Source organism: Paenibacillus sp. J22P15, from assembly GCF_056269345.1.
Genome location: NZ_JBWDNT010000004.1, coordinates 115343 through 172864, shown reverse-complemented (window position 1 = coordinate 172864; position 57522 = coordinate 115343). Strand labels below are relative to the sequence as shown.

Here is a 57522-nt window from a genome sequence, read left to right as displayed (position 1 = left end):
GTCCCGTCATAGCGGCACGTACTGAAATTTCTGCAGTCTCCGTGTCACGAATTTCCCCTAGCATTACGATGTTCGGGTCCTGCCGCAAAATAGCCCGTAATCCTCTTGCGAACGTCAAACCACTAGTAGGGTTAACCTGAACCTGATTTACACCTTCAAGCTGATATTCTACCGGGTCCTCTACCGTAATGATGTTCACATCTTCTTTGTTTAAATGGGCAAGAGCAGAATATAGCGTAGTAGACTTACCGCTTCCTGTCGGACCTGTTATAAGCACTACGCCATAAGCCATTTCAATGCTTTTGCGAAATACCTGCTCATTACGCTCTGATAATGCTAGTTTCGAGATATCCGCCAATGAGTTCCCAAGATCCAATACTCGAATTACAACCTTTTCCCCATGAATCGTCGGCAATGTCGAAACCCGAACGTCAACCTTTCGAAAATCAATATCGAGCTCCACTCGTCCATCTTGCGGAAGACGACGCTCTGCAACATTCAAATTAGCCATAATCTTAATACGGGCTACAATAATGCTGTGCATATTTGACGGGAGCGTTCGCTCCGTTCTCATCACACCATCCACACGGTAACGTATACGGAAGCTTCCGTCCTGCGGATCAAGATGAATATCACTTGCACCCAATTGTACAGCTTGTACAATAACTTGGTTGACGGTTTTCACAACGGGAGAATCCTCATCCTGAATGGCATGATCCTCGTCTATATCTTTTAGCTGCAGGTTCTGACTTATCTGTTCGATTGTATCCTGCAGTCCGTAATAACGATTAATAGCACGAACCAGCTCATCTTTTGAAGCAATAACAGGCTCAATTCGAAGTCCAGTGGCGATCCGAATCTCATCAATTGCAAAATAATCAAGCGGGTCGGCCATGGCAAGTATAAGCTTATTTCCTTCCATTCGAATGGGCATGACACAATGTTGGTCTGCTAGCTTCTGAGAGATAAGCTGAATAATTTTCGGATCTATCTTCTGACGATAGATTTGTACATGCGGTATGCCTAGCTGGAATTCCAACACTTCAATAAATTGTTGTTGTGTTATGTAGCCTTTTGAAATTAATATGTCGCCAAGCCTTGTCTTAAGTTCCCTCTGCTGAATTAAAGCTTGTTGTAGCTGTTCTTCGTTAATTACGCCAGACTCGACTAGCAAATCTCCTACTCGCTTACGGGTAACTGACATAATCCATCACCAACTGTCAATAAATTTGAAAAACTATTAAATCAACTGTAAATAATTATGAAACTCATGTTTATTAAAACAAGTTTCATTAAGTATGTCAATGACATTTGACCTATATTTTAGTGAAATATATAAGCACATCTTCCTATCGTGATCATTTTTTTATCAAATATAGGTTTAAAGACCCAAGTCTTTATGTTCTTTAGTATAAACAAAAGTATTTAATATCGACTATCACTAATTTCCAATACAATTCGGATATAAATATTTTGATTTTTTTGTATTCAAAAATAAGCTTCATTTATTAAATGTAAATTAAAAAACAATTTACTCGCCTTTGCTATTTCTTCATTTACTTCTGATTGAGGAATGATCATTACGGTTATGTTATAATTTCCTTATGGAACAATGGAAAAAAAATCTGATTGTGTTGTGGTTCGGACAGTTTCTCGTTATGGCTGGGATGACGATGATCATTCCGTTCCTGTCCCTCTATTTGCAATTTGATTTAGGTTTAACGGATAAGCATGAGATCGGCGTTTGGGCTGGGCTTATTTTTGCAGGAAACTTTGTAACGTCATTTATTTTTCAACCGATATGGGGGAAGATGGCTGACAAGTATGGACGCAAAATGATGCTCCTGCGCTCTGGTTTCGGCATGTCAATCGTTATGGTATTGATGGGTTTTGCGACAACCCCGTGGCATTTGCTGCTCTTGCGCATGCTAAATGGTACGATATCCGGCTTTAACCCTGCTTCAATCGCCTTGATTTCTGCAACAACGCCAAAACATCGGATGGGCTTCGCAATGGGAACAATCCAATCCGGAGGCATTGCCGGAACGATACTTGGTCCTTTTATTGGCGGCTTGCTTGCGGATTCAATTGGTTTCCGACCTATCTTCTATTTGACTGGATCTTTGCTGTTCGCAGCCTCTTTGCTTGCTTTATTCGTTGTCAAAGAACCCTTCGACCGGATGAAGGCTGCTGCTCGCGTACAAGCTTCTGTCATTGAAGGCTTTCGGAAGTTAAGCGGAATTCCTCAGCTTACAGCGTTATTTGCTGTCACCTTTCTCATCCAGTTTGCGATGATGAGCCCAATGACGCTAATTCCGCTCTACGTTCAGGAGCTTCACGGCACAACCGCTAACCTAGCTTTTTTTGCCGGCTTCGTTGGTTCAGTGACTGGCCTCTCCAATCTCGTGTCCTCTCCGTTACTCGGAAAACTGAGTGACCGAATTGGTGCGGAACGCGTGCTAGGAGTAGCTCTTGTTGGAGCCTCACTCGCCTTTATTCCGCAAGCTTTGGCAGGGACAGTATGGCAATTGTTAATTGCTCGTTTTGTGCTTGGCATTTTTCTCGGAGGTCTTATTCCAGCCGTAAACTCCCTGATTCGAAAATATACGCCTGACGGCATGGAGAGCCGTTCCTACAGTTTCAATACCAGCACAATGAGCCTTGGCAACATGATTGGTCCAATTACTGGCGGTGCCCTCTCTGGGTGGATTGGAATTAAAGGCTTGTTCCTTCTATCCTCGGTCATGCTTATGATAAACGCCGCATGGGTGTGGCAGTCGCTGCTCCGCAAGCGACAACTGCCACGTCAGCAAGGTAAGGACGGCTAATGCCGCACCTTTAAAAGGGTCAAGAAGGAGATTTCAATCTCCTTCTTGACCCTTTTTATATTTGTTACTACTTAATCGCCGTAAGCACACATTTGCGCTTACAGCTTCTTACAGCAGCCTCCGAGCACTCTCAACACGCCCAATCTGCTCTGTAAGAACACATACGTTCTTACAGCACACAAACTCATGTTACTCCCACGCCGTAAGCACACATTTGCGCTTACAGCTGCCTCCGAGCACTCACCACACGCCTAATCCGCTCTGTAAGAATGCATACGTTCTTACAGCTCACCAACTCATGTTACTCCCACCACGTAAGCACACATTTGCGCTTACAGCTTCTTACAGCAGCCTCCGAGCACTCCCAACACGCCTAATCCGCTCTGTAAGAAAGCATACGTTCTTACATCACGCCAACTCATGTTACTCCCACGCCGTAAGCACACATATGCGCTTACAGCTGCCTCCGAGCACTCCCAACACACCAAATCTGCTCTGTAAGAACGCATTCGTTCTTACAGCACACCAATTCATGTTACTACCACGCTGTAAGCACACATTTGCGCTTACAGCAGACTTCGAGCACTCACCACACGCCTAATCCGCTCTGTAAGAACGCATACGTTCTTACAGCTCACCAACTCATGTTACTCCCACCACGTAAGCACACATATGCGCTTACAGCTGCCTCCGAGCACTCACCACACGCCTAATCTGCTCTGTAAGAACGCATACGTTCTTACAGCACACCAATTCATGTTACTCCCACGCCGTAAGCACACATATGCGCTTACAGCAGCCTCCGAGCACTCACCAAACGCCTAATCCGCTCTGTAAGAACGCATACGTTCTTACAGCTCACCAATTCATGTTACTGCCACGCTGTAAGCACACATATGCGCTTACAGCAGCCTCCGAGCACTCACCACACGCCTAATCCGCTCTGTAAGAACGCATACGTTCTTACAACACGCCAACTCATGTTACTCCCACGCCGTAAGCACACATATGCGCTTACAGCTGCCTCCGAGCACTCACCACACGCCTAATCCGTTCTGTAAGAACGCATACGTTCTTACAACACGCCAACTCATGTTACTCCCACGCCGTAAGCACACATATGCGCTTACAGCAGCCTCCGAGCACTCACCAAACGCCTAATCCGCTCTGTAAGAACGCATACGTTCTTACAACACGCCAACTCATGTTACTCCCACGCTGTAAGCACACATTTGCGCTTACAGCTGCCTCTGAGCACTCACCACACGCCTAATCCGCTCTGTAAGAACACATACGTTCTTACAGCTCACAAACTCATGTTACTCCCACCCCGTAAGCACACATATGCGCTTACAGCTGCCTCCGAGCACTCCCAACACACCAAATCCGTTCTGTAAGAACGCATACGTTCTTACAGCACACCAATTCATGTTACTCCCACTTCGTAAGCACACATATGCGCTTACATCAGCCTCCGAGCACTCCCAACACACCAAATCCGTTCTGTAAGAACACATACGTTCTTACAGCTCACCAACTCATGTTACTCCCACGCCGTAAGCACACATATGCGCTTACAGCTGCCTCCGAGCAAAAAAAAAGCCCTGAGTCACATCAGCGCAATGCTGATATGACTCAGGGCTTAAACATACCTTACTTTACGATAGCTATCGCAAGTCCATCGTAACCGGGCAGCACCGTGCTTTGCAAGCGTGCGTCAGATGCGATGATTTCATTGAAGGAACGTACTGCGAGCACCGCTGGTCCCTGTCTGGATGAATCAATTGTTCTTCCGCGGAGCAATATATTATCCCCTACAATAATCGCCCCAGGATTAGCTAGTGCAATCGCGTAATCCAGATAGACTGGGTAACCTTCTTTATCGGCATCGATAAAGAAGAAATCAAACTTTTGCCCAGTAGACTTTAGCTCCGCCAAGCTCTGCTTCGCATCACCAACCATATATTCTACCTTATCACCTAAGCCCGCAGCTTCCATATGAACCTTGGCTAGATCAGCGTAGTTTTGCAGCAGCTCTAGCGATACTAACTTTCCGCCCTCTGGCAGCCCGCGTGCTAAGCAAATACCGCTGTACCCGCCTAGTGCTCCTATTTCTATAATACTTTGCGCTTTCGACAGCGATACAAGCATCGTTAGCAATCTGCCGTAGCCGTCAGCAACAGAGATATCCGGCATTCCGTTAGCCGCTATACCCGCTTTAGTACGCTCAAGATCGGCATCTTTCCCGTAGAGGGAATCCACATATTGTTCATTTTGCAGCATCATTCTTTTCTCTCCAATTTTACAATTTGTAAAAACAAGCTAGTTTGTCCTATACTTGATTGTATGTTTTTGTTCACGGGGTTACAAGCTTATGCTTTTAATATGACTGCTACAGTCGACAAGAATTAATGAAAAGAGAGTGTAAAATGGAAAAGTTACAACTAATCGCAACTGCACCGATGGGGCTTGAAGCGGTTGTCGCACGCGAATTGAAAGATCTTGGCTATACTGACCTACAGGTTGAGAACGGACGCGTAAACTTCACGGGCGGTCCTATCGATATTTGCCGCACTAATTTGTGGCTTCGCACCGCTGGTCGTATCCTTATTAAAATGGGAGAATTCCCTGCTACTACATTCGACGAGCTATTTGAAGGCACTAAAGCGCTCGATTGGCCAACTTGGATCCCGAACGACGGTGAATTCCCTGTTAATGGCCGTTCGCAAAAGTCTCAGCTAACAAGCGTGCCTGCTTGCCAAAGCATCGTAAAAAAAGCTGTCGTTGATAAAATGTCTGATCGTTACGGTACTGAATGGTTCCCTGAGAACGGCGGACGTTATGTTATAGAGGTTACGCTTATGAATGACCGTGCGATGCTTACGCTCGACACTACGGGCGACGGCTTGCATAAACGTGGATATCGGAAGGTCGCTACCGAAGCTCCAATTAGGGAAACTCTTGCTGCTGCACTCGTACAGCTTAGCCGCTGGCGTCCTGAACGGCCGCTATATGATCCTTTTTGCGGTTCAGGTACGATTCTAATCGAGGCAGCCATGATTGGTTGGAACATCGCACCAGGACTTCGCCGCAGCTTTAACAGCGAAGGCTGGCCGCTTATTCCGACTGAGCTGTGGGATGATGCGCGTGATGAAGCGTTTGACCTCGTTAAAGATAATATTCCTCTTCAAATTGCAGGATCTGATATTGATCCTGGCGCTATCGAAATTGCAGAGGCAGCAATCAAAAAAGCCGGCTTCGGCAAAGACATTAAGCTTACTGTCCAGCCTGTTGCAAAAGTAAAGCTTGAGGGCGATTACGGCGTAATTATTACAAACCCGCCATACGGCGAACGTCTCGGCGACGACGTGCAAGCAGAGGCTGCGCTGCGTCAATTCGGATTGACAGCACTCCATTATCCGACTTGGTCTTACTTCTCGATTAGCCCATCAACTACGATTGAGCACTATTTCGGCCGTCCAGCGGACAAAAAGCGTAAGCTGTTTAATGGGCGCATTGAGTGTAATTACTTGCAGTTTTTTGGCCCGCTTCCCCCTCGCGGAAATCGATAGAAACGAGTCAGGAAGGATATTACACAAATGTTATCTAATGTACAAATGCCTTTACGCCGCGGCATGAGCAAGCTCCTGATAGGACTTGAGCGGCTGAAGGCTGTTGATCTGTTTTTATTTGTAGCTGTAATGATGGCAAAGGTGTATCTGTTCTCTGAAATTCTAAATGTTGCCAAAATGCAGATGACAGGAAAAGATGCGCTTATTGAGCTTGGAGCTATTCTCTTGTTTAGCTTCTGGACCATATGGCTTCCAGCTCGCGGGCGAATTGTTGCTCTTATCGTGCTGAACCTAATCGCATCCTTTGTTTTATATGCCGATATTATTTACTATCGGTACTTTCAAGATTTAATCTCTGTTCCGGTATTACTTCAATTCAGTCAAGTCGATTCCTTAGGCGAGAGCATCGGCACTCTACTCCATGCGACGGATTTCCTTCTGTTCCTTGATTGGATTATTATTATCCCGTTTGCGATCTATGTGCTTTGGAGGGGTCGCAGTGACCTTTGCCAAGCAAATGAATATCGTCGTAAGCCAGCTGCCTTGCAAAAAGCGACCGTACGTATCGTTCTAAGTGCCGTTATTTTTGTTATAGGCACGTCACTCGTTTTCACAAATGTAAACGAGGCGAAGCGTACGTGGGGGCTAGGAATTTTTGATGGTAATTGGTGGAACCTATCGATTTACAACGTCACTGGAGCACTTGGCTTTCATGGCTATGATGTATACCGTTATGCTAAACAACATTGGCTGGATGCTTCGACCGTTACTGCCGAACAATCATTGGAGGCAAAAAAATGGATCGAAGAACGCGGCGATCTGCGTAAAGATTTTGAGCAGGATGCTTTATTTGGCGCGTATAAGGGCAGCAACGTCATCATGCTGCAGCTTGAAGCTTTTCAAAACTTTATGCTCAATAAATCAATTGGCGGTCAAGAGATTACGCCGCATCTGAATGATTTAATGAAGCAGAGCGCCTATTTCAGTCAGTTCTATCACCAAACCGCGCAAGGTAGAACCTCGGATGCCGATTTTACAGCAAACTGCTCCATGCAGCCCGTCGTGAACGGCTCCGTTTTCATCCAATATGCGCCTAACGAGTTCGATTGCATGTCCAGCACCCTAAAAGCAAACGATTATGGGACATCCGTCTTCCACTCATATGAGGGCGGGTTTTGGAATCGAAACACAATGTATAAAAATATGAAATATGATCAATTTTACAGTCTAAAACATTTTCTACTAGACGAGAAAATCGGCTGGGCGCTCGGAGACAAGTCTTTCTTCCGGCAATCTTTCGACGTTATATCCGATCAAAAACAGCCTTTCTATTCGTTTCTCATCACTCTTTCTAGTCATTATCCTTTCACAATGCCGGAAGAGGAGAAAAAACTTAATGTAGGCGAGCTGGATGGCACGTTAATGGGCGATTATTTGCAATCGATTCATTATGTAGATGCCGCGCTTGGCGAGCTGGTCGATCGAATGAAAGCAGAAGGTCTTTGGGATAATACCATTCTCGTCATGTACGGGGATCATGACAATTCGATCAATGACTGGTCGTTGTTCGAAACATTCCTTGGCAAGTCACTTAGTGATCTAGAGCGCCAAATGATTGTGAAACAGGTTCCTCTGCTTATTCATTTGCCTAAGGACGAGCATGCTGGAACGTACACTGGGGTAGGCGGACAAGTCGATGTGACGCCAACCATTATGCATTTGCTGGGCATTTCGACAGCCGATCAATTTTTAGTTGGTACGCCTCTGCTTACTGAACAGCCTCTTGCTGGCAAAAAAGTCGTGCAAAGAAACGGTGCCTTCACAGATGGTACGCTCTACTATATGCCTTCTTCGGACGGCATTGCTGAGAACGGTGCTTGCTGGAACATTCCTAGCAATTCAATTAGCCCAACAAACGCCTGCATGAGTGCCTTTGAGCAATCGCGGACAGAGTTGAACATGTCTGATCAAATCGTCATGAACGACCTCATCGCTGACTTCAAAGAGCAGTCTGCTTCGGAAGCTCGCGGCAATAACGACGTCGAAACGGCTAGACGTTAGTACTCACAGCATAATCCAATGGAAAAATCGTAATATTGTGTTAAAAAGAAGAACCTTCATTTCCGCTCTCACAGCGGTTTTGAAGGTTCTTTTAAGTATTATTCGAATGAATCTAATCTGGTTCACCTTTTTGACGTAAGCCCTCTCTCGAACTGCAATTCTCCACAAAATTCAACTTAACAAATAACATTCTACTGTAGTTTTTACAATAGAAACCTTACATGGCAACAAATCGAACGACCTACAATGCAGTTCTGCAATAGAATTTACGATTTCCGCGGATATTGGACAGCAGCGGGCGATTCTATTGCAAAAACTACACTGTAGAACGTGAGCCCCACTCATTTGGCACATTCTATTGTAAAAACTACAATCTAGACCACCAACCTAGCTCTTTCAACTTTATTCACTCGTCCTCATCTCCCTCACACTCTCAACTCAACTTACTCTCCCACCTCAACATAGCTCTTTCGTCTCATTTCGCTCGTCCTCATCCCCCTTGACTCTCAACTTAATTTACTTTCCCACTCCCAAGCTTTTTCGTCTCATTTAGCTCGCACTCTCCTCCTCACACTCACAACTTAATTTACTCTCCCACTCCCAAGCTCTTTCGTCTCATTTCGCTCGCCCTCATCCCCCTCACACTCTCAACTTAATTTACCCTCCTACTCCCAAGCTCTTTCGTCTCATTTCGCTCGCCCTCATCCACCTCACCTTAGCTCTTTCAACTCACCTACCTCCCCAACTCATCCCTCTTCTCAAAATAAAAACTCATCGCTCACAAAACAACTCATCCGTCATAAAAAAAGACCGCCCCATAGAGTTCAAAACTCAAAACTCGGGGCGGACCTTCAATTTTATTTACTTTCTATGCTGCGCAAGCCAGCTCAGCACATCATCAATCGTCTGCACAGGTACAATGTTTAGATCAGGCGCTCCGCTTCGAGCAGCTTCTTCCAGCTCTGCCGGCACGAAAAAAACATCCGCATCCGTACGGCTGACTGCATATGCCTTCTGCTTGATCCCGCCAATAAGACCAATCGAGCCATCCGCTTCAATGGTGCCTGTTCCGGCAACCTGGTTGCCATAGGTAACACCTCCCGGTGTGAGCTGATCAATGATAGCAAGCGTCAGCATTGCCCCATGGGACGGTCCTCCGATATGAGCCATAAAGCGCTTGTAGTCGATGTTGAGCGGAATATCAAGGTGTAGCTCCGTCTGCACCGATATGCCGAACACAGGACGCTCTGGAGAATCAGCGGATGCTCTTGTTGCAACCTCTACCTGCGTCACAACACCCTTTCTTCTCAGCGTAATTTGTACGGTCTCCCCCGGCTTAACTGACTTCTGCATGTATTCGGTCATTTCACCAATGGATTTAACCGTTTGCCCATTTATTTTGTCAATAATATCGCCAGCCTGCAGCAGCTCCACGGCTGGACTATCCTTCACTATTCCAATTACTCTAACGCCGTCTGCTGTTATTCCGTTTCCTACGCCTGCCTTCTGCATAGCAATGGCTGCCGCTACACGATTCGCATCCGTCTTCATCAGAACGACTTGTGTATAAGATTCAGTGAGCGGGGGTTCATCAGGCGGGATCTTCTCGAAGCTATACATCGGCAGCAGTTTCGCATACAGCCAATCTGCTGGTACGGCTGGCCTATCAAATACGAGAATGCCATTTATCGTACCGCCTCGATTTTCACCACTCTCCACATGAGCGTAGCGGTTCATATTCAACGTCATGCCAGGGTACGTAACCCTATAGCCTGTAGGGCATAGAAACGCTAGTAGCAGCATTATCGTAACAACTAGAACGCTCAGCCCGCGCTTTGGAAGCCCTAGAAGCTTCAGAAGCCTCTTGAGAGCGTTCGAATGACTTCTCCCTACCACAGATACCTTTGACGCTCGCGCGCGCTCTAAACCTTCACTGAGAAGCATATCCACAAACACGAGCGGTACAGCGACGCCTATGACCAGCAGCATAGGATACAGCTTCTCTGGAGTAAACAGCACATAGCCCGCTCCAATAACACCTAGTACAGCAATGACAAGCCTAACTAGCTGCAATACTATCGCAAAGCCCTTCCTTTTCCGCTGCTGCCATCCGCCAAGCAAAGCACCAACCGTCCAGCTAATTGGAACAAGTGCGAGCACATTGAACAACCAGTCTATCATTTCGATCCATTGCATCCCGCCGGATGTTTTAAGCGGCGCTGGCAGCCAAATCAACTCTGCAGCAGCCAAAATGACAAGTGCTAAAGCTAGTCCAAAAATATAATACCGTGCTGGCTTCCGCATTTTTTTCTCCACCTATGCTTTCTCTAATTTAGCTTATGCTTCTGCCTTAGAATAAACAAAAGACCCGGGCGATCCACATCGCGGGGTCCTATTTCATTTGCAAATATTGATGTTCCTCCGAGTCGATGCCCCTGTCTTTCATCTCGCCCTTCTCCACGCTTTGTATACGTTCAAGCCACTGTGCAGGAGGATGTCCCATACGGCGCGCACGATCCAGCAGCTGTGCATATTGACCGCAATTGTCATACCCGCCTAGCTTCCGAACAACCTCAATGTATTCAACGACCAGCGCTCTCGCTTCCGCTGCGGTATAACCGTATTCAGCAGCTAACGCCTCCACAATACCGCGCTCATACAAGCTTAACCTGACCTGTGTTTTCACTTTCATGATACATCCACCTGCTTCCCGTATAAATATGGTAGCCGACAAGTTTCAAATGAGACTCCCATCGTTCGGAGCAAAAGACGACCTGATTGCCAAGTCGCAATGAATCCAACTTCCTGCCTTTGCGAGATACCGTAATTTGTTCATAGAACCAATGCTCATCTTTCTTTAATTGTACTGCTTTATGTACGATTTTTCCAGTATCATTGTCCGCCATAGGGCCTATTATTATATCCGGATGGGATTCGCATGGGTCATTTCCTTTGATCGTTGCTGTTCGGTGAGCATAAATGAAAGATGCCCAAGCTGGCGAGTCGGAGAGAAATAGTAGCGGCTCGACCTGCTCCGGTATTGAGGTAAGCTCCACCACAAGCACGCATGGCCGACCTCCGTCCCATGACTCCTTTGCTGCCTTATGCGACCATTTGCGTGCTTGCTCAACCGATATTGTCGTATAGAATCCTTCCCCAAAATCTTTTCCCGGCCGCCAATATGGCGAATTCAGCAGTTTCTTCCCAAATGATTCCACCGTATCGCTTGTAGTTCCATGATATAACAGCTGAGGCGTTGTTATGTCCACCCTCTTACTCCTTTCGATTCGCGCTTTGTGTACAAAGACCCTACGAAATAAAGCTGTCGTAGGGTCTCGTCATATGTGTCGCACTATGAAATTAAGATCGAAATTTATTTTTTGATGAAAGGAAGGATCTTCTCAATGACCGCATCCTCTGACTCCGCCTTAATATAGCGGCCATTAACAAATATGAATGCATAGCGGGCACATGGCCCGCAGTATGACTTGCAGCCGACACGAACCTCTGTGTCTGGCGCCAGCTTTTGCAACTTGGGCACAATCGTTTTGATCTTCGTGTGCTTGCATTTATCACAAACCATAATATCGTTAGCCATAATTTATCGTCCTGTCCCAACCGAATACGGATAAATCTTAGTGATCACCGTGGTTGCCCTTGGTTGGATTCGTCACGGCAAAGCCTTCTTCAGGCACATAGAAATAATCGATGCGAACGCCGTCTAAGAAAGCATTGTCTTTCTCCAAAATAACGTCGATTCCTTTGTCCGTTAATACAACAATGTCCTTCTCTGTCGGCTCGTCGATTCCCATGCCGTAATGAGCATGATCACCGTGCGAATGAGTAACGTAAATACGCAGCTTTTTTCCTTCGTTTTCAGGCTTGTCCAGCTCTACTTGTAGAACTTTAGCGGCATTTTTTGAAATTCTGCAGTTCATTACTAATCCAGCTCCTCTTATCGTTAGGCCATGCGGCTACATTTATTATTTTATATTATACTTCGTCTCCATCCTACGGGCAAACCATTCAGCAATGCCCATCGTAACCGCAATATCGTCAACTGGCATAAACGGCATTACGTCAGGCAGCACCCAGTAAAGAAACACAGGCACGGAAAAAATCAGCTTGTCCAGAAGCGCAACATCCTTAGAGCGAAGCAGCTGGAAAATACGATAAAACGTGCGTTGCCAATGGCGCAGCGATAGCAATTTTCGCAACAGAATCCCTCCTTTGCTGACCTTTTCCGAATAGTATAGCATAAGCACACCTTTATTAACTACTAGGGGCTCGCGGCCCGCAGCCGCTAAAGACGAAGCGCCTCTAGCAGCAGCGGTTGCAGCTCCACATAAATTTGATCAAAATTGCTCATCGGCAGCGGATTTTCACCATGTCCTGCTTCCACCGTGAATCCCGGCCTGCGGAACTGCTGAATAAACCAATCCTTATAGCCCGCGTCGCTGCCCGACAGCTTCACAGCTTCATAGCCGCTCACCTGTGCAAGCTTTTTTGCAAGCTGCTCTGCCTCTGCTGGCTCATAATCACGATAATTCCAATAAATTTCCCGTCCCTGTGTATGCAATGCCACAACCGCTTCGAATCCTAGTGTCTCCGTAAAATGAGCCATGGCACTCGCCTCTGGTTCACTGAGTGGATACGGGCCTGGATAGTCACGCGGACCAGGTCCCTCGACCCCTCTGCGCTTGCATTCCTCTTCCCAGAAAGCAGGAAACTGATCGTTTAGATCAACGCCTCTTATGTTCGCCTTCCATCCGCTGAACTGATTGGAGCCTCCATTCCATTCCAATAACTGTCTATAATAAGGATGTGACGGCAAAGCTCCATACTGTGCAAGCTCTACACCGTCAGGGTTAACCATTGGCACAGCCCATAAAGTCACTTCTCTGCAGAGATCCGCCACTTGCTGACCGCCGACTCGCTCACCGTTGCAATACGCTGCTGACAAATCTGCCACGAAGCGCATAAGCAGCGCTGAGGTTATCCATTCATTCGCATGAAATGAGCCGTTCATATGAATAAGACGAGGACCGTTGCCGCATCGAAGTGCTAACAATCGCTTGCCCATCACACTTTCTCCAATAACATGTGCAGACAAAAAAGGATATCTGACGGTTAGCTGCCTTACACCCTCCACTAAATCGAGATAACTATAATTTTGTAAGGAGTACATCATCCTCGCCTCCAGCTGCCTAGATTTGTTCCTATCATGCTATGCACAGTCATCCATGTCCTATGTTGAAATCAACAAAAAGAAGCTAGGCTCACTTAACGCCCGGCTTCTTTTTATACGCTCATATCTCTTAAATTATAGTCGGAATTTGCCATACAACAGGCGTAAGCTCAATTTGCTTCCCTAACCATTGCTTCGTAATAGACTGAAACATACTTGAATCACCGCTGCAAAAAAATTGATGCACCGGTTCCTTCTCGCCAAGTGAAATCTTATCGATCTCCTGTAAAATCATTCTAATCTCGCGGGTCGTCTCGTCTGCTGAACTGATGAGATTAACACTCTGCCCCATCACCTCGGATATCGTTTCTGCAAGAAACGGATAATGCGTGCAGCCGAGTATTAGCGTATCCATCGGAAAACGTCGCAAATGACCAATGGAGCTTTTCACCGTCCGATACGTTTCAAGGGAACGGAAATTCCCCTTCTCTACTAGCGGAACAAACTTTGGGCATGCTTCACTGATAACCCGCACATGCGGTGCCAGCTTCCTCAAGGCCTGTTCGTATGCACCGCTCTTGATCGTGCCCTCCGTGCCGATAACACCAACATAGCCCGTGACAGTAAGGCCAATAGCGGCCCTTGCGCCGGGATCAATGACACCAACTACAGGAATAGCAACTCTGGAGCGGATGTCTTCAAGCCCTGCAGCTGTTGCCGTGTTACACGCTATAACAATCATTTTCGGATTAAACTGTATTAAGTAATCGACAATCTCCCTCGTAAACTGTATCACTTCTTCTGAAGAACGCGGGCCGTAAGGTGTGCGCGCCGTGTCTCCAAAGTAAAGGATTTTCTCACGCGGCAGTTGGCGCATTACTTCCTTGGCAACGGTGAGGCCTCCAACGCCTGAATCCAGTATTGCAATCGGTTGCTGCACAAACACACCGCTTTCCTAAACATAGTGTAATGAATAGAGACAAAATAGCATATGAATACAGGCACAAAAACGTACCTACATCTTATCGACTAATTGGACAAGACTTTTCAAAGAGCTATGTTACAAAAGGATCGTCAATGACTGTGCAGCGCAGCATTACGGTCCTTTTTTCGGCTGAAGGTTTAGCAATGTGCTTCTTTAACGACAATAAGGCAAACGACAGGAGCCTAGCCTTAGCTCCAATCGTTTGCCTTTCTCGCTCCATGCTGCTCATCTATATTAAGGGTGTTCCGCCTTACAATATGGTTTAAAGCTCCTTTGATGCGGCAGCTTCCGTTTCACCAGCTTCAATTGCGCTAGCCGCTTGATCATTTCCTTCTTCCGATACAGATGCAATAGCTTCTATTTCTGTTTCTTCCGTTCCCTTCGCGCGTCCTCTTACAGTGCTTACAACGTTGCTCGCCACTTGTTTTGTTCGATCAGCAATTTGTATCGCTTGACCGCCGATTTGTTTGGCAATGCGACCTGTTGTGTCGCCAACTTGGCCTGCAACCTTTACCGTCGTTTCACTGACCTTCTGCGCTCCGACCGAAATATCCTGACGTAATTCCTTGCCCGGCTTCGGCGCTAGCAACAATGCAGCAATTGAGCCGACCACACCTCCAGCTAATGCGCCAAGAAAAAATCCTTTTGTCTGTTTACGTGTTGACATTTTTTTGCTCCTTTCATGTTTAGCGTGCTCCTCGTCTATTGCACTTTGACCTAAGATTCCGATTCGAATACCGGCTTATGTTCATCTTCGCTAGTCGATGCTGCCTTTCGGCTAGTTTGCCACATCTGCCATGCCGTCATCCCAAGCTCCGCCCATTCAAGCGCTTCACCGACCTGCCGCTTCGTCTCGCTCCGCTTCGTATGCTGCTCAACTGACTCCGACAGTATGGACGTTACGCGCTCAACGGTCGATGTCGTATGTGCAATCGCTCCTCCTACCTGCCCTGCCGCCTCAAACAGCTTGCTCGATGCTTGCAATTGACGATGTACGGCGCGAATCGCCTCCTCGGTCGGCTGCACAAGCCCGCCAAGCTCCAAAGACAACTTGTGCAAATCCTGCCGCATCGCCTCCGCTTCAGCCTGCACTCGGTCTAGCCTGCTGAGTGCCGAACGCAAGGCTATGAGTATACCTGCAACAAGAATGACGAATGCTCCAGCAGCTATCGCCGCGCTCCACATCATGACCATGCCTGTATTCCTCCTCCTCAATCAAATTGCAGGACCATACGTATAGGTTCCTAGACGAATGCCCACTTGCGTAATGACAGTATAAGCAGCATGGGCTTGTCATGACACAACTGAAATAAAAATCATCTAGAGGCCATACATAACAAAAAAGGCTGCCTCCGCACATCTTCTCAGATCTGCCAAGACAACCTATAGATTCATTTCCTTCATTCATTAACCGATATGATAACTGCACTTGCCTCCGCCCTTGGCCAAACATTCCGTTCGTTCTACAGGAACATCAAGCAAGGATTTAAACAAGGAAAGCTCGCATTTGCAAGCTTGCAGGTATTTGCCGGCAACTTGCGCGATCGGACAATTATACTCATACAGCATATAGCTGCCATCACTCTGCGCTTCCACTTCCGCCATATAGCCGCCCGCGTTCTGGATCGCAGCAAGCTCGTTCACCTTCTGCTCCAAACTCTTACCCGCCATACGCGGTTCATAACGTTCGAACATCTTCTTCTTGCGTCCATCAAACATCCGATCAATTAGCGCTGCGGTTTCCGGGTCTTCAGCCAACTCATCAAGCAAGTCGAGTGTAAGCAAATGATAATTTTTTGGAAAAAGCTCATCTGCCTCAGCCGTTAGCTCATAAGCATGGAGCGGTCTGCCCATCGCCTGACGTACGGATACGATATTGACGCTGCCTTCGTTCTCCAGTGCATACATATGCCGCCTGATCGCCATCTCCGTTAATCCAAGCTCATCTGACAAAGCGCCAGCATTCATTCTACCGCCTGTTTTCAGCAGCATCAGTATGCGCTCGCGTGTAGAGTGATCCCTTCCCGAAGCAGCCGTTATATCTACTGCATCTGCCGTTTTCATCCGCTTCAACCCTTCACCACCTTTGCAGGCTTGATAGCGTCATTGTAACGTATTTTTAGTTTTTCGTAAATCAAGTGTAAATAAGGTTAACAACCCTACAATTCGCGTTCCAAATAATCTTCAATGGCTTGCTTGAAAGCAGGCATCAGTGTAGAAAGCTTAAGGGTGAGCGGATGAAGCTCTGTTCTCTGCCAGACATAATAATCCTGCACCAAAGGCTTCCGAAGCCTCACAAGCTCTATCAGTGTAGCCTGCATGTCCGACGGAAATGCACCCGCTTCGCCCGTAATTTCAATGATGTCCTCATAACTGCTCGCATCCCGCAAAATAAACCCATCGATCAAGAAACTTCCAACATCTGTTACCGTTTCAATAGCCAGATGCAGCGCTCTCTCCTGCGCCAAACCTTCCAACAGAGTGGCCTGCCAATTAGCGGCAAGCGAATCCAACGCCGAAGAGATTTCAGTAATCGAATCCAGCCTGACGGCAATTTGTTCACGATTTACATAATACATCAGTCAGTCGCCCGCTTTCAGCCTTGTTTCTTTTTTTTCGCCTTCCGTTTAAGCCATGCCACCATAATAATGCTGCTAAAAATGATGACCAGTAAATATGTCAATATTTCATATACATCTCTCATGTCACTCATAAATCTTCATCCTGCCTCTCAGCTTTCAAAATCAACGCTGACGGAAGCTTCGCGAACTTGCATCATATGCTCAATTACCTTTTTATGTACAGGATGCACTTGGTAAACCTCCAGCGCCTCCAATGATTCGAATTTCGTAATAAGAGCAATATCGTACGAACGCTCAGAATGCACAACGTCAATTCCAACTTCAATTGACTTCAGCACTTCGATTTTGCCTTCCATATCTCTAAGCACCTGAGCGGTACGTGCTACGCTCTCTTCACTGCCATCTTTTAATTTAAAAAAAACGATATGAGTAAGCATTATTTAGTTCCTCCTTTGAATTCGGCGAATAACTTTTGTCTTTTTGTCACATAATAACCTATGCAGTCGCATTACGGCAATCTTTAACACGAAGGGGATCGGTACGTTATGCGCTATCCGGTTACAATTGTTGCAACATTATTTGGACTTGCTATCAGCTTGTTTAACTCGACGGGATATGATCCGCACAATCTTATCTTCTTCATGTTCAGCATTCCCGCATGGGTCGTTGATTTATTTGTAGACGTGCACGAGGTAAACGTGCTGCTCATGTATGCACTTACCGTTATTACATGGGCGCTGCTCGGCTTCGTCGCCGATGTGCTTATTGCACGCGGCCGTGAAAAAGAGCATCAATCTCGTTCAGCACGATAGCCTTATTTTAGGCAAAAAGGAGCCTTTCGGCTCCTTTCTCATTTTTACAGCACATGAATCGGTTAAACCTTAGGCTGCTTCTACAACTAAAGTAGATTCCATCGTCGTGTGTCCTTGACCGCATGGAATGGAACAATAGATCTTGTAAGTTCCTGGCTCTTTAAATTCCAAGTCAGTTTCTGGGTGATCGTTATCCAAAGCTACTTGAAGCTCGTCAATATGTACCCCGTGAATACCGCTTTTATTCGAAAGCTTAAGTCTAACTTTGTCTCCAACCTTAACTTTGTACTCTTTTTGATCAAATACGAAATCATTCGATGCTACAACCTTCAGTAAAGTCATACCCTCTGGCAACGAGGCAGACTCATCAACCGGCTTAGCTGGCAGTGCGAATGTGAGCAAATATAAGCCCAACAAAGACGCCGCTGCAAATAAAGTAAACATAACCCACTTATGCATTGCTATGTGCTCCCCTTTGCGTTCATAATGTCTACCTCTTATATTACATAAGATCGTCCGAAGTTCTCAACCTTAAACTACGGAAAGCTGAAAAGTTTTTTTGTTATTTTGACAAAACCATGAACAATTCCATAATTAGCTAGACAAATACTGTTTTAGCACTCGTTCGGACTCGGCCTTCACAAAACCCCACAGCATAAAAAAACGATGATGGTACCCTCTGCATACATATTCTGCGTGCAGTCCGTCCGCTTCGCGTTTCTCCTCATACACTTTTATGCCCGTCTCCCGAAATTTCCTCCTAATCCCAGCGAGATCAAGCAGTACCCGATCCTGCATGCCGCGCATCATCGATTCGTAAAACCGCGGGAGCTTAATAGCCGAAGTACCTATTACACGTATATCATGATCCAAAATCCGCATGACAATGCCAAGCAGCACATATCGTTTCACCAGCATAAGCTCTTCCTCAGTCTGAATCGGCGGATGACCAGCTGTTCTGACTTTTCCGCGAGCTTCTTCCTCTTTAGCGGCCATTGCCACCCCTCCATAATAAGAACATTTGTTCTTATTATAGCGAGGAGTGAGGATTTGATGCAAGTTTATTTACTTTTTCCTAAAAGTTAACTTTTATTCCTGCACTTCTCGATTTCTTGCAAACCTACCACCCTGTTTCAATAGGATAAACATATTTAAAACAATTTCCCCCAACTCATCTGCATTCCCTGTATAATACATAATGCATAAAAGGTGCGGCGTATAAAGCCATATTACGAATGAGGGTGACAGGCATGCAGATTTTTTTGAAACTTAGCCTAAAACTGCTTCGTTTAAACAATTACTTTATTGTTTTCCTCACATTATTACTTGTATTTGTCAGCGCTACGATCGCATTCCTGCTTGAACCAAGCACCTTTGGCAATTGGTTTAATTCGTTATGGTGGGTGATGACAACGATCGCTACAGTGGGCTACGGCGATTATTTTCCCAAAACGGTACCTGGTAAGGTGCTTGCCATGCTGCTGTACGTATTCGGAATCGGCCTGCTGAGCTTATTGATTGGAAAAATTATCGATTCCATAGCTGAACTTCAGCGGAGAAGAGAAGGTGGAAAATTGAAGTTCCAAGGTCAGGACCATATTATCGTCATTAATTGGAGTAAAAAAGCGCAGCTAGCCGTTGAGGATTTACTAGACTCGAATACGGAGATGTCCATAATTATTATTGATATTAGTGCGAAGCATCCCTTCGATCATCCTCGGGTGCATTTCGTAAGCGGTGATCCTACCTCTGCTGAAGTACTTGAACAGGCAAATGTGCATGCGGCTCGTTCTGCGATTATTTTTGCTGATCCATCTATCGAAGACACCTCGCTCATCGATGGCAAATCGCTGCTCATCGCTTCTAGTATTGAACAGATTGCTCCCGCAGTCCATACAACAGTTGAGATCATGCTTGAGAAGCATATTCTTAATTTCCGACACGTACAAGTAAATGATTTTATATTATCGCATGATGCTGTTTCTAGGCTGGCTGTAAGATCTGCTTTAAAGGAAGGCAATGTAGATATCTTCATGCAGCTGCTCAGCCGAAAATATGGCGAAGACGTATTTGAGATCACCATAGATCCAAGCTGGTCAACCTATGGGGATGCCTTCCATGCGCTTCTGCGCAAAGGGGCTACACTGATTGCTGACCGCACCGACATGGGCATTAACCGCAGGCTCGAAGCACCTATTCCAGCCGCTGCTCGTTTATTCGTTATTTCGAATGACGAGACCATCGCTAAGATTAGATCTGAAAGGCGGTAATTATATTGAATCTCTCGCTAATCTACATGGAATGGTCTGAGCCATTTCAGCGCGTAGAGCGAACCATTACGGAAGCTGCTGTAACTCGTGAAGATATATTTGTTCGCAAGCTCGTTAATGCAACTATTTTCCGCAACGGTTTGTATGAGCATACAGCCAACGAGTGCGAGAACGGCAAACATCATCATATTTATGCAAAGCCCTATAATGAACATGATGATACGGTATACGGGCAAGCCATCCGAGCTGCGCTGTTCGAGTATGTCACCGTCTCTCCTTATATGGAAGTCGAATATTTACTTTGGAACGGTTACCGTTTCAATCCGTGCACACTCGCTCAGCAAGCACCGGCCAGTCCTCTGGAATTTGCTGCGCTTCTGCTTGATCATTACATTGTGAGTGAACAGAGCACCTACGAGACGATTTACACGATTTATGATATGGATCGCAGCAAGATCGTCGTTTTTTTGAAAGGAGTGAACCTGTAAATGTCCGATGAGAACGTATTTGCAGCCAGAACAGACTTGAAAGATATGACTTCGGCAGCAAGTGCCAAATTAAAAGCTAAAGGTCAAAAGGCACTCACCTTTGCTTTGATGCTAACCGTACCCGTCGCTTTAAGCGGCTGTAATACGACAAGTTCAAGAGATTGCGTGGACTACGACAATGACAACTATTGCGACGATGACGGATCGAGAAGCAGCGGCGCATTTATTTCAAAAGGAACATCGAGTAAAAAATCATCAAGCTACAAATCCAGCTCCAGCTCTTCGAAAGGCTTCGGAAGCTCTGGCATTAGCAGCAGCGGAGGGTAAGGTAATATGCAGCGTGTCATCCCTCTCCACATGACTCACGAAAAACTGTTTCAGGGAGAACTGGCTCAGCGTATTCCCTATCATCGGATCGACGGCAAGCAATACTGCCTCCCTTCCGTAATCGGATACACCGAAGCACAATTTGCGGAGCTTCAATCCGCCTCTGAGCAAGTGGATCTCATTTACTCAAAATCGCTGCGGTTTGCGCAGCAGCATTTATCGGATGATTTTTTCAGAGTACAGCTCGGCATTCATCCCGCTCTCATCCAAGCCGCGCGTATCACAACGCCCTCGCATGGAGTATCTAGACAAGATTGGATCGTAACCGCGCACGGTATGAAATGTATCGAAAATAATACGGACACGCCGACCGGAATTCCAGAGACGGCTTTTCTAGGCAATGCGATCATCAGTCGACATACGGCTCATCGCTCCGCCTCTGAACGAATGGATGATGCGCTAAAGGACGCTTTCGAGAGGCTTATCCGCCATTATCGCAGCCAAGGCTTAACAGGTACGATTGCTTGTACCTGCTATGATTGGCATACGGAGGATAAAAGCAATACAGAATATGTGCTGAATGTGATTCGTAAGCTTGGTTATTCCGTTATCTTTGTTCCGCTCGACCAGCTCGAGATTGTAGAGGGAGATGGCTTATACGGCGGCGGCGAGCGCATCGATATTTTGTACCGCCTCTATCCGCTTGAATATTTAATTAATGATACAGAAGCAGATACTGGCCTTGCAGTCGGCGAAGCGCTCATCGAGCTTGTATTAAATGGACAGCTTGCACTCATCAATCCTCCGCAGAGCATCATTACGCAAAGTAAAGGGTATTTAGCGCTCATTTGGGCGTTATATGAAAGGAATAATGAATCGTCAGATGTGCTTGGCAGCCCGCTCTTTAAGGAGTCGGAGCTTGAGGTTATCCGCAAGTACCTTCTTCCGACCTATTTTGAGAATACGGTGTTCGTGCAGCAGCAAATTCCTTATGTCGCCAAAAGCTACTGGGGGCGCGAGGGCAAAGGAACGTCTCTCTACACAGGTGACGGTACACTGGAGACGGAAGAATGGGGAGCTATAGAGGGTGCGGTAGAAGCCGAAGAAACGAAACAGTACTACAGCTCCCAGCCAAAAATCTATCAGCAGCGCTGTACGATGGAAGAAGTCGAAGTACATACCGAGGCAGGACTATTCCATGGCAGCTTACTAACCGGTGCTTATGTCATCGGCGGCAGCTTCGCCGGCCTCCTCCCTCGCGTTGGCTCCAAAATCACAGGGGATTTAGCTTACTACTGCCCGGCCGCTATTGTTGAATAGGTATGGATTTGATGCAGCAATGCAACAAAACTTTGAAGCGGATTCACAAAACTTTAGCGTATGCTTTCGGAGCGAGTTTTGCTTCACAAAACTTTGAGCGTATGCTTTCGGAGCTAGTTTTGCTTCACAAAACTTTGAGCGTATGCTTTCGAAGTGAGTTTTGCTTCACAAAACTTTGAGGAGGGTCAATCATGGATGAATTTTTAAATAATGCCGCTAATGTTGGAATCGGCCTCGTTCTCCTGCTTGTCATTTTAGGCGCAGGTGCATTTATATTCAGCAAATTAACTCGTTATAATGACGGTGAGGAAATTAGTAAAGGCAATCAAGCTGCAGGCATGTATATGGGCAGCAAGCTGCTGGGATTATGTATCATCGTAGCCATGGTTTCATATAGTTCAGATTCATGGGTAACCATGCTGATCTGGTCAGCTATTGGCATAGGCATTCTTTGCCTCGTTTATGTTGTATTCGATTTTCTTACACCGCGCTTTAAAGTATGCGAGCAAATTGCCCAAGGAAATTTAGCTGTTGCTCAGCTTCTGCGCTCCGTCATCATTGGTGTATCCATCGTAATCGGCACGTTCCTGATGTAACAACAGCTATTCAAATGATGAGGGAAAAGGGTAATCATCCAGCAGCGATATCTGCTTGGTGGTTACCCTTTTTTGCCTAGTTTAACTTTACGAGCTGACTCCTTCGCTTCGCCAAAATCACGCTGTAAGCACCTATTTGCGCTTACAGGCAGGTAACCGGGGTTACTTTATCGCTGTAAGAGCAGATACGTGCTTACAGCGACTTTACGAGGTCACGCCTACGCCAAAATCACGCTGTAAGCACCTATTTGCGCTTACAGGCAGGTAACTCGGGTTACTTTGTTGCTGTAAGAGCGTATGCGTGCTTACAGCGACTTTTCGAGCTGACTCCTACGCCAAGATCACGCTGAAAGCACCTATTTGCGCTTACAGGCAGGTAACTGGGGTTACTTTGCCGCTGTAAGAGCGTATGCGTGCTTACAGCGACTTTGCGAGCTAAATCCTACGCCATAATCACGCTGTAAGCACCTATTGGCGCTTACAGACCAGTAACGTTCGCATTCCAAAACCTGCTGCAATCGTTGAGGAATAATAGCTTGCGGCAATAGAGAACACTACATATTACACCCACAACAGGCATTTCACCAAAGACAGCTAACCAGCCTCACACAAAGCCGGTAACTCCTTATAAATACAAAAGGAACCATCGCTGTAATTCGCGTGATTCCTTCGGTGTTTCTTATTCAGCTTTGCTTGCTTCTCCTGCAATGTTGGCGTACGTTTGATTGTTGGGTTGACACCCTGCCAGCTTCCGCGCATTATATCCGGTGTTATGAGTCCTTGCTGCGCCAGCTTTTGTCTTGCCTTTCTTGACTTGCTCATAGACATTATTAATACCCTCCCAAAAAGTTATGTGCTGCTCACTCCCATCTAGTATACGATGAAAATGTCCTTTGTGAAAGTTATTGCTGTACTTGTGAATGTACAAATTCCTTACGCAGCATGGAGAAGACAATGAGCTTAATGAAATTTCCATTCTCTAACTCAAACTCCCTAAGTTTACTGTCTTCTTTAAAGCCAAGCTTAGACAGCAATCCGATCGAAGCCGTATTAAATGGATCGACCTTCGCCTCTATACAATGCAAATTCATGCTATTGAAGCCAAATGCGATAATCGGAGCGGCCACTTCACTCATGATCCCTCTGCGCCAGTAGCTCGGACATAAATCATAACCTAAATCGGTTCGCGCATGTTCCTTCAAATAATGTAAAAAACCGCAGGTTCCAATTACTTTCCCCGTACACTTCTCCTCGATGAGCCATCTAATCCCGATTTGTTGAGCAAAAATCTCCGAATGCCAATTCATTTCCTGCCTTGCTTCATCCTCATCTGAGAAAGGCAATAGCGGCGTATATTGTACGACTGAATTCTTCGAATAAAGCTCGAATAAATCCAGCACATCCCTTTCCTCAGTCTTGCGCAAAATAAACCGTTCAGTTTCCATTCGCGGAAACGTTTGAAATGAAAATGCCGAATCCATCTATTCACCCCCATATTGATTCATACATACCGGAAAAATTCATAATCCTTTCCGTTCATCATAAGCTTGTAAAATGAGTTTTGTGTGAGCACTCGCTATTTATTCATATCCGCGAGAGGAGAATGATCCATGCTAAATCCAAATTTGAACCGCCGTGAAGAAGCCTGCTTCTTCACAACAAATGATCCCAGGATAGATACGTTCATCTATCCTTTGCCTGAAACCTGGTGGAGCCGTCCATATGAATATGAATGGTGCCGATCACTCATATCGCCAAATGATATCGTACTAGACGCGGCCTGCGGCATTCCTCACCCGTTAAAGTTCTATTTAGGAGGCCTTTGCAAAGAGACGCATGCTTGCGATCTCGATGCCCGCATTATCGCATGGGAAATGATCGAGAAGGAAATTGCTCAGGTTATCGGACAGCAGGAGCTTCAGTCAATACTTGCACATCAAGGCTGGTCAAAGGTCCAATATGCTCACGCAAGTATTACTGACCTTCCCTATGAAGACAATCATTTTGACATTATCTTCTGCATTTCCGTCCTCGAGCATCTGAGACATGTGGATCAGGATCTAAGCTTAAAAGAATTCGCAAGAACCGTAAAGCCTGGAGGCAGAATTGCACTCACCTTCGACTACCCGACAGTTGACTTGCAGCAGTTGAAGCGAGCCGCGGAATCTGCGGGGTTAACTTTCGCAAGTGAGTTTGAAGAAACGCCTAGCTCCAATGCCATTAGTTCAACTTTATGGGGCAAATTGTATTGCTACCGAGCGCTGTTGCACAAGCCAAAGTGATTAGTCAATCACAACGTTCATTTACATACCAAACCGAGCAGAACGGCTATTGCTATAGCCGTTCTGCTCGGTTGTTTTCGTACACCGTCGTTCGGTTCCTGCCCTCCGTTTTGGAGCGATAGAGCGCTTGATCTGCCTTTTCAATAATTTCCTTAGCATCCGATTCGCGCCCATTCGCTACAGAAATACCAATAGACACGTAGATCGGACTGCCAGTCGGACTCGCACCTACAGCAATCGCCTCTCTTAGCCGCTCAGCCATTTGAGTTGCCGTAGTAATACTCCCTAGCTTAACCAAAATGCCAAATTCCTCGCCGCCATAGCGGAAGCTAACATCATGACTTCTGAAAAGAGCTTTTAATTGTGATGCTGTATAGATAAGGACTTCATCCCCGATAAGATGTCCATGCAGATCATTAATTTTTTTGAAGTGGTCAACATCCAGTAAAATCAACGCAAATGGAATATCATCGGCAATCCATTCCGCAATAGTTAAGTCAAATGTTTTCCTATTCGCTAATCCCGTAAGCCCATCCAATCGAATCTCCTTATTCAATAAATTAAAATGGTTATTTATACTCTGATTGAGCTGTCTCACTTCATAGATATAAGAGTTCGTTTTCGGCATTTTGGAGCGTATCGCCTTTGTAGATACAATAGCTTCCTCCGAGAAGGCTGCTAATTCAAAAAGCGGTTTGGATATTAAATAAGAAACATACCACGCCAATATCAAAATCACGATGAAAAGCGGAAGTGATTGAAGAAATATTTTCCATATCAGATCATTTAACGGCTTGTTTATAATGGAAATAGGGGTTTGAGCTACAATCGCCCATCCCGTTATAGGCTCGTAAGCGTAGCCCGCAAAAAAACGATCCTCTCGTGAATTAACAATCACCTGTGATCCGCTTTGTCCTGCTAGCGCTTTATTAATGACCTCATTAGTCGTAATTTTCTCTAAAATCCGATCTTCATTTGGGTGAGAAATAATACGGCCCTGCTTATCCGCTACATAGACATACGAGCCGTTTCCGTAAAAATGCTCGTTTAGCAATTTGCTTATAGCATTGACCTCGTCCAGGACGATTGTTCCAGCTACAAAACCAATATACTCTTTACTGTCATCGAATATAGGTGAAGATACGAGTATTAGCAATTGATTTGTAGCTGGGGCTATATAGGGTTCAGAAATAAGGGGCCGCTGCTGATCAACTGCTTGTTTGATTGCGAATGAGGTAAGAACGGTTCCGAGTGCGACCCCGCCACTGTTGAAGCTGGTCGCTGTCACTTTACGATTTGAATCCACAATAAGCAAGGAATTGAAATATTGTTCATTCGCATCAAACCAGCTATTCAGTTCCTTTTGTGATAACATTTCTTTCCCTGCTCTTGCAGCAATGGCATCTATATTGTTTCGAACAATACACAGCAATTCATTCGTATTGGAAGATAGTTTTTTTGCATATTGATAGTTGCTCTCTAAGTAACCAGATGTTAGTGAAGCCTTGTTTGCCGTCCATGCAAAATAACCGCCGATAAGGGCGGTTAATATAACAGAGCCTATTACGAACAATCCTAATACGAAGCGAAGTTTTAAGCCTTTGCGTACAGCCACCATGTTTCCTTCTCTCGTTGCCAAAGTACAGCCTTATTCTAGCCTAAACGGACAAGAAAATAAATAGCCTTTCATTTGTAATGTTTGCAGCCCAGCGCATTGCAGACACCGCATCAGGCTACAAAATATGCTTTAACGCTTCTTTTTGGCTGAGCGGCGAGAGCGATGTTTGTTCTACAAACCGACGGACGCAGCTGGCATCTGTTTTTGCATACTCCCGCAGAGCCCAGCCAATTGCCTTTCGTATAAAAAAATCACTTTCATCCTTCGTAAGGCGTATGTAGTGAAATAATCGTTCTGTATCGGTATTATGCTTATATTTTAGCTGAAATAATAAAGCCGACCTTCGCAGCCACATATGATCCGACATAATCCATCGCTCCGTATAATCTGCTATCAATTCCGGGTATTTCGAAAGCTGATAGCCAACCAAATGGGCCGCCAGAAAATCAACCGTATCCCACCATGAGTGGGTTGTCACCCAACGCTCTAGCCTGTCGATATGTGCAGGCGACGCCTCTTTGCTGTATTTTTCAAGCAAACCCATCGCAACGTAATGAAACTCGCGCTCTTCCAGCTGCCATAGCTGTTCTGCTGTTTGCAGCAGCTCCTCGCCTTTAGGCTTTTCATTTTGCCGCCAAAACTCGCGCAGCAGTTGTGTCCTATCTGGCGTTTTAATGCCCAGAAATACAAATTGACCGCGCATATACGCCTCCATCGGACCTGCCGTCTCCGGATTGGCGTGCTCCCGGAACTTCGCTTCCAATGCCTCTGCAATTTTAGTCATCCAACAACTGCTCCTTTTCTTTGAACCATAACATAAAGCAGCCCCGCCATCAACGACGGTCAGGGCTGCTTTGTAACTGCGATATATAGATTCGATTATGATGCTTCGTCATGCAAATATCTGAAGAACGGCTTATCCACCCAAAATTGAATTGGCGTAACAACAACATTTGGATCAATTGCTTTAAAGCCTGCTACCACCTTGGCAGAATCTTCATTAAGTGAAAAAGGATTTACAGTATAAGGACTGTCCGCATCCGTAATAAAGTTGTTCGTAATAATTTCGTAATCCTTCAGTTCCGTTTGTGAATAGTAAAGCGGCTGCCACCATGATTCAATAATCAGACCTGCTTGACCATCCTTATCTTTCTTTGCATAAGCTAGAATGACATCTTGGAAAGCAGCTTTATCCGCCGCATTAGCAAATTCGAATTCAAGATCATACTCTTTTGCATAATTAATATAATTTCCATTTGCAATTTTCACCACATTCGGTCCTGGAGTACCCCATTCTGCTAGAAAAATAAATGCAGATGTTTTGGGCTCGAATTGTACCTTAGCGTTTAGTCCTTCACTGCGAAGCAAGCCAATAAGCTGAATCGCGTGATTAAAATCAGAATGTCCGTAAATTAGCGATAAGGAATCGACGAAATTAGCATTGAAACGGGAATCCTTAATGTTGTAGCCCGTAATCAAATTTTGCTCCAACGCTGTATTAACAAGCTTTTGCAAGTTCGGCGCATCAATAATATCGGAAGTTTCGTATGCATTGCTTAGCTTTGCATAAATATCGTTGTCGTTAACATAACCGATGTATTTCTTATAAAGTCCTTTTGTGATAAGCACTTTACCTAGAAGCGTGTGGATCAATTGATCGCTTGCTGCATTTTTCGGCTTAAAGTTAGCATGAAATTCAACTGGCAGCAAACCTGTATCTACCGCTGCTGCTACCTCTTGCGCGCCTTTGGTACCAAGCGAGCTGCTTTTTACATTTAGCTTCGTCAAAACTTTGTTTACCTTAGCAGCTGGATATGTATAGGCAAGCTCCTTCAAGTCTGCTGCTCTTACAGCAATCGCAATTGCTACAGAGCTTGTAAGCACTTGATCGCCTTGAATGGCGGGGCCGGACAAAATACCTTTCTCATACAAAGCAGCTGCAGCTGCATACAGCTCGCTCTCAGCTGAGACGTCCGAGAATGTTACAGCTTTGCCCGATGGCTCATAGCTAAGAACAGTTGCTACCGCTTGAATGAATTCGCCTTTTGTAACCTTAGCCGGGAGACTAACATCAAACTTTTCTTTCAAAAACTGCTTATACTGTGCTGCACCATCTTCCTGTGATACCGCAGTTGCAGAAGATGCCGCAAATGCAGCTGATTGCGTGAAAATGATAGAGAAGGACAAGAGGAGTGCTACTAGCAGTTTGGTATATGCTTTGGTATGTTTCATTAACATTGCCTCCATTTTTAATTCCGACATATTTAATCGGGAATAAGTAATGTTCCATAGTATACCAACATAAAATTATATATGTCAATAAATATATTTTATTACTATACAAATATTTACCTTAACCGAGTTATTGCTCCGATGCTCATTATTAAAAAAAGACTGCCCGTCGGCAGCCTTAATCTTGAGTCCGCTATAGATCTTCAAATCCAACAACTGAAAAAATAACAGCGCTGACGACTGCAATATGAATAATTGAGAAAACAACTTGAACAGAAACAACATTTAAATCTTTTCTAGACAATTTAGGGCTGCTCCGTAATTTATATATAGAAAATCCAATTATGCCAGTTACAAGAAGTGATTGTACTAACCATTTTGAAACCGTAATAAAAGCTGGAGTATTATTTACAACCGGAGTTAAAAACCACTGAAATGGCTCGAATAACAATGCTGCCAAAATGAGAATCCATGCCATCAAATGAATCGGCAAAGCTAATAAAATATGGTTACGAATAGCAGTTCTCCTCCTACCTATTGTTCACATATTTCATAGACGCAGCCGCATAGAAAAAAGTTACTTATTTAGTATGTAGGATTATGTGCACTTTCAGTCCAATGATTAGCCCTCGTAATATGAATATCATAACTCATGATTTTTCATCTCCCTTTTGATAAACCAAAAAAATGACTAGCGACATAAATACCATATATAATATATTTTACCATATAAAAGACACGCATGATCAAAGATAATCGAACATTTAAATAAAAAAATAGGAGCTGCTGCCGTAGCAACCTGCTCCTATTGTTAAACAAAAGTAATATGTTAGCTAAATGAAGCAGCAACAAGAGGGAATTCATGTCGTCGTCTATTTTCTCGCTCATGCATTTATTTGCTTTCTTGCTGTAGTGCCCTCATCCGATTATTTCTTGCATTGTGTTCTACCTCTGCGAGTCCCAGCTTCTCCATCAATGGTGGTATGTACATTCCGAATCTCCCGCGCAAACCTTTTTTCAAGCCATACCAACCGCCGATAGGATTTTCAGGTGAACGTCCCCAAGCTTCAACTGTACCCTCCTTAACAGGCTTCTGTTCATCAGCGCTGCCGAGCTCTATCCAGTCACCGTGTTCTTTAAGCATCGCGCTTAAGTCTTCAATGCAACGATAGTCATAATGCAACACTGTTTTGCCTACCGTGCAAACTATGATTTCTTTCCCATCCTTTTCGCCCTTAAACATTTCATATTCAGATGTTTGAGGAGGCGTTTTTAATTTCCATGGGTTCTCTTTGGTACCCTCTGCTATCGACATACAATTCCGCTCCTTTTGCTTTATACTCAAATTTTCTTAGACAAATTACCATGAATCCTTATTGACCATAACCTGTTCCCTATTACTTTGTTCCAAATCGAATCGCTCTCAAGTACAACATACTCGGCTGGTCGCTCCGTGTCAAACTGAGAACTCATTCTTTCATAGGCTTCTGTGTCCGCTTGGCCTATGAGGTTAGTTTGTCATCTATCCATTCAGCATAATGGGCTATACTGGTTTTCATTTTAAGCAACGCCTTAACTGTCTGAATACAAATTGTCATCATCTGCAATGCTTTGAATGTCCTCCGAGCTGATGCTAATGTAAACGTAACCCTCTGCATGCTGCTTTTTTAACGCTTTTTCTTTAAAAAACTTTGGACTGCCCTCGCCAGCATCTTCATCGTAAACGAGCAAAATGCCGTCCGTCTTGCGAAACAACAGCTCGTCCCTCGCCGTAAACTGCCAGATCCCATTATACGGTTGGTTGCTGACTGAGGCATAATAGTCGACTCCTTTTAATACCTGCTGATAAAATTCCTTTTTATCATCCTTCCACTTTTCTTCCGGATTACTGTACGCCGAAATAATAGATAGCCTCAACTGAGGATAAATTTCTTTCAGCGCGATAACGACCTCACAAGCCCACAAATCCACCCCATACTGTCCCGGGGTAATGACCCATTCAAGCCCATCCTCAATAAGCGGAACCAGCTTGTTCGTCAGCACTTTTTTTATATAAACAATGCCTTCATGCTTCTGATTAAAAATATTAAGCTCATGAGCGCGATAGCCCGTTACGAGTAAATTTTTCATTTGTCCAACGCCTTTTCGGATAATTATAGTTTACATCTCTCCAGTGTATGCTATAGTAGAAAAAATACAAATTGAATATTGACCTATTTATTCACTAGGGGGGCCTAACGGCTGAGATGGAGCATATGCTCTGGACCCTTGGAACCTGATCTGGATCATTCCAGCGGAGGGAAGTGGAGCAGCAGCATTCATTCATGCGCGCAAGCCTTGTTTGTTCGTTAGACCCGCTCATTTCCCCTCGGAAATGGGTGGGTCTTTATTTGTTTACTGGGGGAATGTGTATTACCGCTATATTATCACTTCATCACGTAAGCTATTCTTTCAATACGCATACGGATAAGCCTATTTTGTCTAATTTATCGCTGCAAGCTCGTTCAGGAGAATTCGTCTCCATCATTGGTGCGAGCGGTTCGGGCAAAAGCACCCTCTTTAAGCTTATGGCTGGATTACTCCAGCCGAGCCAAGGTGAAATCAGGCTGCATGGCAAGCCTGCCGCGAATCGGCTAGGCAAGGTTGCCTACATGCCGCAAAAGGACCTGCTCCTGCCATGGAGAACTGTGCTCGATAATTGCTTGCTCCCGCTTGAGCTGGCAAGAGGCGCAAAGCCTTATAGCACAGGTGAAATCATGGAGCTGCTTGTACGCTTCGGACTCGCAGGATATGAACATGCGTATCCTGACGAACTATCGGGAGGCATGCGTCAGCGAGCTGCGTTTCTAAGAACACTCGCAACGGGTCAAGAGCTGCTGCTGCTGGATGAGCCGTTCGGCGCGCTAGATGCAATGACCAAACGCGGCATGCATAAGTGGCTGCTGGATTTATGGGGCGGCTTAGGTAAAACAGTTCTCTTCATCACACATGATTTAGAAGAAGCTATTTTGCTAAGTGATCGCATTTATTTATTGACGGCTGACAAAGCGCACACCGTTCAAGAAATTGTCGTCGAGCTGCCGAGGCCACGACATTATGAGCAGAATTATGAACCCGATTTTGTAAAGCTGCGACAAGATTTGGAGCGAAGGCTGCATGAGCAAACTTCTTTTTAAACGATGGCTGAATCATTATGGACTCTTTATACTACTGCTCGCCAGCTTGCTGATCGTGTGGCAATGGATCGTACATCTTGGCTTAGTTCCTTCTTACATACTGCCGTCTCCCACTGCCATCAGCCGAGCCTTAATAGAAGACAGCCGTCTTCTACTAGGCGAACACCTGCGGACAACTTTGAAGGAAGTCGCAATCGGATTCCTACTATCGGTTGTGGGCGGAATTGCTCTAGCAGCAGGAATGCACACGTTCCGCACGCTAGAGAAGGCGATCTACCCATTCGTCGTCATCAGTCAGACGATTCCTCTTATCGCCCTGTCGCCAATCTTCATCATGTGGTTCGGCTATACGATTTGGAGCAAGGTTGCTGTCGTATTTCTGACATCCTTCTTTCCTATCGTTGTCAACACTTATGACGGGCTAGCGAAAAGTGACAAGGAATATCGGGAGCTGCTGCTAACGATGGGGGCGACACGCTGGGATATTTTTCGCAAAATACAAATTCCGATCGCCCTGCCCTCCTTCTTCTCGGGACTGAAATTATCTATCGTCTATTGTGTTGTCGGCGCTACGATTGGCGAGTGGCTTGGGGGCAGTGCAGGTCTTGGCTACTATAGCCGCCGAATGTCCAGCAATTTGAACGCTGATTCTATGTTTGCAGCTGTTTTTCTGTTATCCCTGATCGGCATCTTGTTATTCGGTGCCATCGTGCTTTTGGAGAAAACGATACTAAAGAGAAGAGGAATCAAGAAATGAAGATCAATACAAACATCAAATGGTTTATTCCAATGCTGTCCATTCTACTGCTCGTAATTAGCGGTTGCAGCGGTAATGCAAATGTAAATTCTAATGAAACCAGCTCTCCTACACCGGATCAGAAGCCTCAGCAAATTAGCATCATGCTCGACTGGTATCCAAATGCAGTGCATTCCTTCCTTTATGCAGCTCAGAAGAACGGCTATTTCGAGAAGCACGGCCTGGATGTTAACATTCAAATGCCTGCTGATACGAATGACGCTTTGAAACTTGTGGCGGCTGGCAAGGTCGACTTAGCGCTCAGCTACCAGCCACAGGTGCTCATGGCTCGCGGCGAAGCTATTCCTGTTAAATCGATTGCTGCCATCGTCAGACATCCTCTTAATCATCTGATGGTTCCTGAAGGCGGAAGCTACAAATCGCCCAAGGATCTCGTCGGTAAAAAGGTGGGCTACTCTTCAATTCCACTATACGAAGCGATGATGCGGACGATGATCAAGGATGACGGCGGAGATCCGCAAAATGTAAATATGATAGACGTCGGTTTTTCCTTTATTCCCGCTATCGCCACCAATAAGGTTGATGCAATCATTGGCGGATTTATAAATCATGAGCAACTGCTGCTAGCTAAGGAAGGGCATCCGATGAAGGCAATTAACCCTACTGATTTTGGCGTGCCAGATTATTACGAGCTTGTACTCGTTGCAAGCGAGCAAGGAGTTGCTGAAAAACAAGAGTTGTTCAAAAAATTTATGGCCGCCATTACAGAAGGCCAGCAATTTGTCGCATCGAATACAGAGCAATCCTTGTCCATCTTATTCGAGCACGAGGATCAAACCTCCCCTCTCGACAAGGAAATCGAAACGAAGAGCTTAGACATCCTGCTGCCGCTTATGGACGCGGGTGAACAATCCTTTGGTTATCAAGATCCTGCATCATGGTCCAATGTGCGAGATTGGTTAATAGAGAATGAACTTCTGCCAGCGAATATTAAGGCTGAGGATGCTTTTTCAAATTTGTAAGTAAGACTGATCTTTTGAAGGAGATACGTCGATGAAACGATATCAAGCACTGACGATTGCAGGCTCGGATTCCGGGGGAGGCGCAGGCATTCAAGCTGATTTAAAAACCTTTCAGGAGCTCGGCACCTACGGAATGTCCGTTATCACAGCAGTGACTGCTCAGAATACACTTGGTGTGCAAGGTGTCTATCCGATGGAGGCTGAAGCGATTAGAAGGCAGCTGAATTCCATTGGCGAAGATTTGGAACCCTCTGCTGTTAAGACTGGCATGTTGTTTAGCGTAGAAATAATCGAGATCGTAGCCGCAAAAATAAAACAATATCAATGGAAAAATCTCATCATTGACCCTGTAATGATTGCCAAAGGCGGCTCGCCCTTGCTACAGCAGGAAGCCGTTCAAACACTGATTAAGCATTTGCTGCCGCTCGCGCTTGTTGTTACTCCAAATATTCCAGAAGCTGAGCTGCTCGCAGGTATGCCAATAAGTACGCTCAGTGACCGTGAGGAAGCTGCGCGGATATTAAAGCAAATGGGCTCGCGTTATGTTGTCATAAAAGGCGGCCATGATATAAGCGGAGATCGTCTTGTTGATCTAATCTATGATGGTGAGCGCTTCGTCTATTTGGAAAGCGATCGTATTGCTACTAAGCATACGCATGGCACTGGTTGCACGTTCTCTGCTGCTATTACCGCAGAGGTCGCTCAAGGGAAATCCGTTCATGATGCGATTAGAACAGCCAAATGCTTCATTCAAGCAGCTATTGAAGACCAAATCGGGATCGGCGGCGGGCATGGTCCAACCAATCATTTTGCTTATAAGCAAAGGCAGCTCTCACGAAGATGACTGCTGATCTTATACCGAATGCCTGACAATAGGTCGATTGGAAATATAGATCTAAAATATAGATCTATACTCACCAAATCAGCGCTTTTGGCAAAAATAGGACTAGATGCTAGACTTAATGTGGCCCAAAACCCACCCGATGGCTTTTTATTCGTCATTCCAGTAAATATAGATCTAAATTATAGATCTATTCTCACCAAACCAGCGCTTTAGATGAAAATAGGTCTAGAAGATAGACTTAATATCACTCACAACCTACCTATTGACTCACAATAAAAGCGTTCCAACAAAAAAATGGCGGTGCAAGGATTTCCCCTTGCACCGCCATTTTTCAATTACTGCTCCATATATCTTTTACCAATCATAAACATTTTAAGAAGATAGCTTTTACTTTTCCTCCTGCTCCATCTGCAGCAAGAAGGGCTCATTCACATTGTTCATACGGCTATATTCAGCTTGTGATGCGCCTGGAGCTGCAAGAGCTCGTACCGGAGTAACACCAAAGTTCGTTAACGCTGACGCTATTGTGCAAAGCAGCACTGACATACATATCGCATTTTTAATCATCATCGGTTCACCCATTCTCTAGTATCTCTTACTTAAGTATAGACAAAAAGAGAATAATTGAAATAGACTCTGGGCAGGATATTACCTAGACCTTAGACGGGCAACCAAGGGGACATCTACCATAGATGTCTCTTTTGTCCTAGTCTCAGGTACAAGCAAAAATTAACGATTATCCACTTTCTCTGGATATAAATCATGGTTCATGAGCCGATGCTCCGCCATTTGCTCGTACTTTGTACCAGGCTGCCCCCAATTGCAATAAGGGTCGATGGAAATGCCGCCGCGTGGTGTAAACTTACCCCAAACCTCAATATAGCGGGGATTCATCAGTGCAATAAGATCATTCATAATGATATTCATGCAATCCTCGTGGAAATCACCATGGTTCCGGAAGCTGAATAAGTATAGCTTCAGCGACTTGCTCTCTACCATTTTTTGAGCGGGAATGTATGAGATATAGATAGTTGCAAAATCCGGCTGTCCTGTCATTGGACAAAGACTCGTAAATTCCGGACAATTAAATTTCACAAAATAATCCCGATTCGGATGCTTATTATCAAAGGCCTCCAAAATTTCCGGTGCATAGTTAAACAAATATTGCGTTCCTTGATTGCCGAGCAGCGTCACACCGTTCAGCTCCTCTTTGTTTCTTCCTTCCATGCTCGTTTCCACCTTTCTTACTTTAATTATATTTCAGACACCCTTTTTATTCCCCCATACCCATGTATGAAGCTGCGGGAGAACGTGCACCCGCTTTAAATCAGCGTTTGGCATAACCTTCTCAATCAGCCACTCATAACGCTCTACCAAATATGGAAGCATAAGCTTCGGCTCCGTTTCCTGCAAGTTGCTATTGCCCGCTTGCAAATAAAACGGAACCATCGGGTAGCGTAAGTGAACATAGGTCGCATACTCCAAATCCTCATCATCAAAAACGACGATCTTCAAACTAAAGCTAGTTGACTTGCTTTTCAAATTGGATACGATTTCGTCGAGTTTGGACCAGTCGGTCTTCATACCTGAGCTCGGTGGTTTAGGTGATAAAGTCAGCTCATCAATTGACCAAAACCAATCCTGCCAGCGACTGCCTTGTGTCTCTAGCGCAACGCTGATGCTTTGTTTATGAAGCTCATTCACTAATACGTCCAGCTGAGTGAGCAGCGCGGGATTACCGCCCGAAATCGTTACATGCTCAAACGTTTTTCCGCCGATTCCTTTAAGTTCATCTATAATTTCATTTGCCGTCAGCATTCGTATCTCTTCTTTGCCGCTGCCATCCCAAGTAAATGCCGAATCACACCAAGAGCAGCTATAATCGCAGCCCGCAGTACGAACGAACATCGTTTTGCGGCCAATGACCATGCCTTCTCCCTGAACGGTCGGTCCAAACACTTCCATAACAGGAATTCGTTTGTTATCTGGCATTGTTAGACCTCCATCCGCTTCGGACGATAGATACAGTAGCTCGTCGGCGTTTCTCGGAGATATACTTGAACACACTGAGGCCGATTTACAGTGCCATCTAAATAGCGTTGCACGATGTCGGCAATTGTTCGTGCCACCACTTCAGTCGTAGGAAAACGGTCGGGCAATACATTACTGAAGCTTTCTTCGTCATCATTAAGTAAAGAATGATCGAAACGATCATGAATCAACCGTTTAATTATCGCGAAATTGACAAGAAAGCCTGATTCATCAAGCTCATCTCCCACAACCGTCACATTGGCATAGTACGTATGACCATGAATCTCTCGACATTTACCAGCTTCCTCAGCGGGAACAAAGTGTGCCGCCGCAAAATGAAAATCTTTGTTGAGTTCATAACAATAGCTATGCTGCACTACTGGATAAATCTGCTGCATCATCATTGCTTCACCTTGAGCAGATAATCATCCAGCCCATTCCTACGAAGCTGACAAGCCGGACACTCTCCGCAGCCATCCGCCATTATGCCGTTATAGCAAGTTAACGTCCGTGTACGTACAAATTCGAATGCACCAAGCTCCGCTGCAAGCTCCCATGTTTCAGCTTTATTCAGCCACATCAGAGGTGTATCGATTACAAACGGGTAATCCATCGATAAGTTCAACGTCACATTCAACGACTTCACGAAGATATCCCGGCAATCGGGGTACCCGCTAAAGTCCGTTTCGCATACGCCTGTTACGATATGTTTCGCGCCAAGCTGCTTTGCCAGCACCGCTGCAAAAGTTAGAAATAAAAGATTACGTCCATCGACGAAGGTGGTTGGAAGCTCCCCTTCTTTTTGCTCGATCGCGATCTCTTCTCTTGTGAGCGCATTAGGAGCTAATTGATTAAGTAGAGACATATCCAGTATGTGATGCTTAATCTTTAGTTCCTTGGCAATATCCGCTGCACATTCGAGCTCAAGCTTATGCCTCTGCCCATAGTTGAAAGTAACGGCCTCTACTTCCGAGAATCGCTCCATTGCCCAAAATAAACATGTCGTGCTGTCCTGACCGCCGCTGAACACAACGACTGCTTTTTCCTTTTTCATGCTGCATCTCCCTCTCTTAGTTGAGAAGATCGAGATCGCTTGTCATCCTTCATATGTAGATAAAAAACCAAAGAAACGGCGCGAAGCGTTGTGGAACCCGCTTCGCGCCGAACGCGAAAACGACGATGTCACCTGATGGGACAATCGTTTCGCATAGTTTTTTATAGAGGGAGTTCGCGAACCTCTCCCGATAGCTAATATTGTCTTTAGACAATAGCATCGGAGTTTCTTCTTCAGTTGTTCATTCTCAAAACTATAGCACAGCTTCATCATTAAAGAAACATACAGTAATTAACTGCGACGTGACAGGCAATGCCTACGCGCCAACGTCCTTCAGCTTCGTTAATGTCCTTAGAACATGATCGATTAGATCCGGGATGTCCTCCATTTGCTCTTCGCTAATCTTACGACTAAAGCTCAGCTCAATAACATTCCAATAAACAGGTGCTTCGGAACCGTATAGATAACTAATGGTTTGTGTAGGCTCAATATCCGGCTCCCAAATATGCTGCATCACTTGTTTAATTTCATCGCATTGCTTCGCAACATTAATCATCTGCATGAAAAAACGTATACGCAGCGTACATGCCGGTGTCTCACCCGTCAGCTCCAATATTTCAGCTGCCAAATCCTTCAGGGACGCAGTAAGCTGAATTTCTGCAGACACCTCTCCGTACTCAGCCAGCTTAAATTGAAGCGTGAATTCGCGCGACATAACCGCAAGCTCCAAACGATCTATCCGATTAATGATATCTATCTTTCGATCCAGCGTATCCAAATCATACAGCTGATTCTCGAAGGCTACTTTCAAGTTTTCATAAACAGTTGGATCAAACATCGATTTCCCTCACTTTTGAATACATTCTCGTCTTCGTTATTGTAGTCGATAAGAGCAATAGAATCGAGCCTTCTTAGCTTTTTTCGTGTTTTGAACTATACCAGCGGAAGGTTTTGTAATATTATTGCAATAAAGAAACGGGGTGCAGCAAGGATGAAAATTGCCTTTATTTTATTTAACGGAGTAACTTTCTTGGATTTCGTAGGCTTCTACGATGTGATCACTCGCTTTAAGTATTTTGAAGCAACGAAACAATTCACCTGGGATATCTGCGCACTGCAGGAAGAAATTACGGATGAGCTTGGCATGACAATTAAAGTCAATCAAATCAAACCAGATCTAGCGCAGTATGATCTTATCTTCATACCTGGAGGGCTTGGAACAAGAGCACTGAGATATGATGAGTCATTTACAGCATGGATGAAGGAAGCAGCACAGGCACAATACCTCATCTCCGTTTGCACAGGCTCATTACTGCTTGGTGCAGCTGGCTATTTGACAAATAAAAAAGCGACCACGCATCCTTACGCCTATGATCTATTGAAACCTTACTGCAATGAAGTTATTCACTCCCGTATTGTGCGAGACGGCAATGTCATTACGGCTGGAGGCGTCGCCACTTCTATTGATTTAGGCCTTTATGTCATTGGGCTTTTCTTATCGGAGCATGATGTAAAAAACATAAAAAAACAAATGGATTATCCCTACGAAATGGAAGACCTAGCGACTTATTAATCGTCTACGAGTGATGCATTATCGGTTATCGATAAAATAGACGGAGGTGAAACGTTGAGTACAATTGATACAGTTATCTTTGACCTCGACCAAACATTGCTTGATAAAGAGCAATCTTTGATCAACTTTGCAAAATATCAGTACAAACAATTTTCTTTACATCGTTTCATTGCCGACAAGAGTATTTTCATTGCGAAGTTCACACAATTAAATAACATTGTCATGCCCAAAGAGGAAGTTTATAACGAGTTGATCGAAATCTTCAGTCTGGAGAAAACATTATTTAATACACTATTGGATGATTTAAATAGTAATTTCCATTTATACAGTATCGGATTTTCGGGCTTGAATGAAATGCTTCACACTTTAAAGGCAAGTGGTTATAAATTAGGTATGATTACGAATGGCAGAGAGTTTTATCAAAGAAACAAAATTATTTCACTTGGCATAATGGAGTTTTTTGATGATATTGTCATTTCAGGAGCAGTCAATTTGAGAAAACCGGATCATGCTATTTTTCAACTTTCACTTTCTAATTTGAATTCTTCATCTGAACGGTCCGTTTTCATTGGTGATAATCTGAAGGCTGATATCATTCCTTCTAATGAAGTCGGGATGCGAACGATACTAAAAAGCAATGACTATACTCATAACTATCAAGGTGCTATTTGTAATGATTTATTTGAGATCCCTACATTAATCAAAGGTTTTTTCTAAAAAAAGCGAGAGGACAGCCGTTAAGCTGTCCTCTCGCGTTTCTTTTTAAGGGGATACCTGAGCATTGCCGATTCCAAATTTGAATGAAATCAAATGAGTATTTTCGCCAAAATTTGCGTTAAGCGTGGAATTCCGTATACTAATAGATAGGAATCATATAGGAGCTACTTACTAATTGAGGTGACACAAGTGGACGAATTAAAAAAGGCCTATGAGACAATGGGGCTGCCAGAACTTGCGGCCAAAGAAGAAGTGGAAAAGCGTTATACGATACTTATGCGCCAATCCCGTTCTAGAACACAGCACCAGAAGGACGATGCAGGGGATTCTGATGATTCTTTTGCAAGCGTTACACAAGCGTATCGGCTAATTCTCGATTATGAGGATCGTAAGTTAACGGATGCGTTCAACGAACAAGAATACGGAAAATTCAAGAAAATGGCTGGACAAGCTCAGAAAATGGATCATTTCTGGCGCTATTACAAACTTCACACGCTTGGGGCAATTGCAGCAGTAGCACTTATTATTTATGGCGTGATCAGCTTTATGAACTACCGCGAAGAGCAAGAGCGACTTGCTAATCTGCCGCCTGTCGATTTGAGCATCTCATTCATGGGTAATTACATGTTGAAGGATGATGCGCCTGAGAAGGAAGCAATTGAAACCGCTCTTTTGACAGCGTTTCCCGAATGGCAAAGGTTTGTTTCAACATTAACTTTAGTACCTAAGGACCAACAATCCCAATATGCCTATTTGCAGAAAGCAGTGCTCGTCTTAGCAACTGAGCACCCGGATGTATATATTATGGATGAAAGCATTTTTCAGTGGGTCGGAATTCAGGGGGTACTTATGCCGCTGGACGATCTCGTTAACGGTGAGTTAAAGCCGCTGATGAAGGACGAACTTGCTATGAAGCTGAAGACTGATGAAGATACGGAGGAGCATGTGTACGGTATTGACCTAAGCGCCTCTGCCCTAAGTTCTCAGCTTCCGCTATACAAAGAAAACATGGTTATCGGCATTCGCCCGGATAGCAAAAACCCAGAAAAAGCAAAAGAGTTCATTAAAAAATATTTAGCGACTATTGAGTAGCTAGAAAAGAAAATAACCCGATTCCAACAGCCATGATGATGGTTTGTGCGGAGATCGGGTTTTTTTTGATCTAGACGCAGCTGTTATATGATATGAAGCTTGTGTTCGTGCATCCTAGGCTATCTCACTATTGCTACACTGCAGTTTGTGCAATAGAAACCTCCCAGCAGCTTTCTATCTATCTCCACACTGCAGTTTGTGCAATAGAATAGCTTATTCGCACATACATGAACACTTTTCGGGCTAATTCTACTGCATTTCTGCATTGTAGCTTAGCAATCAAGCACTCATGTTAGGTTTCTATTGTACTTTCTGCAATAGGTAATTATTTTTCTTATACATTATTTGAGATATAAGTCCCTCAGCCATCTCTTCCCCACCGTTGCTTAGATAAAAAAAAGCCAGCCGAATAATTTCAGCTGACCATTTATCATGTCGAGATCCAACTATTCTCTATGCGTTTGATTCATTATGCTCATTCTCACCCAAATGCTTCCGCACTATGCTCTCAATATGCTTCAAATGCTGCTTCATCCGTTCCGCTGCAAGCTCTGCATCCTTCTTTTCAATCGCTTCAACGATATCGTAATGCTCATTATAGAGCCGCTCCGCTACCGATGTGCTAGCATACAGCTCAACCCGTCTAATATCGTGAATCGCCGTTTCGATATGATTCATAATCGATTCAAACAGGCGCACCATAATCGAGTTATGTGTCGCCTTCGCAAGCGTCAAATGAAATTGAAGGTCCAACCTTTCCCCCTCGGTCTCATCGCCCGCTACTCGCTGCATCTCTTCAATTAAATGATTTAACAGTCTAAGATCCTCATCCGTACGTTTCACAGCTGCAATGGCGGCGCCCGAAACCTCAAGTGATTCACGAGCTTCCAACAATTCCAGTACCGTTTCGCGGTTCATACGGAGCGATGCGAGCTCAGGAAGCTCCATATCGAGCGGTGCGCTGCTGATAACGCGACAGCCTCCACCTTGCCGAATGTCGATCAGCCCCATCGCTTTCAGTGCGCTAAGCGCTTCACGGGTTGTAGAGCGTCCAACACCAAATTGCTCAGACATTTGCTTCGTAGAGGGCAGCTTATCTCCGACCTTCAGCTTGCCGTCTACAATAAGACGCTTAACTTGTTCAGTTATTTCCTCGTAATGATTTCTCTTCGACAGCTTCTCTACTTCTAATAGCGGAATAATGTCTCACCTCCCATGCGTGAACGGTATACGATATCTTTTAACGAAGCGGTGTCGTTTCTAGTCCAGACCGCGTACGTTCACAGCTAACCAACTAACAACGCATATACAATACCAGGTCCATGCACACCAATGGTCAAGTCATTCTCAATATCGGACGAGCGGCTTGGACCAGTAATAAAATGAATACCAGCTGGCAGTTGTTCGCGCCCAGCTTCATCAAACGTCACGAGCACTTCGCCAAGTCTCGTCTTCAGACGTTCAATCGGGACAATAATGATAAGCACAGTCGGCAGCAGGCTGACGGACCGTCCTTTGTTCGGAGCTGATAATACCGTGACTGAGCCTGTATAAGCAACCGCATGATCCGCAATCACGATGCCAAAATCAGCTTCAGCCGCACGTGCACGCCAATGCTGCTCAGCATCCGTATTCCAAACCGAAACCTGCGAATTTGTCAGCGAGCCTTCAAGGTCGAGCTCATCAAGCTCCGGTTGATTTTGACGAATGATATATTTTGCACTCATTTCCTCAGCCTTCTGCACGATAAAGGTTTTCGCTTCATCCATCGATTGAAGACGGGCTACGTGACCGCCAACCGAGAGGAAATTGTCCGTAAACTGATTAATTCGTTCCTCTTCCGTCCATTCAAATTCCTTCCAGAAATCAGGAGCCCCGCGAAACGGATGCTGCGGCTTCTGCACCATTCTTGGATGTCTGAGCTTGGCAGCAATATCGTTCATAAAATGCTCCTGTTTCGCCCGTGATTCCACTTCAAGCTTCTCCAGCCACTGTTTATGCGTATCAGCCATGACCATGCCCTCCTTTACCCTGCTTCTCTTCAAGCTCACGATTTCGCACAAGCTCCTCCATCCGATTTTGCATCGACGGCTCCATCTGCTTTAAGCCCTGCTTCAGCTCTTGATCAAGCGTATCCCAACGTTCGCGGAACGACTCCTTCGGCAAGCTAGGCGTAACACGGTAAGTGTTCCAGCCTTTCAGCGGACCAAGCTTCGTCTTAATAACTCCACTGCGTACAACGAGCTTCTGACCAAGCTTGCCCAACCGTAGAACGCCGCCAAGGCGGGAGGAATTTCCCATGACGGTCGCAAAGCCCTGCATGCCGATGGACTCTATTTTGCTGCCATTTCCACTCTCTACTTTACGCCTGCGCAAATATACGAGCATATCGTGAAGCGGTATTTTGACCGGACAAGCCTCATAGCAAGCGCCGCATAAGCTGGAAGCATTTGCGATATCATCCCATTCAGCGATGTTTTTGTTCAAGGACGGTGTAAGTACGGCCCCGATTGGACCGCTATACGTACTGCCGTAGGCATGACCGCCAATGTGGCGATAAACAGGACAAGCATTTAGACAAGCGCCGCAGCGAATACAATTGAGCAGCTCTTGGAACTCGGGATCACCCAGCTGCAGGGAACGTCCGTTGTCGATAATAATGATATGCATTTCGTCTGGACCATCCGCATCCGCTGAGCGGCGCGGGCCGGTAATGCCATTCATATACATGGTCAGCTTTTGACCCGTTGCCGAGCGCGGCAGCAGTGTAGCCATAACTTCAAGGTCAGACCACGATGGGATAATTCGTTCCATACCCATTAGCGTAATCTGGGTTTTTGGAACTGTGCTCACCATACGGGCATTGCCCTCATTCTCAAAAAGAACCATCGACCCCGTCTCCGCAATCGCGAAGTTACAACCCGTCATGCCGATCTCTGCCTCTAGAAACTTCTCGCGCAGCTTCTTACGAACGAAGCCGGCAAGCGCCGTCGTATCCGGCGGCAGCGTATACCCTGCCTCCTTGGACAATAAATCAGCGATTTGATAACGGTTTTTGTGAATGGCTGGGATGACGATATGGGATGGCATTTCACCTGCAAGTTGAATAATATATTCGCCTAAATCGGTTTCAACTGCCTCTACCCCGATGGTTTCAAGTGCATGATTAAGATGCAGCTCCTCGGATACCATCGACTTTGATTTGACGACCGACTTCGCATTCGCATGCTCAGCAATATCAAGCGTAAGCTTAACCGCCTCCTCAGCCGTATTCGCAAAATGGATATGAACACCGTTCGCACGAGCATTGTTCACAAACAAGTTCAAATAATAATCCAAATGTGCAATGGTATGAAGACGGATTTGCCTGCCGCGCTCCCGCCATTCTTCCCAATTCCCATGCTCTTCAGTCGCTTTTTTCTTCCCATTGCGCAGCCTCTCCGTTGTGAAACGTACTGCTTTGCGCAGAAACTCGTCATTGAGGGCAAGATCTGCTCTTGCTTTTACAGTCGCTTCCGTTTTTGCTCCAGCCATACTTATTTCACCCCTTCGTATAGAAGCTCTGCCAAATGCATAACCCGAACAGGTTTATCACGATAGCGCAGATTTCCAGCAATGTTGAGTAAACAAGCCATATCGAGTCCGACTAATACTTCCGCATCCGTCTCCAGCACATGATCGACCTTCTCCGTTACCATTGCCCCAGAAATATCTGCCATTTTGACGGCAAACGTTCCGCCAAAGCCGCAGCAGTCCTCCGCGAATGGGAGCGGCACCAAATCAAGCCCTTTTACATTCTGAATAAGCGCAAGCGGCTCATCCTTGACACCAAGAATCCGGCTGCCATGACAGGAAGGATGATATGTAACCTTATGAGGAAATACCGCCCCAACATCCGTAACACCGAGCACCTGCACTAGAAACTGCGTGAACTCAAACGATTTACTCTGGAGCTTATTGGCACGTTTATGCATAATCGGATCATCTTCAAACAGCTTCGGATAATGATGAATCATTCCCGTACACGAGCCTGATGGTGAAATAACGAAGTCACTGTCTTCAAAAGCATCCAATATCGTCTTCGCCGATTCCCTCGCTTCCTTCCAGTAACCGCTATTAAAAGCCGGCTGTCCACAGCAGGTTTGTACCGTAGGAAACTCCAATGAAACGCCATACTTCGCCAGCAAGCGTACCATCGCTTCACCGACCCGAGGATATAATGCATCGCTTAAACATGTAATAAATAATGAGACCTTCATACCCGCACCCCTTTTAATTCTATTACACCTATTATATCAGGTTGTCAGACAAGTTTGAACAAAAAAATTTCAAGCTAAAGATAAAACACGCTCGTTTGGGATCTCCTGCGTTAATGACTCGAGGCGTAAGCACAATTTGGAGATTACAGGCACTCTGGAATGTTACTATTAGTTCAGTAAGATCACATATGCGCTTACAATACTCTTTCGAGAGTAACCAAACTGCCAAATGGCTCTGTAAGAACGTATAGGTTCTTACACTCGCCAATGGATGTTACTTTTCGAGCTGTAAGTTCACATATGCGCTTACAGCTCTCTTTCGAGAGTAACCAAACTGCCACTACGCTCTGTAAGAACGTATAGGTTCTTACATACGCCGATGGATGTTACTCTTCGATCCGTAAGATCACATATGCGCTTACGGCACTCTTTCGAGAGTAACCAAACTGCAATTTGGCTCTGTAAGAACGTATAGGTTCTTACACTCGCCGATGGATGTTACTTTTCGAGCTGTAAGATCACATATGCGCTTACGGCACTCTTTCGAGAGTAACCAACTTGTCAGTTGGCTATGTAAGAACACATAGGTTCTTACAAACGCTGAAGGATGTTACTTTTCGAGCCGTAAGATCACATATGCGCTTACAGCACTCTTTCGAGAGTAACCAAACTGCAATTTGGCTCTGTAAGAACACATAGGTTCTTACATACGCCGAAGGATGTTACTTTTCGAGCCGTAAGATCACATATGCGCTTACGGCACTCTTTCGAGAGTAACCAAACTGCCACTTGGCTCTGTAAGAACACATAGGTTCTTACAAACGCTGAAGGATGTTACTTTTCGTGCCGTAAGATCACATATGCGCTTACAGTACTCTTTAGAGAGTAACCAAACTGCCACTTCGCTCTGTAAGAACGTATAGGTTCTTACACTCGCCGATGGATGTTACTTTTCGAGCTGTAAGATCACATATGCGCTTACAGCACTCTTTCGAGAGTAACCAAACTGCCACTTGGCTCTGTAAGAACACATAAGTTCTTACAGACGCCGATGGATGTTACTTTTCGAGCTGTAAGATCACATATGCGCTTACGGCACTCTTTCGAGAGTAACCAAACTGCCACTACGCTCTGTAAGAACGTATAGGTTCTTACATACGCCGATGGATGTTACTCTTCGATCCGTAAGATCACATATGCGCTTACGGCACTCTTTCGAGAGTAACCAAACTGCAATTTGGCTCTGTAAGAACGTATAGGTTCTTACACTCGCCGATCGATGTTACTTTTCGAGCCGTAAGATCACATATGCGCTTACAGCACTCTTTCGAGAGTAACCAAACTGCCACTTGGCACGAACAAGAAGGCGCTGCGCTTCTGCTGAAGCCAGCGCCATCTATGTTCTATACCGTCGTTACAGAAATCTGTTTTTCCTGGAGCTGCGACAATAACGCATCAGACAAACGCCCATCGGTAATGATGGCATTTACCTCATTCAAATCTGCTACATGCGTAAATGCTTGAACCCCAAATTTACTGGAGTCGGCGACCAATATGACTTGATCCGCCATTCCTATCATTTTGTGCTTAATGCGAGCTTGCAGCTCATTCGACTCACTCACACCGCGCTCCAAATGGACGCCCTTGCACGAGAAGAACGCTTTATCTACATGGTACGCATCAAGAGAACGCTCAGCTAACGGACCAACATAAGATAATGATCGCGAGGCCAAAATACCGCCTGTTGAGATCACCTCAATCTTCTCTTTGCTGCTCAGCTCCATCGCTACTTTAATGGAATTGGTGAGTACCGTCAATGGGATATCCGGCATGCTTGCCGCCATATACCAAGCAGTCGAACTCGCGTCAAGCAAAATACGATCCTGCGGCTGAATCAGCTTAATCGCTTCCGCAGCAATTCGTTTTTTCTCCTCTGCATGAGTAATCTCCCGCTCGAAATATGGAATTTCCGGCTGCTGATCCTTTACGCTAACCGCACCGCCATGGGAGCGGCGCAAACGTCCGGCTTGCTCCAAGCGATCAAGGTCACGTCGAATCGTTTCCTCGGTTACCTGACATAGCTCGCTCAGCTCCGTTACTCGGATGCTGCCTCTCTCATTAACTAGCTGTACAATTTTGTCATATCGTTCATGGACCAGCATAGCGTACCTCTTTCTTACTCATATTTATTTTCGCTGTTTAAGCGATTCCTGTTTTTACTTTAAAAGAAGCGTATGCATTTTCCCAAGCTTCATGCTGCTCCGGCTCATACACATCAACCGGGAAAGACTCCCGTATGACCTTTCGCGCTTCCCAAATGTCCGTAAGCTTGCCGCTTGCGATCCACTGCACGATCATGTTTCCAATTGCGCTGCCTTCCACAGGTCCAGCCCATACCGGCTTGCCGATCGCATTCGCGGTCCATTTGCAAAGCAGTGTATTCTGAATGCCTCCGCCAACCATATGCAAACCGCTGAAAGCTTGACCAGATACTTGCTCTGTTAACTCTAGCACATTTCGGTACTTCAAGGCTAAGCTCTCCAAGATACAGCGAACAATCGCTCCTGCATCTGCCGGCGCAGTCTGCCCCGTCCGCAAACAATATTCCGTTATTCTAGCTGGCATATCACCCGGATGCAAAAACAATGGATCATCAGGATCAATGAACGCTGCGAATGGCTCTGCCTCATCGGCCAGCTTAACTAATTCGGGGAAAGTGTATGAAATTCCTGCCCGTTCCCACGAACGTCTGCATTCCTGCAAAATCCACAGTCCCATAATGTTCTTCAATAAACGATACGTGCCATAAACGCCGCCTTCGTTCGTAAAGTTCAATTGCTGCGCCAGCTCGTTAATGACAGGTGCATCGACCTCTGTTCCCATCAGTGACCAGGTGCCGCAGCTTAAGTAAGCAAATGACTTTTCAAGCGCAGGAACTGCCGCCACAGCTGAGCCCGTATCATGCTCTGCCACTGCGTAGACAGGAACGGATTCGATGCCGAGCTCCTCACAAAGGGAAGAGCGCAAGCCGCCTACCTTCGTTCCCGGCTGAACTATCTCTCCAAATAACTCAGGAGAAATGCCAATCGAACGAATTAACTCCTCGTCCCAGCTGTTAGTTAACGGATTATACAGCTGCGTAGTCGTTGCATTAGAAAATTCATTGAACATTTCTCCCGTTAAAAAATAACGGAGTAGGTCCGGAATCATCAGAAAATGTTTGGCATCCCGCAGCAGCGGAGAATCCGCCTTTTGCAAACCAGCCAGCTGGTAAATTGTATTAAACGGTAAAAACTGAATACCCGTCTTCGCAAAAATCGCTGTTGCCGTCAACTCTTCGCCAACCTGCTCCATCACACCATCCGTATGATGATCACGGTAATGATAAGGGTTGCCAAGCAGCTCTCCGTTGCTCCCGATCAAGCCAAAATCAACGGCCCAAGAATCAATCGCAATGCTATCCAGCTTTATGCCGCGATGCTTTACTATGAGCAGTCCTTGCTTTAACTCATGAAGCAGCCGCAAAATATCCCAATGCAGCCGATCACCGATCTGCACCGGATCATTCGAGAAACGATGCAGCTCCTCAACCTCGATCTTGCCGTTATTCAACCTGCCGAGCAGCGCTCTTCCGCTGCTCGCCCCGAGATCGTAAGCGAGGATGGTCACCAGCTGGCACCGCCCTTGCCTCTCACCAATATGCCTTTGCCGTAGCTGCTGCTTAGGTATGCTTTCATAGGGTCATGAGGCAAGCCCTGCTCTTCGCGAATCGCGTGCAACAACGGCGTTACATCAAATTCGAATGCGCGGCGAACAGCGTCTTCAGCACCTAGAACATCGTGGCGTTCAGCAGCTTCATTTACTTCTTCGTGATTAATAAGCAACGCTTTTGCAAGCTGTGTTTGCACGTTCAGTACAGAGCGCAGCATTGCTGGGATTTTTTGCTCGATATTGTGTGATTGGTCAATCATATAAGTAATGCTCTCCGCATTGCCGCGAACAGCTGCATCCGAGTCGCCTGCTGCGCTCAGAATTTGATAGAAGATCAAGAACAGCTCATATGGATTAACGGAGCCAACAATTAGATCATCATCCGCATATTTGCGGCTGTTGAAGTGGAAGCCTCCAAGACGCTTCTCATCCAGCAAGTAAGCAACGATATGCTCAATGTTTGCGCCCGGCAGATGGTGACCCGTATCAACAAGCACCTCCGCTTGCGGTCCTAGCTTTTGCGCCAAATTGTAAGCCATTCCCCAATCGGCAAGATCCGTATGATAGAACGCTGGCTCGAAACATTTGTATTCAATTAGCATACGCATGTCAGGCGACATCGCATTGTACATTTCAGCCAATGATTCCTGCATCCAAGCCTTACGCTTGCGAATATGTCCTTGACCTGGATAGTTTGTACCGTCCGCGAACCATAGGCTGAATTCACGCGAACCCGTTTCCTTTGCGATATCTACGCATTCAAGCAAATGATCAGTTGCTTTCCGGCGTACAGCAGCATCGGAATTCGTTACGCTTCCTAACATATAATCCTCATCTTGAAACAGATTAGGATTTACCGCCCCAATGGAAAGTCCGAGACCTTCCGCATGGTTTCTTAGCTTGCCGTAATCTTCAACCTTGTCCCAAGGAATGTGGATAGCGACAGACGGAGCAATTCCTGTCAATTTATGAACCTGTGCTGCATCCTCGAATTTCTCGAATGGATTGCGAGGCACGCCTTCCTTCTGAAACACCTTAAAGCGAGTACCCGAGTCTCCGTAACCCCATGATGGCGTTTCGATTTTTAGCGCTTTCAATTTAGCTTTTACTTCATCTATATTAATGCCTCTAGCTTTCTGTTGTTCCTCAAAAAACGTATAAGCGCGATCGGACATATGAAACACCCTTTCCTATTTACAAGTTATTTTATTGGAAAAGCCATCGTAGACATTAGCGTATTCTCTGCTTGAGTAGAGTCTAATCTGCTATATTGTACAATGATCGGAATATTGCTTTTCACCTCTATGGCGTAAGGAACGCCGATCGGAATCGACGCCCCTTCCTTCATTAAGGAGCTCGTGCGAATATGATTTGTCCGTCTGCCCTGAACAACAACCAAAATATCTTCCATAGGCTCGCGATCCTCAAAATAAATTGTAATAAGAACATGCGCTTCTTCCGATGCGCAATTCAGCACGCATATCGATTCATGGCTGGTAAGTGCTCCCGTGCTCTCTGGCGGTATATAGCCGTCTGGAATATACCAATACTTCTCGCCTCTGGCTTGGAACATATCGCAGAATCCTCCTATCGTGTGAATGCGGCAGGCACGCCGCCGTCAATCGTCAACATGCAGCCTGTCGTTTTGTCTGCTTTGGATGATGCAAAAAATGCAATTCCTTCGGCAATATCGCGCGGATAAATGTTTACGAGCAGTGTCGTCCGTTTGCGGTAGTATTCTTCCAGTTGATCTGGCTCAATTCCGTATGCCGCTGCGCGTTCATTACGCCAGCTGCCGTTCCAAATCGCAGATCCCTGCAAAATCGCATCTGGCAAAATCGTATTGACACGGATGCCGAACTCGCCGCCTTCAGCTGCAATACAACGTGCCAAATGTGCTTCAAGAGCTTTAGCAGAGCTGTATGCGGAAGCGTTCTTACCTGCGTACACTGAATTTTTCGAACCGATAAATACCATGTTTCCGCCAATGCTTTGCTGTTTCATCAATTTAAAGGCTTCGCGTGCTACCAAGAAATATCCAGTACCGAGCACGTTCATATTGAGATTCCATTCCTTAAGTGAAGTCTCATCGAAAGGACTTGAAGTAGCTAGACCTGCGTTGTTGACGATGATATCCACTCCGCCGTAAGCAAGTGCTGTTTCTGCATAGGCAGCTTTAACCTGTTCTTCGCTAGTTACATCCATTTTTACAGCTGTTGCGCGGTGTTCACCGAATTTCTCGTTAATTTCAGCGGCAACCTTTTGTGCGCCTTCCAGATTAAGGTCAGCAAGCACAACGTGTGCGCCTTCTGAAACGAGGCGGCGTGCTGTTTCGCTGCCGATACCGCCAGCGCCTCCTGTAATGAAAGCTACCTTGCGTGAAAATTCCGTTTCAGCTGGAGCAAGTGACAATTTGTAAAGCTCAAGCGGCCAATATTCTACGTTATACGACTCATTCTCACTAAGCGATACGAAATCACCTAATGCTGTTGCGCCGCGCATAACTGCAATTGCACGGTGGTAAAGCGCACCGCTGACTTGTGCCATTGCCCAGCTCTTGCCTGTGTTGATCATACCGATACCTGGAATTAGAATAACGCGCGGCGCTGCTTCAAACATCACGTCGCCTTCATTTTTGTTGCGTTCAAAATACGCTTGATATTGTTCCTTGTATGCTGCGATTCCTTCTGCTAGTTTCGCTTTCAATCCATCAATATCCTCGGCATTAGGTGTCCAGTCAATAAATAGCGGCACAACCTTCGTATGCACCAAATGATCCGGACAAGCTGCGCCGACCTGCGACAATGTCGGAGAATCGTTGCCGCTTACGAAAGCTAGTACATCCGCTTCATCATCAAATGTCAAAATCATCTTCTTAGCGTCGCTTACTGCGCCGCGAATCGTCGGCATTACTTGTGCCGCTACGCTTCTGCGCACATCAGCTTCCAGCACCTCATGCTTCACGCCGCCGAACAATGAAGCTTCGTCAAATCGAGATTCGATGAATGCTTCCGCTTCGGAAATGATTTTGATCGTTTGCACGTAACATTCCTCACTTGTCTCACCCCAAGTAACAAGGCCATGCTTTTCCATAAGAACAAGCTCGGCATTCGGATTTGCAAGGACGCCTTCTGCAATCATTTTGGAAAGATTGAAGCCCGGACGAACATAAGGAACCCATACAAAACGATCACCGAAAATTTCCTTAGCAAGCGCTTTACCATTATCCGCACAGCACAAGCTGATAATAGAATCAGGATGTGTATGATCTACGTGTTTAAATGGTAGAAAAGCATGCAAAAGCGTTTCAATTGACGCGCGCGGGTGCTTCGAATCGATCATGCAGTTGACGAGGTAAGCAACCATTTCTTCGTCGGGCATTTCTGAACGCTCGAACAACGGACGAATATCATCCATGCGCAGGCCTGTAAAGTTACTTGCCTTCATAGAAGCAAGATCTGAGCCGCTCCCCTTCACGTACATTACTTCAACTTCACGACCGCGGAAGTCCTTTACGATCGTTTTGCTTGATGTGTTTCCACCGCCATAATTACAAACTCTGCGATCCGTACCAATAATGTTGGAGCGATAAACCAGCTCGGCTAGTCCGCCTTCAAGCTGCGATGCTTTTTCGTTTTCCCATAAACTTTGTACCATAAATATACCTCCGAATGATGTTTTGAATGTATTTGAATCGATCATATCATATTTGTTTATGTTTGAATATACATATTTCAAACATAAACGGAAATAAAAATAAAAGGATTGTGAAGTTAGGACAGGCACAATCTTCAAAAAAAAGATGCTCCATAAGGTCGCATAAAACCTTTAGGAACATCTTTGTTTCATCATATATAAATACATCCGTCATTACTGACAGCGCAGTGTCACTTCAATATCTTGATTATAGTTCCCAAATCCTTTGCCAAACAAGGTAACTCCACCACAGTTTCTCGCTGAGGCACTGCATGAAATACGGAACAATATTTCTTTATCATAGGCTAGCATGAGCTCGCTAATCGTAACATCAGACACTTGAATCCCGTCAATGAATGAACCTTGCTGGTTAACACGAATCGTTTTCATTAAACCGTTTTGGATGTTTTTGTGCCACCATTCCGGGGTATATAAGCCGCGCGAATGACCAAAATCGCCAGGGTAAGTCCACGTGCCTGTTCCAACACCATTTATCGTAAAAGCGATGTCAGATGGAAGGTGATCCACACTGCAAGGGGTATCCGAACAAATTTCCATCGAGATTTCGAGTGATTCCGGTGCTTCGTTATTCACCATATAATTCGGAATCCGATATTCAACGAAGCCTGAGCCGAACCATAGAACCTTAGCATGAACATGCTCTGGATCAGCAAAATAACGCGGATCATCGCACATTCCGATCATTTGAGAAGCAGATGCAAGGCCGCATGTCGGCTTAATTTGATACGACGAGTAGTGACCTACTGGAATCGAAACCGTGTAACGCTTCGTTTCGTCCAAAGCCGGTTCACTCTTAAATACCAGCATCGCTTGCGAAAGCTGGAGATGACAAATTTTTTGCATGCCGCGCTTGCCTGCCACACTCTCACTGCGTACAATTCCTGCTTCCTCCAACATATGTATATGCCTCGTTACAATAGGAGACTTTATGTCTAGCGCCTCGGATAGGCTCTTTATATTCATTGGTTGAACGCCAAGTAATTCAATCATTTTAACCCGCGTATGAGATGAGAAGCATTCAAGAAACTTCATATTGCGACTGCTTACTTCAATTTCCATTACTGCTCCCCCTATGTATCGAACTAATTCCCACTCATTATATAACTATAAAGTTAACCTTTCAATCGTTACACCCCGCTCGTCTTGACTTCTCGAACAGATTTAACTAAAATTAACGGCGTATCCATAACTTACATCATATTTAGTTACCCAATTAGTTACCTAAATGAATCGTTACGGTGCTATCGGTTCATTCAAACGTTTAGAGAAGCAGGATATTAAAGCTATTCTAGAATTATCACTTTCAGTGGAGGTTATTAACGATGACGAATGCACGTACAGAGCATACAACGTTGAATAATGGTGTGACTATGCCTTGGCTTGGACTTGGAGTATGGAAAGTAAAGGATGACGGTGAAGCTGAAAGAACGGTAGCTTCTGCCATTGAGGCAGGATACAGAAGCATCGATACTGCAGCGGCTTATAATAATGAAGAAGGCGTTGGGGCCGGTATTCGCAATAGCGGCATCGCGCGTGATGAAATTTTTGTTACGACAAAAATTTGGAATGCGCATCAAGGCTACGAGTCATCGCTGACTGCATTTGAAGACAGCAGAAGGAAGCTTGGTGTGGACGTCGTTGATTTATTGCTCATTCATTGGCCCGTTAAGGATAAGTACTTGGAAACATGGCGCGCGCTTGAAAAGTTATACCGTGATGGTTACGTTCGCGCGATCGGAGTCAGCAACTTCCAAATCCATCATCTGCAAGATGTGATTATGGCCGCTGAATTTGCTCCTATGGTCAATCAAGTGGAGTATCACCCGCTGCTCACTCAAAAAGAGCTTCACGCCTTTGCGAAGAGCCGCAGCATTCAGCTCATGGCTTGGAGCCCGCTTATGCAAGGAAATCTGGATCACAGCGTTCTCGCAGAGATTGGCGCCAAATACGGCAAATCGCCTGCTCAAGTGGTGCTGCGTTGGGATCTTCAAAACGAGGTCGTTACGATTCCGAAATCGGTGAATCCGGTACGCATCGAGGAAAATGCGAATATTTTCGATTTTACGCTAACAGCAGAGGAAGTTGCTCAAATTAATGCACTTAATAAAGACCAACGCTTCGGTCCAGACCCTGATAACTTTAACTTTTAATAAATACTTATGAAAAAAAGAACGGCTCCGTCCTTGTTTCAAGGGACGGAGCCGTTCTCGTTCAGCTTTCTTACGAAGCATTGTAGGCACTTAGTAAGGTATAGCGGTTCGGTCTTACGTGATGCGCTTCCAGCAAGCTTCTCATGAGCAGCTCTGTATCAACACCAAGCTCCTCCGCCGAAGTCGGTCCGCCAACTTGGTTCAACCAGCTTCTGATTTGGCTCTCATCCGGAAGTGCGGCAATCGCCTCACGCACCTTCCCAGGGTTTGCCGTAAATGCCAGACCTGCTTCTTCCATTGCAAGTCGGTGATAAAGCTTGGAAATTTCCGCACAAGCTACTCCAACCTTCGCACCATGCAGCAGCTGTCTTTTGCCGAGACGAATATATTCCATTTCCCAGAAATGCGATAGATGATGCTCTGCTCCTGATGCCGAGTGTGACTGTCCGAACAAGAGCATAGCAAGACCCGATTCAATTAGTGCTTCTATAAGAATACGTATCCCTTGCTCGTCACGACTAGCGATTAGTTCAATATTGTCCACGCATTTGTTAAGCGCAATACGCGTAATTTCAGCTACCTCTTCGGAATACGGTTCCCCGCCTTCAGCTGCGCCAAAACTCCAATCAAATAGTGAAGTATATTTGCCTAACATATCGCCAAAGCCTGCTGCTACCATAACAGCAGGTGCCTTTGCGAGAATTTCCAAATCTGCAAATATCGCATCAGGTCCAATTGCCGCAATCGTCTTCTTCTCGCCTCGAATGATGATCGGCGCACCTTTGGAATTAAAACCGTCAACGGATGGCGCTGTTGGTACCGAAACAAAAGGAATGCTCGCTGTATACGCGGCATACCTAGAAATATCATGAAGCGTTCCTGAACCAGCTGCAATGACGACCTGCGCTTTGTGCAGTTGAATATCCAGCAGCAGCTGCACGATTGACGCCTCATCAGCAATGACATCACCTTGCTTGTCAGGCTTAATGAGCGTCACATGAACAGCAATACCAAGTGCCGCAATTGCTTCCTCTAGTATTTTTCCAGCGATGTTATAAGTGATCGCATCAGCAGCGATAATGACCTGACTATATTGCCGATCCTTCATATAAGGAGCAACTGCATGAATAGCTCCGGCTTCGACAAGCAAAGGGCTGATTTCGATCGATCGCAACATTTCTTCATCAAAACCTGCGGCTAGCTGTTTTACTCTATCGATAAGGGAAGACATTAGCTGCGCCTCTTTTCACATTTATTATATTTTAATTTTGCTAAGGCAGCCATTTCAGCTTTGGATCACTCATTATTATTACTTCCTTGCTGCTTCCATAAAGTCGGCAATTTGCACCTTTTGTCCGGTCTTGGCACTCTCGAGAGAGGCTAGTACCATCGCCATGCTGTATATATTATCGCTGCAATCCGTTTCCGGCTGCCGTCCATCCTCTAGCGCAGCGAACATCTCATCCAAACAGCCCTTATGATGCGTATTAATCATATCTGGAAGCTGTGATTCTACTCTTTCATATTCACGAATAAATTTGCCGGATTGATCGCTGGCAGTCACAATCTCTGCATATGGATTTGCATCGCCTTCCCAAATCGCTGTACCGTGCTCACCGGTAATTCTCCAAGATGCTTCCCATGTCGTAGGCACGCCCTCTGCACACCATGATCCGCGATAATTAAAGACAGATCCGTCGGACATCTCAAAGATACAGATCGCATTGGCATTTCCTGCATACCAAGAACCCGGAGGATTAAACTCATGACAATATACGGATACTGGATTAGCACTGATGATAAATCTTGCCTGATCAAAAGTATGAATCGCCATATCCAGCAGCAATGGACTGTCCATCGCATCGCGGAAACCGCCAAAATGGGCTCCTAAAAAGAAGTCTGCGCCTACAAACCCTGGTTTGCCAATCGTACCATCTGCTATCAATTGCTGAAATGCCCGAATACGAGGGTCAAATCTTCGATTTTGCATAACGGCATGCGTTCTGTTCAACTCGCGAGAAGTTCGTACGATAGATTTGCAATCACTCATCGTTTCTGCAAGCGGTTTTTCTCCAAACACGTGACAGCCATGCTCTAGAGCAGCCATACTGATCGTATAATGGCTCGCGGGAATGGTTACATCGAATACGATCGTAGCCCCTGTCTCCGCAATCGCTTGTTTAATATCGGTAAAGGTCGGACAAGTGAGCCCCTTACGCTCAGCCATTGCCTGTGCAAACTCTTCCTTAATATCAACA

At 45.4% G+C, this 57522-nt stretch carries 61 protein-coding genes and 2 riboswitches (2 of these 63 only partly in view); of the genes, 18 read left to right on the top strand and 43 right to left on the bottom strand.

Annotation, left to right across the window (positions count from 1 at the left end; all coding sequences use genetic code 11):
• Window positions 1-1204, bottom strand: the 5' portion of a protein-coding gene (locus AC0YN6_RS11835; RefSeq protein ID WP_475747049.1) for a GspE/PulE family protein. It extends 464 nt beyond the left edge of the window; the window shows 1204 of its 1668 coding nt (coding positions 1-1204); the start codon lies at window positions 1202-1204; its stop codon lies beyond the left edge, outside the window.
• A gap of 400 nt (window positions 1205-1604) precedes the next feature.
• Here AC0YN6_RS11835 and AC0YN6_RS11830 point away from each other — a divergent pair, with 400 nt between their 5' ends.
• Window positions 1605-2828, top strand: a complete 1224-nt coding sequence (locus tag AC0YN6_RS11830; RefSeq protein WP_475747048.1) for an MFS transporter — start codon at window positions 1605-1607, stop codon at window positions 2826-2828.
• Between the two features lie 1653 nt (window positions 2829-4481).
• On the opposite strand, the gene AC0YN6_RS11825 is transcribed toward AC0YN6_RS11830, so the two are convergent.
• The gene (locus AC0YN6_RS11825; protein ID WP_475747471.1) at window positions 4482-5111 is read right to left on the bottom strand and encodes an O-methyltransferase; all 630 of its coding nucleotides are present in this window, start codon (window positions 5109-5111) and stop codon (window positions 4482-4484) included.
• 146 nt (window positions 5112-5257) lie between these two features.
• On the opposite strand from AC0YN6_RS11825, the gene AC0YN6_RS11820 reads away from it, so the two are divergent.
• Both AC0YN6_RS11820 and AC0YN6_RS11815 read left to right on the top strand, forming a co-directional pair.
• Window positions 5258-6400, top strand: coding sequence for a THUMP domain-containing class I SAM-dependent RNA methyltransferase (locus tag AC0YN6_RS11820; RefSeq protein ID WP_475747047.1), 1143 nt, complete (start codon window positions 5258-5260; stop codon window positions 6398-6400).
• A gap of 27 nt (window positions 6401-6427) precedes the next feature.
• The gene (locus tag AC0YN6_RS11815) at window positions 6428-8461 is read left to right on the top strand and encodes an LTA synthase family protein (RefSeq protein ID WP_475747046.1); all 2034 of its coding nucleotides are present in this window, start codon (window positions 6428-6430) and stop codon (window positions 8459-8461) included.
• A gap of 861 nt (window positions 8462-9322) precedes the next feature.
• On the opposite strand, the gene AC0YN6_RS11810 is transcribed toward AC0YN6_RS11815, so the two are convergent.
• From AC0YN6_RS11810 to AC0YN6_RS11750, 13 genes are all read right to left on the bottom strand, one after another.
• Window positions 9323-10765, bottom strand: a complete 1443-nt coding sequence (locus tag AC0YN6_RS11810; protein ID WP_475747045.1) for a PDZ domain-containing protein — start codon at window positions 10763-10765, stop codon at window positions 9323-9325.
• A gap of 88 nt (window positions 10766-10853) precedes the next feature.
• Complete coding sequence (locus tag AC0YN6_RS11805) at window positions 10854-11153, bottom strand: hypothetical protein (protein WP_475747044.1); 300 nt, start codon at window positions 11151-11153, stop codon at window positions 10854-10856.
• Complete coding sequence (locus AC0YN6_RS11800) at window positions 11116-11730, bottom strand: DUF3990 domain-containing protein (protein WP_475747043.1); 615 nt, start codon at window positions 11728-11730, stop codon at window positions 11116-11118. The genes AC0YN6_RS11805 and AC0YN6_RS11800 overlap by 38 nt, the downstream gene beginning before the upstream one ends.
• A 104-nt stretch (window positions 11731-11834) precedes the next feature.
• Window positions 11835-12059 carry a YuzB family protein gene (locus tag AC0YN6_RS11795; RefSeq protein ID WP_475747042.1) on the bottom strand — a complete coding sequence of 75 codons (225 nt, stop codon included), beginning with the start codon at window positions 12057-12059 and terminating at the stop codon, window positions 11835-11837.
• 37 nt (window positions 12060-12096) lie between these two features.
• Complete coding sequence (locus AC0YN6_RS11790) at window positions 12097-12399, bottom strand: iron-sulfur cluster assembly accessory protein (RefSeq protein WP_475747041.1); 303 nt, start codon at window positions 12397-12399, stop codon at window positions 12097-12099.
• A 45-nt stretch (window positions 12400-12444) separates the two neighbouring features.
• Window positions 12445-12684, bottom strand: a complete 240-nt coding sequence (locus AC0YN6_RS11785) for a hypothetical protein (RefSeq protein ID WP_475747470.1) — start codon at window positions 12682-12684, stop codon at window positions 12445-12447.
• Between the two features lie 80 nt (window positions 12685-12764).
• Complete coding sequence (locus tag AC0YN6_RS11780; protein ID WP_475747040.1) at window positions 12765-13652, bottom strand: M14 family metallopeptidase; 888 nt, start codon at window positions 13650-13652, stop codon at window positions 12765-12767.
• 127 nt (window positions 13653-13779) lie between these two features.
• Complete coding sequence (gene racE, locus AC0YN6_RS11775) at window positions 13780-14589, bottom strand: glutamate racemase (RefSeq protein ID WP_475747039.1); 810 nt, start codon at window positions 14587-14589, stop codon at window positions 13780-13782.
• A 307-nt stretch (window positions 14590-14896) separates the two neighbouring features.
• The gene (locus tag AC0YN6_RS11770; protein WP_475747038.1) at window positions 14897-15301 is read right to left on the bottom strand and encodes a YtxH domain-containing protein; all 405 of its coding nucleotides are present in this window, start codon (window positions 15299-15301) and stop codon (window positions 14897-14899) included.
• Window positions 15302-15351: 50 nt separating this feature from the next.
• Window positions 15352-15828, bottom strand: a complete 477-nt coding sequence (locus AC0YN6_RS11765) for a DUF948 domain-containing protein (protein ID WP_475747037.1) — start codon at window positions 15826-15828, stop codon at window positions 15352-15354.
• 213 nt (window positions 15829-16041) lie between these two features.
• On the bottom strand, window positions 16042-16698 hold the full coding sequence (locus tag AC0YN6_RS11760; RefSeq protein WP_475747468.1) for a helix-turn-helix transcriptional regulator: 657 nt from the start codon (window positions 16696-16698) through the stop codon (window positions 16042-16044).
• 95 nt (window positions 16699-16793) lie between these two features.
• Window positions 16794-17213, bottom strand: coding sequence for a DUF86 domain-containing protein (locus AC0YN6_RS11755; RefSeq protein WP_475747036.1), 420 nt, complete (start codon window positions 17211-17213; stop codon window positions 16794-16796).
• Between the two features lie 152 nt (window positions 17214-17365).
• Entirely contained in the window at window positions 17366-17653 is a 288-nt protein-coding gene (locus AC0YN6_RS11750) for a Dabb family protein (protein ID WP_475747035.1), read from the bottom strand.
• A gap of 108 nt (window positions 17654-17761) precedes the next feature.
• Between AC0YN6_RS11750 and AC0YN6_RS11745 the strand changes: the two genes are divergently transcribed.
• Window positions 17762-18028: a hypothetical protein gene (locus AC0YN6_RS11745; protein ID WP_475747034.1), complete on the top strand. Its 267-nt coding sequence runs from the start codon at window positions 17762-17764 to the stop codon at window positions 18026-18028.
• A 69-nt stretch (window positions 18029-18097) separates the two neighbouring features.
• Here the strand turns inward: AC0YN6_RS11745 and AC0YN6_RS11740 are convergent, their stop codons facing one another.
• On the bottom strand, window positions 18098-18487 hold the full coding sequence (locus AC0YN6_RS11740) for a cupredoxin domain-containing protein (RefSeq protein WP_475747033.1): 390 nt from the start codon (window positions 18485-18487) through the stop codon (window positions 18098-18100).
• Between the two features lie 135 nt (window positions 18488-18622).
• Window positions 18623-19024 carry a YhjD family protein gene (locus tag AC0YN6_RS11735; RefSeq protein WP_475747032.1) on the bottom strand — a complete coding sequence of 134 codons (402 nt, stop codon included), beginning with the start codon at window positions 19022-19024 and terminating at the stop codon, window positions 18623-18625.
• A 254-nt stretch (window positions 19025-19278) separates the two neighbouring features.
• Between AC0YN6_RS11735 and AC0YN6_RS11730 the strand changes: the two genes are divergently transcribed.
• The 5 genes from AC0YN6_RS11730 to AC0YN6_RS11710 all read left to right on the top strand — a co-directional run bounded on the left by AC0YN6_RS11730 (window position 19279) and on the right by AC0YN6_RS11710 (window position 23029).
• Window positions 19279-20298, top strand: a complete 1020-nt coding sequence (locus AC0YN6_RS11730; RefSeq protein ID WP_475747031.1) for a potassium channel family protein — start codon at window positions 19279-19281, stop codon at window positions 20296-20298.
• Window positions 20299-20303: 5 nt separating this feature from the next.
• Window positions 20304-20786, top strand: a complete 483-nt coding sequence (locus AC0YN6_RS11725; RefSeq protein ID WP_475747030.1) for a hypothetical protein — start codon at window positions 20304-20306, stop codon at window positions 20784-20786.
• Window positions 20787-21113: a hypothetical protein gene (locus AC0YN6_RS11720; RefSeq protein ID WP_475747029.1), complete on the top strand. Its 327-nt coding sequence runs from the start codon at window positions 20787-20789 to the stop codon at window positions 21111-21113.
• Window positions 21114-21119: 6 nt separating this feature from the next.
• Window positions 21120-22433, top strand: coding sequence for a glutathionylspermidine synthase family protein (locus AC0YN6_RS11715; protein ID WP_475747028.1), 1314 nt, complete (start codon window positions 21120-21122; stop codon window positions 22431-22433).
• 191 nt (window positions 22434-22624) lie between these two features.
• Complete coding sequence (locus AC0YN6_RS11710) at window positions 22625-23029, top strand: DUF350 domain-containing protein (RefSeq protein WP_475747027.1); 405 nt, start codon at window positions 22625-22627, stop codon at window positions 23027-23029.
• 594 nt (window positions 23030-23623) lie between these two features.
• Here the strand turns inward: AC0YN6_RS11710 and AC0YN6_RS11705 are convergent.
• Both AC0YN6_RS11705 and AC0YN6_RS11700 read right to left on the bottom strand, forming a co-directional pair.
• A complete protein-coding gene (locus tag AC0YN6_RS11705) occupies window positions 23624-23857 on the bottom strand; it encodes a hypothetical protein (protein WP_475747026.1) in 234 nt (77 codons plus the stop codon).
• 74 nt (window positions 23858-23931) lie between these two features.
• Complete coding sequence (locus AC0YN6_RS11700) at window positions 23932-24510, bottom strand: GNAT family N-acetyltransferase (RefSeq protein WP_475747025.1); 579 nt, start codon at window positions 24508-24510, stop codon at window positions 23932-23934.
• A 129-nt stretch (window positions 24511-24639) separates the two neighbouring features.
• On the opposite strand from AC0YN6_RS11700, the gene AC0YN6_RS11695 reads away from it, so the two are divergent.
• Window positions 24640-25311 carry a class I SAM-dependent methyltransferase gene (locus AC0YN6_RS11695; protein WP_475747024.1) on the top strand — a complete coding sequence of 224 codons (672 nt, stop codon included), beginning with the start codon at window positions 24640-24642 and terminating at the stop codon, window positions 25309-25311.
• Between the two features lie 52 nt (window positions 25312-25363).
• Here the strand turns inward: AC0YN6_RS11695 and AC0YN6_RS11690 are convergent, their stop codons facing one another.
• The 6 genes from AC0YN6_RS11690 to AC0YN6_RS11665 form a co-directional block, all read right to left on the bottom strand.
• Window positions 25364-26929 carry a sensor domain-containing diguanylate cyclase gene (locus AC0YN6_RS11690; protein ID WP_475747023.1) on the bottom strand — a complete coding sequence of 522 codons (1566 nt, stop codon included), beginning with the start codon at window positions 26927-26929 and terminating at the stop codon, window positions 25364-25366.
• 115 nt (window positions 26930-27044) lie between these two features.
• Window positions 27045-27713, bottom strand: coding sequence for a DNA alkylation repair protein (locus AC0YN6_RS11685; protein ID WP_475747022.1), 669 nt, complete (start codon window positions 27711-27713; stop codon window positions 27045-27047).
• Between the two features lie 95 nt (window positions 27714-27808).
• Window positions 27809-29161, bottom strand: coding sequence for a hypothetical protein (locus AC0YN6_RS11680; protein ID WP_475747021.1), 1353 nt, complete (start codon window positions 29159-29161; stop codon window positions 27809-27811).
• Between the two features lie 193 nt (window positions 29162-29354).
• Window positions 29355-29621, bottom strand: a complete 267-nt coding sequence (locus AC0YN6_RS11675) for a hypothetical protein (RefSeq protein WP_475747020.1) — start codon at window positions 29619-29621, stop codon at window positions 29355-29357.
• 432 nt (window positions 29622-30053) lie between these two features.
• Window positions 30054-30476 carry a DUF6855 family protein gene (locus AC0YN6_RS11670; protein ID WP_475747019.1) on the bottom strand — a complete coding sequence of 141 codons (423 nt, stop codon included), beginning with the start codon at window positions 30474-30476 and terminating at the stop codon, window positions 30054-30056.
• Window positions 30477-30733: 257 nt separating this feature from the next.
• On the bottom strand, window positions 30734-31291 hold the full coding sequence (locus AC0YN6_RS11665; protein ID WP_475747018.1) for an SLOG family protein: 558 nt from the start codon (window positions 31289-31291) through the stop codon (window positions 30734-30736).
• 86 nt (window positions 31292-31377) lie between these two features.
• Window positions 31378-31480: riboswitch (TPP riboswitch) on the top strand.
• On the opposite strand from AC0YN6_RS11665, the gene AC0YN6_RS11660 reads away from it, so the two are divergent.
• The 4 genes from AC0YN6_RS11660 to thiD all read left to right on the top strand — a co-directional run bounded on the left by AC0YN6_RS11660 (window position 31465) and on the right by thiD (window position 34960).
• The gene (locus AC0YN6_RS11660) at window positions 31465-32337 is read left to right on the top strand and encodes an ABC transporter ATP-binding protein (protein ID WP_475747017.1); all 873 of its coding nucleotides are present in this window, start codon (window positions 31465-31467) and stop codon (window positions 32335-32337) included. It overlaps the preceding riboswitch by 16 nt.
• Window positions 32318-33094, top strand: a complete 777-nt coding sequence (locus tag AC0YN6_RS11655; protein WP_475747016.1) for an ABC transporter permease — start codon at window positions 32318-32320, stop codon at window positions 33092-33094. Before AC0YN6_RS11660 ends, AC0YN6_RS11655 begins: the two co-directional genes overlap by 20 nt.
• Window positions 33091-34116: an ABC transporter substrate-binding protein gene (locus AC0YN6_RS11650; RefSeq protein ID WP_475747015.1), complete on the top strand. Its 1026-nt coding sequence runs from the start codon at window positions 33091-33093 to the stop codon at window positions 34114-34116. The genes AC0YN6_RS11655 and AC0YN6_RS11650 overlap by 4 nt, the downstream gene beginning before the upstream one ends.
• A 31-nt stretch (window positions 34117-34147) precedes the next feature.
• Window positions 34148-34960, top strand: a complete 813-nt coding sequence (gene thiD, locus AC0YN6_RS11645; RefSeq protein WP_475747014.1) for a bifunctional hydroxymethylpyrimidine kinase/phosphomethylpyrimidine kinase — start codon at window positions 34148-34150, stop codon at window positions 34958-34960.
• A 387-nt stretch (window positions 34961-35347) separates the two neighbouring features.
• Here the strand turns inward: thiD and AC0YN6_RS11640 are convergent, their stop codons facing one another.
• From AC0YN6_RS11640 to AC0YN6_RS11615, 6 genes are all read right to left on the bottom strand, one after another.
• Window positions 35348-35542: a hypothetical protein gene (locus AC0YN6_RS11640; RefSeq protein WP_475747013.1), complete on the bottom strand. Its 195-nt coding sequence runs from the start codon at window positions 35540-35542 to the stop codon at window positions 35348-35350.
• Window positions 35543-35689: 147 nt separating this feature from the next.
• The gene (gene queF, locus AC0YN6_RS11635; protein WP_475747012.1) at window positions 35690-36187 is read right to left on the bottom strand and encodes a preQ(1) synthase; all 498 of its coding nucleotides are present in this window, start codon (window positions 36185-36187) and stop codon (window positions 35690-35692) included.
• 33 nt (window positions 36188-36220) lie between these two features.
• On the bottom strand, window positions 36221-36952 hold the full coding sequence (gene queE, locus AC0YN6_RS11630) for a 7-carboxy-7-deazaguanine synthase QueE (protein ID WP_475747011.1): 732 nt from the start codon (window positions 36950-36952) through the stop codon (window positions 36221-36223).
• Window positions 36953-36954: 2 nt separating this feature from the next.
• A complete protein-coding gene (gene queD, locus AC0YN6_RS11625) occupies window positions 36955-37392 on the bottom strand; it encodes a 6-carboxytetrahydropterin synthase QueD (RefSeq protein ID WP_475747466.1) in 438 nt (145 codons plus the stop codon).
• Complete coding sequence (gene queC, locus AC0YN6_RS11620; RefSeq protein ID WP_475747010.1) at window positions 37392-38045, bottom strand: 7-cyano-7-deazaguanine synthase QueC; 654 nt, start codon at window positions 38043-38045, stop codon at window positions 37392-37394. Before queC ends, queD begins: the two co-directional genes overlap by 1 nt.
• Before the next feature lie 147 nt (window positions 38046-38192).
• Window positions 38193-38236, bottom strand: a riboswitch (PreQ1 riboswitch).
• Between the two features lie 125 nt (window positions 38237-38361).
• A complete protein-coding gene (locus AC0YN6_RS11615; RefSeq protein ID WP_475747009.1) occupies window positions 38362-38883 on the bottom strand; it encodes a hypothetical protein in 522 nt (173 codons plus the stop codon).
• Window positions 38884-39036: 153 nt separating this feature from the next.
• Here AC0YN6_RS11615 and AC0YN6_RS11610 point away from each other — a divergent pair, with 153 nt between their 5' ends.
• From AC0YN6_RS11610 to AC0YN6_RS11600, 3 genes are all read left to right on the top strand, one after another.
• Window positions 39037-39618 carry a DJ-1/PfpI family protein gene (locus AC0YN6_RS11610; RefSeq protein ID WP_475747008.1) on the top strand — a complete coding sequence of 194 codons (582 nt, stop codon included), beginning with the start codon at window positions 39037-39039 and terminating at the stop codon, window positions 39616-39618.
• Window positions 39619-39672: 54 nt separating this feature from the next.
• Complete coding sequence (locus tag AC0YN6_RS11605; protein ID WP_475747007.1) at window positions 39673-40335, top strand: HAD family hydrolase; 663 nt, start codon at window positions 39673-39675, stop codon at window positions 40333-40335.
• 189 nt (window positions 40336-40524) lie between these two features.
• Window positions 40525-41427: a J domain-containing protein gene (locus AC0YN6_RS11600; protein ID WP_475747006.1), complete on the top strand. Its 903-nt coding sequence runs from the start codon at window positions 40525-40527 to the stop codon at window positions 41425-41427.
• Window positions 41428-41880: 453 nt separating this feature from the next.
• Here the strand turns inward: AC0YN6_RS11600 and AC0YN6_RS11595 are convergent, their stop codons facing one another.
• From AC0YN6_RS11595 to AC0YN6_RS11550, 10 genes are all read right to left on the bottom strand, one after another.
• Window positions 41881-42576 (bottom strand): FadR/GntR family transcriptional regulator, encoded by a 696-nt coding sequence (locus tag AC0YN6_RS11595; RefSeq protein WP_475747465.1) that lies wholly within the window; start codon window positions 42574-42576, stop codon window positions 41881-41883.
• Between the two features lie 137 nt (window positions 42577-42713).
• Complete coding sequence (locus AC0YN6_RS11590) at window positions 42714-43439, bottom strand: LutC/YkgG family protein (RefSeq protein ID WP_475747005.1); 726 nt, start codon at window positions 43437-43439, stop codon at window positions 42714-42716.
• Window positions 43432-44961, bottom strand: coding sequence for a LutB/LldF family L-lactate oxidation iron-sulfur protein (locus AC0YN6_RS11585; RefSeq protein WP_475747004.1), 1530 nt, complete (start codon window positions 44959-44961; stop codon window positions 43432-43434). The genes AC0YN6_RS11590 and AC0YN6_RS11585 overlap by 8 nt, the downstream gene beginning before the upstream one ends.
• A gap of 2 nt (window positions 44962-44963) precedes the next feature.
• On the bottom strand, window positions 44964-45686 hold the full coding sequence (locus tag AC0YN6_RS11580) for a (Fe-S)-binding protein (protein ID WP_475747003.1): 723 nt from the start codon (window positions 45684-45686) through the stop codon (window positions 44964-44966).
• Between the two features lie 1403 nt (window positions 45687-47089).
• Complete coding sequence (locus tag AC0YN6_RS11575) at window positions 47090-47848, bottom strand: DeoR/GlpR family DNA-binding transcription regulator (RefSeq protein WP_475747002.1); 759 nt, start codon at window positions 47846-47848, stop codon at window positions 47090-47092.
• A 37-nt stretch (window positions 47849-47885) separates the two neighbouring features.
• Window positions 47886-49355 carry a rhamnulokinase gene (locus AC0YN6_RS11570; protein ID WP_475747001.1) on the bottom strand — a complete coding sequence of 490 codons (1470 nt, stop codon included), beginning with the start codon at window positions 49353-49355 and terminating at the stop codon, window positions 47886-47888.
• Window positions 49352-50572, bottom strand: coding sequence for an L-rhamnose isomerase (gene rhaI / locus AC0YN6_RS11565; RefSeq protein ID WP_475747000.1), 1221 nt, complete (start codon window positions 50570-50572; stop codon window positions 49352-49354). The genes AC0YN6_RS11570 and rhaI overlap by 4 nt, the downstream gene beginning before the upstream one ends.
• A 26-nt stretch (window positions 50573-50598) precedes the next feature.
• Window positions 50599-50970, bottom strand: coding sequence for a sensory rhodopsin transducer (locus tag AC0YN6_RS11560; RefSeq protein WP_475746999.1), 372 nt, complete (start codon window positions 50968-50970; stop codon window positions 50599-50601).
• 14 nt (window positions 50971-50984) lie between these two features.
• The gene (locus AC0YN6_RS11555; RefSeq protein WP_475746998.1) at window positions 50985-53054 is read right to left on the bottom strand and encodes a bifunctional aldolase/short-chain dehydrogenase; all 2070 of its coding nucleotides are present in this window, start codon (window positions 53052-53054) and stop codon (window positions 50985-50987) included.
• A 213-nt stretch (window positions 53055-53267) separates the two neighbouring features.
• Window positions 53268-54173, bottom strand: coding sequence for an ArsR/SmtB family transcription factor (locus tag AC0YN6_RS11550; RefSeq protein ID WP_475746997.1), 906 nt, complete (start codon window positions 54171-54173; stop codon window positions 53268-53270).
• Between the two features lie 263 nt (window positions 54174-54436).
• Between AC0YN6_RS11550 and AC0YN6_RS11545 the strand changes: the two genes are divergently transcribed.
• Entirely contained in the window at window positions 54437-55264 is an 828-nt protein-coding gene (locus tag AC0YN6_RS11545) for an aldo/keto reductase (RefSeq protein WP_475746996.1), read from the top strand.
• 70 nt (window positions 55265-55334) lie between these two features.
• Here the strand turns inward: AC0YN6_RS11545 and AC0YN6_RS11540 are convergent, their stop codons facing one another.
• The gene (locus AC0YN6_RS11540) at window positions 55335-56495 is read right to left on the bottom strand and encodes a sn-glycerol-1-phosphate dehydrogenase (protein ID WP_475746995.1); all 1161 of its coding nucleotides are present in this window, start codon (window positions 56493-56495) and stop codon (window positions 55335-55337) included.
• Window positions 56496-56573: 78 nt separating this feature from the next.
• On the bottom strand, window positions 56574-57522 hold the 3' portion of the coding sequence (locus tag AC0YN6_RS11535) for a Gfo/Idh/MocA family protein (RefSeq protein WP_475746994.1). It continues 101 nt past the right edge of the window; only the last 949 of its 1050 coding nucleotides appear in the window; the start codon falls outside the window, past its right edge; it ends in the stop codon at window positions 56574-56576.

Excerpts from the sequence above, each read along its gene's own strand:
- AC0YN6_RS11830 (WP_475747048.1), top strand. The coding sequence starts at position 1,605 with ATGGAACAATGGAAAAAAAATCTGATTGTGTTGTGGTTCGGACAGTTT.
- AC0YN6_RS11825 (WP_475747471.1), bottom strand. The coding sequence starts at position 5,111 with ATGCTGCAAAATGAACAATATGTGGATTCCCTCTACGGGAAAGATGCC.
- AC0YN6_RS11820 (WP_475747047.1), top strand. The coding sequence starts at position 5,258 with ATGGAAAAGTTACAACTAATCGCAACTGCACCGATGGGGCTTGAAGCG.
- AC0YN6_RS11815 (WP_475747046.1), top strand. The coding sequence starts at position 6,428 with ATGTTATCTAATGTACAAATGCCTTTACGCCGCGGCATGAGCAAGCTC.
- AC0YN6_RS11810 (WP_475747045.1), bottom strand. The coding sequence starts at position 10,765 with ATGCGGAAGCCAGCACGGTATTATATTTTTGGACTAGCTTTAGCACTT.
- AC0YN6_RS11805 (WP_475747044.1), bottom strand. The coding sequence starts at position 11,153 with ATGAAAGTGAAAACACAGGTCAGGTTAAGCTTGTATGAGCGCGGTATT.
- AC0YN6_RS11795 (WP_475747042.1), bottom strand. The coding sequence starts at position 12,059 with ATGGCTAACGATATTATGGTTTGTGATAAATGCAAGCACACGAAGATC.
- AC0YN6_RS11790 (WP_475747041.1), bottom strand. The coding sequence starts at position 12,399 with ATGAACTGCAGAATTTCAAAAAATGCCGCTAAAGTTCTACAAGTAGAG.
- AC0YN6_RS11780 (WP_475747040.1), bottom strand. The coding sequence starts at position 13,652 with ATGATGTACTCCTTACAAAATTATAGTTATCTCGATTTAGTGGAGGGT.
- AC0YN6_RS11770 (WP_475747038.1), bottom strand. The coding sequence starts at position 15,301 with ATGTCAACACGTAAACAGACAAAAGGATTTTTTCTTGGCGCATTAGCT.
- AC0YN6_RS11765 (WP_475747037.1), bottom strand. The coding sequence starts at position 15,828 with ATGGTCATGATGTGGAGCGCGGCGATAGCTGCTGGAGCATTCGTCATT.
- AC0YN6_RS11760 (WP_475747468.1), bottom strand. The coding sequence starts at position 16,698 with ATGAAAACGGCAGATGCAGTAGATATAACGGCTGCTTCGGGAAGGGAT.
- AC0YN6_RS11755 (WP_475747036.1), bottom strand. The coding sequence starts at position 17,213 with ATGTATTATGTAAATCGTGAACAAATTGCCGTCAGGCTGGATTCGATT.
- AC0YN6_RS11750 (WP_475747035.1), bottom strand. The coding sequence starts at position 17,653 with ATGCTTACTCATATCGTTTTTTTTAAATTAAAAGATGGCAGTGAAGAG.
- AC0YN6_RS11745 (WP_475747034.1), top strand. The coding sequence starts at position 17,762 with ATGCGCTATCCGGTTACAATTGTTGCAACATTATTTGGACTTGCTATC.
- AC0YN6_RS11740 (WP_475747033.1), bottom strand. The coding sequence starts at position 18,487 with ATGCATAAGTGGGTTATGTTTACTTTATTTGCAGCGGCGTCTTTGTTG.
- AC0YN6_RS11735 (WP_475747032.1), bottom strand. The coding sequence starts at position 19,024 with ATGGCCGCTAAAGAGGAAGAAGCTCGCGGAAAAGTCAGAACAGCTGGT.
- AC0YN6_RS11730 (WP_475747031.1), top strand. The coding sequence starts at position 19,279 with ATGCAGATTTTTTTGAAACTTAGCCTAAAACTGCTTCGTTTAAACAAT.
- AC0YN6_RS11720 (WP_475747029.1), top strand. The coding sequence starts at position 20,787 with ATGTCCGATGAGAACGTATTTGCAGCCAGAACAGACTTGAAAGATATG.
- AC0YN6_RS11715 (WP_475747028.1), top strand. The coding sequence starts at position 21,120 with ATGCAGCGTGTCATCCCTCTCCACATGACTCACGAAAAACTGTTTCAG.
- AC0YN6_RS11710 (WP_475747027.1), top strand. The coding sequence starts at position 22,625 with ATGGATGAATTTTTAAATAATGCCGCTAATGTTGGAATCGGCCTCGTT.
- AC0YN6_RS11705 (WP_475747026.1), bottom strand. The coding sequence starts at position 23,857 with ATGTCTATGAGCAAGTCAAGAAAGGCAAGACAAAAGCTGGCGCAGCAA.
- AC0YN6_RS11700 (WP_475747025.1), bottom strand. The coding sequence starts at position 24,510 with ATGGATTCGGCATTTTCATTTCAAACGTTTCCGCGAATGGAAACTGAA.
- AC0YN6_RS11695 (WP_475747024.1), top strand. The coding sequence starts at position 24,640 with ATGCTAAATCCAAATTTGAACCGCCGTGAAGAAGCCTGCTTCTTCACA.
- AC0YN6_RS11690 (WP_475747023.1), bottom strand. The coding sequence starts at position 26,929 with ATGGTGGCTGTACGCAAAGGCTTAAAACTTCGCTTCGTATTAGGATTG.
- AC0YN6_RS11685 (WP_475747022.1), bottom strand. The coding sequence starts at position 27,713 with ATGACTAAAATTGCAGAGGCATTGGAAGCGAAGTTCCGGGAGCACGCC.
- AC0YN6_RS11680 (WP_475747021.1), bottom strand. The coding sequence starts at position 29,161 with ATGAAACATACCAAAGCATATACCAAACTGCTAGTAGCACTCCTCTTG.
- AC0YN6_RS11670 (WP_475747019.1), bottom strand. The coding sequence starts at position 30,476 with ATGTCGATAGCAGAGGGTACCAAAGAGAACCCATGGAAATTAAAAACG.
- AC0YN6_RS11665 (WP_475747018.1), bottom strand. The coding sequence starts at position 31,291 with ATGAAAAATTTACTCGTAACGGGCTATCGCGCTCATGAGCTTAATATT.
- AC0YN6_RS11655 (WP_475747016.1), top strand. The coding sequence starts at position 32,318 with ATGAGCAAACTTCTTTTTAAACGATGGCTGAATCATTATGGACTCTTT.
- AC0YN6_RS11650 (WP_475747015.1), top strand. The coding sequence starts at position 33,091 with ATGAAGATCAATACAAACATCAAATGGTTTATTCCAATGCTGTCCATT.
- thiD (WP_475747014.1), top strand. The coding sequence starts at position 34,148 with ATGAAACGATATCAAGCACTGACGATTGCAGGCTCGGATTCCGGGGGA.
- AC0YN6_RS11640 (WP_475747013.1), bottom strand. The coding sequence starts at position 35,542 with ATGGGTGAACCGATGATGATTAAAAATGCGATATGTATGTCAGTGCTG.
- queF (WP_475747012.1), bottom strand. The coding sequence starts at position 36,187 with ATGGAAGGAAGAAACAAAGAGGAGCTGAACGGTGTGACGCTGCTCGGC.
- queE (WP_475747011.1), bottom strand. The coding sequence starts at position 36,952 with ATGCCAGATAACAAACGAATTCCTGTTATGGAAGTGTTTGGACCGACC.
- queD (WP_475747466.1), bottom strand. The coding sequence starts at position 37,392 with ATGATGCAGCAGATTTATCCAGTAGTGCAGCATAGCTATTGTTATGAA.
- queC (WP_475747010.1), bottom strand. The coding sequence starts at position 38,045 with ATGAAAAAGGAAAAAGCAGTCGTTGTGTTCAGCGGCGGTCAGGACAGC.
- AC0YN6_RS11615 (WP_475747009.1), bottom strand. The coding sequence starts at position 38,883 with ATGTTTGATCCAACTGTTTATGAAAACTTGAAAGTAGCCTTCGAGAAT.
- AC0YN6_RS11610 (WP_475747008.1), top strand. The coding sequence starts at position 39,037 with ATGAAAATTGCCTTTATTTTATTTAACGGAGTAACTTTCTTGGATTTC.
- AC0YN6_RS11590 (WP_475747005.1), bottom strand. The coding sequence starts at position 43,439 with ATGGCTGATACGCATAAACAGTGGCTGGAGAAGCTTGAAGTGGAATCA.
- AC0YN6_RS11585 (WP_475747004.1), bottom strand. The coding sequence starts at position 44,961 with ATGGCTGGAGCAAAAACGGAAGCGACTGTAAAAGCAAGAGCAGATCTT.
- AC0YN6_RS11580 (WP_475747003.1), bottom strand. The coding sequence starts at position 45,686 with ATGAAGGTCTCATTATTTATTACATGTTTAAGCGATGCATTATATCCT.
- AC0YN6_RS11575 (WP_475747002.1), bottom strand. The coding sequence starts at position 47,848 with ATGCTGGTCCATGAACGATATGACAAAATTGTACAGCTAGTTAATGAG.
- rhaI (WP_475747000.1), bottom strand. The coding sequence starts at position 50,572 with ATGTCCGATCGCGCTTATACGTTTTTTGAGGAACAACAGAAAGCTAGA.
- AC0YN6_RS11560 (WP_475746999.1), bottom strand. The coding sequence starts at position 50,970 with ATGTTCCAAGCCAGAGGCGAGAAGTATTGGTATATTCCAGACGGCTAT.
- AC0YN6_RS11555 (WP_475746998.1), bottom strand. The coding sequence starts at position 53,054 with ATGGTACAAAGTTTATGGGAAAACGAAAAAGCATCGCAGCTTGAAGGC.
- AC0YN6_RS11550 (WP_475746997.1), bottom strand. The coding sequence starts at position 54,173 with ATGGAAATTGAAGTAAGCAGTCGCAATATGAAGTTTCTTGAATGCTTC.
- AC0YN6_RS11545 (WP_475746996.1), top strand. The coding sequence starts at position 54,437 with ATGACGAATGCACGTACAGAGCATACAACGTTGAATAATGGTGTGACT.
- AC0YN6_RS11540 (WP_475746995.1), bottom strand. The coding sequence starts at position 56,495 with ATGTCTTCCCTTATCGATAGAGTAAAACAGCTAGCCGCAGGTTTTGAT.